Genomic DNA, 56,528 nt, shown 5'->3' on the forward strand with positions numbered 1-56,528 from the left:
AGCTCTCGTCCGGCAAGGCCATGCGCTGCGCGCAGCCCTGCAAAGGAGCCCGCGCGAATCGCGTCACCATGCGCCGCCCTGCGAGCGCGAAGCCCGCCCCGGACGTCGTTCGGATGTGTCCGCTTTCTATGACGCAACGTGTTACGTGTCAAGACGCGACGCGTTGAATTTCCAGCATCCCCTGGATCGGGGGTATTCAGGCGGCGCGGCGGACCGTGGCGGCGCGCGTCACGGCGGCGACGAGGGTGTCGACCGCGTGCGGGCAGCTCCGGAGGTCGATCGCCTCGCGGAGGAGTGGCTCTTGCTCGTGCGCCGCCGTCGTCGTGAGGACGAGCGTGGGGCGCGAGCCGACCTTGGTTCCGCGCAGGAACGTGAGGAATGGGACGCTCTCGTCATGCGGAGAGACGTCGTAAACGACGACGCGTGGGTCGTGTCGAGCGAAGAGCGCGAGCGCCGCCTCGGGCGCCGCGACGAGCGGGCCGAGCGCGGCCGTGACTGCGTGGAGGCCCGCGGCCTCGATCTCTTCGGCGAGCGACCTCGCCACGGCTTCGTCTTCGTGAATGATGACCACGACGGCTGGGTGCTGCATGCTCGCGATGCGAGGCAGGGCGCGTGCCTGGCCGCGCCGCGTCGTGCTCGCACGCTCGCAGCTTCCGCCCGGATCGATTATGCTGCGCGCTCTCCCCATGTTTTCCCGACGCGCCATCCTCTCTTCGGGCCTTGGTTTCGCGGGTTCTGTCCTGCTTTCGCGGAGCGCGCTCGCGAAGAAGGCCGAAAAAGACCCGATCCCCGCGCTCCCGCTCTCGTTCGCCGTCGCCGAGGAAGACGCCGTCGCGGTGCAAAACGAGACGTGGATCGGAGAGCAGATCGCCGAGGCCACGCGGCTCTTCACGCCGATCGGCGTCACGTTGCGCAAGGCCTCCGCGCGCGCGCTCCCGGCGGCGCTCGCCAGGCTCGAGACGCGCGCCGACAGGGACGCGCTCGCCGCGCACCTCGAGCCAAAGCGGATCAACGTGATGATCGTGGCATCCCTGCGAGACGTGGACGATCCGAAGCTCTTCCGGATGGGCGTGCACTGGCGGCACAGAAAGACGCCGGCCAAGCATTGGGTGATCGTCGCGGCGAGCGCACGACCGAGCACGCTCGCGCACGAGCTCGGCCATTTCTTCGGGCTCGGCCACAGCGACGTGACCGACAACGTGATGAGTTATTCGCGTACGGGTGTTCCACCGTTCTTCGACGCCAAGCAGGCGGAGCGGATCGAGAGCATGGCGCGGATGTACGTGGGGTCGAAGCTCCTCGAGCCCGCATGAGCCGCGCGCGCGGGCGCCCTTCGATTCGCTCGCCACGGGGCTCGAGATCGTTTACCCTACGGATCGTCCGGCCGATCGTGCCGGGGTCCTTTCATGCAAACGCCTCCACGTCGAACGACACCCCCGCCGCCGTCCGTCGCGCCCGCTGCGAGTGAGCGCGCGCCTGCTGCTTCACCGATCAGCAGCGGCTTCGGGCGACCGAGCAGGCCGCCGCCGTCGTCGAGCGACGGCGCGCCTCGCTTGACGGACACCTGGGGGCCGATCTCTTCGGAGCGTTCGCCGCGCTCCTTTTCGCGCCCGCTGACCGGGACCGGCGAGCAGCGCGCCTGGTACCTGGATCTGCCATCTCCGCCGGGGGAGGGACCCTTTCGGGTCAAAGGGATCGCGTATCGGGGTTTGACGCAGCTCGTGACGTCCCGCGTCGAGGGAGGCCCGGCGGCATTCGTCGCGGCATTGCCGTTGCCCGCGTTGCAAGGCTTCTTCGGCCAGCCGTTCCTCGCGGGCAGCTTCTACGACCTGTACCCGCTCGTGGCTGGCAGCGGCGTCCTCGCCTCGCTCTTGCGCTCCCAGCTCGACACGTTCGCGCACCAGCAGGGGCGCGCGCAGGCCTCGTACGACGTGGAGCACGCATACCGGGCTTTGTTTCAGGGCAAATCGGCGGACGACGTGCACGCGCGCCTCCGCCCGCTCGCCGGTCGGTATTACGATTTCGGCGAATGGAATGTCGACCGGGTGGGACCGGATCGGATCCGCGTCGTCGAGCGGGCGCTTCCCATCTGGATCATGCCGTGGTTCATCCCGATGCAGATCGGCTATTTCTCGGGCCTCATGGCGGCGCTGGGCAAGCCCGGCTCCACGGTGACGTTGCAATCGTTCCGCCGCGAGGGGCTCGCGGGGTCGGTGCCGCTCGTCGTCCTGGAGCTCGAGGTCGTCATGCGCGACTGATCGAAGCGTTTCGCCGGGCGATCGGGGCTTCTCGCGGGGGCCTCGCCGTGGTACGGCGGGCCATGCGGTCCTTCCTCGGTGCTACCTCGATATGCCTCCTCGGGGCCCTCGGCTGCAGCGGCGGCGGCGAGACCCCCAAGTCGCCTCTTTTCGACGTCACCGGCACGATCGTCGACCTCCACCTGACCGAGGGGGGGGACGTGACGAACGTCCGTGATTCCGGTCAATTCGAGATTGCCGCGATCGTCCCCGGGGACGACGGCGCGCCGCGGGAGCTCCTCGCCGAGGTGGCGGAGGACGGCACGTTCCGCATTCGTGACCTCCCCGAGGGGCCTTATGATCTCCGCTTCATCGAGCTCTTCGGCACGGGGACGAGGCCGCCGCGGTTCATCATGGACGCCCCGCGCACGCTCGATCTCGGCCGCGTTTACGTGGGCCGGCCCGACGCCGACCCCATCGCGACGGCGGACACGACGGAGCTCGCGCTTACGTTCGATGGATTGAATCCCTGGGAGGAAGGGTCGAGCATCGAGGTTTTCTCGCTCGGCGCGGGCACGATCGGCACGCTTCCCCCGGCGAATGGCATGCCGCCGGCCATGGACGCCACGCAGGTCACCGATTATCGCGTCGCCACATCGGAGCTCGTCGTGCCGAACGTCGTCGCGGGTGGCGCGGGGGACCAGGCCTATTTCACGCAAAGGGTCGGGACGGCCGGCGTCGGGGCGCCTTATCGTTCCGTGCGCAAGGCCTTCGGTCCGATGTCGTTCACGCTCGCCGACGGCGCGACCACGCCCGTCGAGGGCACGTTCGTGGATGCGCCTTCAAAAAAGCTCTCCGTCTCCTTCGACGACGCTGCATTCCAGGCCCTCGCCGAGAGCGTGCATCCCGAGGCGACGATCGCGGGCAAGGACGTTCGCATTGGCGTGGAGCCGGGGGGCGCGGATCGCGTCTCCGTCTCCCCCACGCCCGATTTGCTCTTGTTCTCCGGCCTCCCCGCGGCGCAGCCTCCGGCCGAGCTCGTGTATGGCAATCCGTTCCCCGACGGCTGGGCCGAGGTCGCCGCCGTCGAGGTCTCGTATGCGGTGACGCACGTCATGCCCACGGGGATCCCGAAGACCACGGCCGTCGCGATGGGTCGCAGCGGCCCGGTCGCCTCGTTCTCCGGCAAGGTGGCGCCGACGCTCGGCCCGCCGCTCGACATCCGCGTGAATGAGCAGCCCGCGTATGGAGAGCTCCTCGGCATTGGCAAGACGCCCACGGTGACCTGGAGCGCGCCTTCGCTCGGCAAAGCCGCGGCGTACATCATCACGCTCCGGCGCCTCGATCCCGGAGGACAGCTCACGCGGACCATGGCGTCTTTCTCGACGCGAGAGCCCGTCTTGCGTATTCCGGACGGCTTGCTCGACGTGGGGTATTATTATTACCTCCGCATCGGCGTGCGGGAGGAGTTCGACCACGCGGCGCCGCTCCGGGTCCAGGAGAGCCGCGTGTATGCCGAGGCGCTCACCGGCGTCCTCTCGCCCTGAGGCGCGCGCGGCCCTGCCATGGATGTCCCTACCTATCAAGTCTCGGCCATTCAGGTCCTCGGCCTCGCTTGCCTCGGGCTCGTCCTCGGCCGCGGGATCCGGCGCGTCCTGCCCGTCTTCGAGCGCCTCAGCATTCCCGCGTCGATCCTCGGCGGCCTCGTGTACGCGATCGTCGGCCTCGCCTTGCGGGATCGCGTCTGCAATTTCAAGTTCGACCTCGCCTTACGCGACATCCTCATGATCGCGTTTTTCACGACGGTGGGGATGACGGCGAGCCTCCGGCTGCTCGCGCTCGGCGGCAAGCGGGTCGCCATTTTCCTCGGCGCCGCGGTCCTCGGCCTGCTCGCGCAGATGGGCTGGGGCGCGGGGGCGGCGAAGGCGATGGGGCTGCCGCCGCTGCTCGGCGTCATTCCGGGCGCCGTATCGCTCACGGGCGGGCCCGCGACGGCGCTCGCGTTTGGCCCTGTCTTCGAGCAGGCGGGTGTCCCGGGCGCGACGGCGATTGGCCTCGCGTCGGCCGTCTTCGGGATCACCGTGAGTGGCCTGCTCGGCGGGTTCGTCGGCAGCTTCTTGATTCGCCGCCACGCCTTGCGCCCGGGCGAGAGCGACGCGATGCCGGCGCCCGAGATCGACATCGACGCGGGGCCCTCGGAGAAGCACGGAGATTATCTCGCGCACATCATCGTGCTCGGCGTGGCGATGGCGCTCGGCTCGCTTCTCTCGGCGCAGTTCGCGGCCTGGAAGCTCACGCTCCCGGCGTACATCGGGGCGATGATCGTGGCCGGCGTGGTTCGCAACCTCGACGATCGCCTGCAATTCGCGGGCATCGATCAGAAGAAGATGGAGGAGATCGGCTCCGTCGCGCTCGAGCTCTTCATCGTGATGGCGCTGCTCACGCTGGAGCTCTGGCAGCTCCGCACGCTCGCGTTTCCCGTGCTCTTCATCCTGATCGGCCAGGTGGTGCTCACGATCACGCTCTGCTGGACGGCCATTTACTGGATGATGGGCCGGAATTACACCTCGGCGGTCATGGCGGGTGGGTATTGCGGGTTCATGCTCGGCACGACGGCGAACTCGCTCGCCTGCATGAACGAGATCGTGCGCAAATCGGGCCCGGCGCCCCAGGCGTTTTTCGCCGTGAGCATCGTGGGGGCGTTCCTCATCGATTTCATCAACGCCCTGCTCGTCACGCAGGCCTTGAACGTGCTCCGCTGAGCGCGCGCCGAGCCCCATGACCTCCGAACGTAGGACCGTTCTCGTCACCGGCGGCGCCGGGTACATCGGCTCGCACGCGGCCCTCGCCCTCGCGGCGCGCGGCGACCGGCCCCTCGTGCTCGACAACCTGAGCAAAGGCCACCGCGAGCCGATCGAGCGAGTGCTGGGCGTGCCCGTGATCCAGGCCGATACGCGCGATCGCGCGGCCCTCGACGTGATCTTCGCGCGCGAGCGGATCGACGCGGTCATGCATTTCGCCGCGTTCATGGAGGTCGGCGAGTCCGTCCTGGATCCGCTCAAGTATTACGAGAACAACGTCCACGGCACGGTCACCTTGCTCCAGGCGATGCAGGCGGCAGGCATCTCGACGCTCGTCTTCTCCTCGACGTGCGCGACGTACGGCGTGCCCGAGGTCGTCCCGATCCCCGAGGAGCACCCGCAGAATCCGCTGAACCCGTATGGCCGGTCGAAGCTCGTCGTGGAGAAGATCCTCGCGGAGTGCGAGACGGCCTGGGGCCTCCGGTCCGTGAGCTTTCGTTATTTCAATGCGGCCGGCGCGCATCCGAACGGCCTGCTCGGCGAGGACCACGACCCCGAGACGCATTTGATCCCGCTCGCCCTCCACGCGGCGCTCGGAAAACGCCCGTCGATCCGGATCTTCGGCGAGGATTACGACACGCCGGACGGGACGTGCGTCCGCGACTACATTCACGTCTCGGACCTGGCGGATGCGCACGTGCTTGGCCTCGATTATTTGCTCGGCGGCGGGGCGAGCACGGCCGTGAATCTGGGCAATGGGCGTGGTTTTTCCGTGAAGGAGGTCATCGCGGCGGCGGCGCGCGTCACGGGCCGCGAGATCGCCGTGGAGAAGGCCGAGCGCAGGCCCGGAGATTCACCTGTGCTCGTGGGAGCGAGCGCGCGCGCGCGGGAGCTGCTCGGCTGGTCGCCGCGGTACCCCGAGCTCGACACCATCATCGCCCATGCATGGGCGTGGCATCAGAAGCAACACGGCTGACGGAATGGAAGCGAGGGGCTAACCGGCTTCGGGCCGGAGCCCGAGTCCGCGCGCGATCTCCTGGAACGTCTCGACCGCGGGCGTGGGCGTGCGCCGTTTGTCGGGGCTGTCGTAGTCGACACGGAAGAGGCCGAAGCGGGGCTCGTAGCCCTCGGCCCATTCGAAGTTGTCGAGGAGCGACCAGTGGAAATAGCCGCGTACGTCGACACCCTCGCGCGCGGCGCGCACGAGCGCCTCGAAATGGAAGCGCAGGAACGAGGGGCGGACCTCGCCGTCCTTGTCCGCGATGCCGTTCTCCGTGACGTACACGGGGAGCCCGAGCGCGCCATATCGCTTCAAGACCTGGTAGAGGCCTTCGGGGTAGATGTCCCAGCCGAGGTCGCTGACGGGCCGATCGGCGGGCACGTATTGCTTGGAGAGCGAAGGATCGCGGAGGTCGGCCCGGACGTGGTCGCGGCCGTAGTAATTGATGCCCATGTAATCGTAGGAGCCGACGAGGTCCGGGACGGCCACGTCGATCTCGATGACCCCGGGAATCGCGAGCTCGACGCGGCCCGTGAACGGCGCGGACGCGATGGCCTCATTGAAGAAACGGTCGGTGAAGCCGGCGACCAGCCGATCGAGCGGAGAGCGGGTCGCTGGCTGAAAGATGCGGACGTGGTGCGCGATTCCAATTCGCGTGGCGTGCCCGTCGCCGTCCGCGTCCGTCGTATCCGCCTCGCGGATCGCCTCGGCCATGCGCGCGTGGGCCACGAGCATGCGCGAGAGCACCCGCGCGGCAGCGCGTTGATCCGAGAGGCCCGGCGGAAAGATCCCCTTCACGTAGGAGAGCGTCGCGAGCACGTTGGGCTCGTTGATCGTGCACCAGAGATCGACCGCCGGGCCGAGCTTTTTCGCGACCCTGCGCGAGAAGGCCGCGAGGAGCTCGATCGTCCGATCATTCATCCATCCGCCTTGCGTCGCCACCCAGCGAGGCAAGGTGAAATGGTGGAGCGTGACCATGGGCTCGATGCCGGCCGCGCGGAGGGCGAGCGCCCAGGCGAGGTATCGATCCGCGGCCTCCTCGTTCCACGCGCCCTCCGTCGGCTCGAGGCGGCTCCATTCGACGCTGAATCGATATGCATTCGCGCCGAGCCGGCGCATGAGCGCGATGTCCTCGTCGATGCGGTTCCACGAATCACACGCGGCGCCCGAGACCGCGCGATCCTTGATATGGGGCTCGCCGCCGGGAAACGCCCCGCGCTCCCAGTCGGTCCAGTCGTTGTCGAGGCCGCCCTCGATCTGGTGCGAGGCCGTCGCGGTGCCGAGCAGAAAACCCGCTGGCAAGGCCGAGGGCAACGAGGAGAGCGCGTCCTTTGCGCCGAGGACGCACGGGGGCGGGTGCGGATCTCGGGTGAGCGCGGCGTAACCCATGCGGGCGAGGCGTCCGAGGTTCATGAGGCCGGCGGCTTTATAAGCTGGCCGTGCTCGGGCGGAAAGAGGCCTTGCAGCTCAGAGCTCGATTTCACGCGCGCCCGCGCCGCCGCGCGTGACGAGGAAGCCGGGTTCGACGCCGAAGCGGCTCCGGTAGCCGTCGCGGACCGCAGCCATGACCGCGTCGAGCGCGGATTCGTCGACGAGGGACACGGTCGAGCCGCCGAACCCGCCGCCGGTCATGCGCGCGCCGTGGACGCCCGGCTGGGCGACGGCGAGGTCGACGAGCGCGTCGAGCTCCGGACAGCTCACCTCGTAGTCGTGCTGCAAGGATCGGTGCGACGCGACGAACGAGGCGCCGACGGCCGCGATGTCGCCGCGCCGGAGGGCCTGGGCGGCCGATTGCGTGCGTGCATTCTCGGTGACGACGTGACGCACGCGGCGAAGAATGGGGTCGGGGAGGAGCGAGGTATTCTCGGCGAAGGCCTCCTCCGTGACGTCGCGGAGCGCGCGGATCCCGGGGAGGGCGCCGCCGAGGAGCGCGACCCCACGCTCGCATTCCGCGCGGCGGGTGTTGTATTCGGACGTGGCGAGGGCGTGCTTTTTGCGAGTGTCGGTCACGAGGATTGCGACGGGGCCGGCGGGCAGGGGGACGGCCTCGGTCGCGAGCGAGCGGCAATCGACGAGCAAGGCCGCGCCCGCGCGGGCGCACGCGGAGACGAGCTGGTCCATGATGCCGCATCGGGTGCCCACGAACGTATGCTCGGCGGCCTGGCCGGCGAGGGCGAGCGCCACGCGGTCCACCGTCGCGCCCGCGAGCGAGAGCAGCGCGAAGCCGGTCGCCATTTCGAGGGCGGCCGAGGACGAGAGGCCCGCGCCGTGCGGTACGTCGCCCGTGACGAGGAGGTCCGCGCCGCGGAGCGTGTGGATCCTCGAATCGACGATGTGTGCGATGCCCTCGATGTAATCGACCCACCGGCCGGTCCTGCCGGCCCCGGGGCGGTCGAGGTCGAGTTCTGCGGTCTGGTCGAGATCCAGGCTGTGCACGCGAATCGTGCGATCGTCGCGGGGCGCGGCGACGACGGTGACGCCGAGCTCGAGCGCGACGGGCAGGACGAACCCGTCGTTGTAATCGGTGTGCTCGCCGATGAGGTTGACGCGGCCGGGGGCGAAAAACGCCCGTGGCCCGTGGCTTCTCCGGCCGAAATGCGCCTCGAAGTGGGACCGCGCGTCGACGGTATCTCTCATGAGCGCTCGGTGACCCGATCCAGGCTCAGGTCTTCGATTTGTACAGGTTGAAATCGGCGCCTATGACGAGGATCCAGGAGAATGCGTATTGCCACATCGGATCGATGAGGTTCGTGCCGAGCTGCGCGATGGCGAAAGGCGACATGCGATTCGACAGGAACTTTTTCGGCCAGCGGCCGAAGGCGACCGCGTGCAGGGTGAGCTGTTCGAGGCCCGTGCCGAGGACGCGCTGATACCGGCTGCTCACGCCGAGCAAGAGCTCGCCGGGCTTCGGGACGGGGGCCGCATAGGCGACGAGGAGCTCGTGCGCGTGGCTGAAATCCTCGAGCTTGCGCAGGGTGAACGTGAAGTTGTCGTGATAGACGTCGTCGGGGCCCGCGCCCGGAGCGGTGTAGTAGTTCCAGTCGGCGGTGAAGTTGTATTGAAAGGCGATGGGCCCGACCTTGCCCTGGAGCGTGGGGAGGACCCGGAGACGGAAGCCCCCGTGATTGATGGGGGCGAGGAAATGGGCCGGGTTATCCATTCCCTCGCCGTCCTCCTGGTTGACCCAGTCGACGGCGGCCAGGCTGCCGCGCGTGAGCTGCCCCGCGGCGAGGCGCTCGCGGCCGAGCGGGGTCATGACGCGGAGGCCGCCGTTGAACGGCTCCTTGATGAAATAATCGTAGGCGCCCTGGACCTGCAGTCGGAAGAACGCGATCGGGGTGATGTCGACGAAGGGCCCGACGGTATTGTTGACGAAGCCATAGACGTCACGCACGCCGATCGTGACGTTCGTCGAATCCCACAAGACCCCCTTTTTTTGCACGAGCGGAATCTTGTAGCCGAGCGTCGTGCCGATGGCCGAGCGGGTGTAGTGCATACCCCAGGGGACATAGAAGACGCTGAGATCGAGTGAGCGCGGGCGGCGCTCGTCGGGCGCTGCGGGGTCCGCGGCGGGCTTCGCCTCGGCGGGTTTGTCCGGGGACGTCGGCTCGCCGTCCTTTTGATGCGGCTCGTCGGCGTCGCCGGCGCGCGCGGTCAGGGAGAGCGAAAGCAGGGTGAGCGCCGTGAGACCGCGGAGGAGGGTTCGCATGACGTTGCGCCGTGCGGCCCGCGCGAGGTGGTTTCGTGGTGCGCGTGGCTTGCTCCGGAGAGCATATCGGGAGTCGCGCGGGGTGTATACATGCATCCCGCCGCGCGTCACCCGGCGCGGTGATCAGGCGTCAGCGCGGCGACAGGCGATGTCGACGATTTCGCGCTGCCAGCCCACGGACGAGCTTGCCTGGATGCGGCGAAACTCGGCGATGGCGCGGACGCGCGCGTCTTCCTCGTCGGCGGCCTCGATACGGAACGTGCCGCGGAAGGTCCGAGCCTCCTGGCCCGCGTGCTCGGCGAACGTCGGCTCCTTGTACGATATGACGACCTCGTAGAGAGCGCCGCGTGGGGCGGGGGCGCTCTGGGAAGTGCGCTCGGCCCTCTCGCGCTCCAGCGTATCGGGGAGGACCCGCCGCGTGCTCGGGGCGTCGTCCATCACGTCGTTCGGCGTCGTCACGAGGGACATCCTAGCAGAGGGAACACGCTCGCCCCAAGAAGGTTTCGCGCGTGGTCCTTGACGCAGAAACGAGGCAGCGCGAAAAAATCTCGCGGATCACGCGGACACGAAAGGCCGCGATCAAGATGAACCGTCGCTCTCCCTGGAAACACGCGGCCCTCGCCGCGTCCCTCGTCTCGTGCGGCGTCGCCCAAAGCGGTTGCACCTCCAACCATCGTAGCGAGGAGAACGTCGGTGCTGCGCCGAGCGCATCGGCTCCTCCGGCCACGCCCGCGGCATCTGCGGCGTCGAGCGAACCAGCGCGTTGCGCGGCGCGATCGCCCCGTCGCTTCGAGCGCGCCGCGGCCGGCGGCGCGAGCTCGGCGGTGACGCTCGTGCGCGCGGGCGACAAAACGCTGGCGCTCGTCGCGGACTACGACGAGCGGGCGCTCCACGTGGTCGACACGGGTTCGATGCGACAGGTGTCGGTGACGCCGCTCGAAGGCCGGCCCGGGCACGTGCTCGCGCTCGAAGGAGGCCTCGTCGCCGTGGGGCTGCGCGATACGTCGCGCGTGCTCCTGCTCGAGCCCGCCGACGAGGCGCTCGCGAAACCCTTCGAGGCGCGATGCGCGGTGGACGTCGCGGCCGAGCCGTGGGCGCTCGCGGAGGAGGGCGGCTCGCTCCTCGTGACGAGCGGGTTCGGCGGGGCGCTCACGGTGCTCGCGACGGCCGATCTCTCGGTCGCGCGGGTGATCGCGCTGCCGCGCGAGCCACGCGCGGTGATCGTGGCGAACGCGGGCGCGGAGGCGTTCGTCACGCACGCCGTGGGGGGCGTCGTGTCGGTGGTGCATTGGAAAGACGCGGCGAAGGAGCCCGAGGCGATCTCGCTGCACGCGGGGCGGAGCATCGGCGCGGATGGATCGTTTGACGACAAAACACCACGCAAAGCCTCGCAAGGGTATGCGCTCGCGCGTGTGGTCGGGACGCGCAGCGACGGGACGCGCGACGCGCTCCGGATCTTCGCGCCGCATACGAGCGTGGATCCAGGCGCGCCGGCCGTGGGGGTGACGATCGGATATGGCGGATCCGGTCAGGGGCCGCGGACGATGGCGCAGCTCGTGAGCGTGGTCGATCCGGGCGCGAAGCGGTCGATCACGAATCACGTGGCAGGCGTGTTCAACGCGGCGTTCGGGCAGGATTGCATCCTTCCGCGGAGCGCGGCCGCCGACGACAATGGCCTCTTCGTCGCGTGCCTCGACATCGACGCGATGATCGAGATGGATCCGTGGGTCGGGGATCCGAGCATCGCCGAGCGACGGCGGATCGCGCTGCCCGCGGGGCCGAGCTCGCTCGTGCTCTCCGACGACGGGAAACGCGTGTTCGTCTGGTCGGAGATGGATCGAGCGCTCTCGCGTATCGAGCGTGAATCGTTCGGCGTGACGAGCGTCGCGCTCTGGCGGCGATCGGGCGTCACGCGGGACGCGAAGATCGAGCGAGGCCGGCGGTTGTTTCATACGACGCGGGACGCGCGCCTCGGCATGGGCCGCGGCTGCGCGAGCTGTCATCCGGAAGGGCGCGAGGACGGGCTCGTCTGGACGAGCCCCGATGGCGTGCGGCAGACGCCGATGCTCGCGGGGCGCGTCGCGAGCACGGGTCCTTATGGATGGTTCGGAGAGCACGCGACGGTGCGGGACCATTTGAATGAGACATTCACGCGGCTCGGCGGGACCGGCCTCGCGAAGCATTCAGAGGAGGATTACGAGGCGCTGCTCGCGTACGTGTCGTCGCTGCCCCCGCCGCCGCAGACGAAGCCGAAGGAGCCGGATCTTTCGGAGCGAGGCAAGCAGGTGTACGTGGCCTATGGCTGCAATGGCTGTCACAAGGACGGCGGCATGGACGGGAAGCCGCACGACGTGGGCAGCGGGCAAAAAGGCGAGCGCCGCTCCGATTTCGACACGCCGTCCCTGCTCGGCGTGCGCGGGACCGCGCCTTATTATCACGACGGGCGGTACTCGACGCTCGATGAAATGCTCTCGGCGAAGGATCAACGCATGTTCCCCGGCACGCTGAGCGGCGCGGACAAGAAGGCGCTGCTCGCCTATTTGGAGACGTTGTGATGGAGTGCTCGGCGCGAGGGACGAGAATGCGAAACGTGGCTTCGTTCGTGCTCGGCGCGGCGCTGCTCTCGACCCAGGGAGGGCCCGCGCGCGCGGCGGACGAGCCCGCGCCGCCGCCCGGCTGGGAGGCGCCTCCGCCGCTCCCCACGAAGCCGGCGAAGGCCCCGAAGGCCCCTTCGTGTTGCCAGCACGACGCGATCTGTTGCTCCCGACAAACCTCGATCGATCAGGCGCTGATCCGCCGCGTCGTGCGGATGATCGAGGTGCGTATCGCCGACCTGCCGAAGGAGGAGGTGCAGGAAGCGCCGAAGGACGGGCCGGGGCTCACGGGCGTGCGGCCGCTCCGCATCGTGGACGGGAATGGAAGGGCCTTTCCGTGGCTCGATGGGCCCGTGGGGGAGGTTCGCTTGATGCCGCCGGGGCATTGCGGCGAGTTCAGGATCCGCAAGGAGGAGTGGCCCTCGCCGTTCTACGCCGAGCCGGAGTTTCAGGGGATGGGCAGCGGGCGGGTGCTCGGGCGCTTCGAGGACAAACCGGCCGACAAGGGGCGCAGCCTGATCACCGGGGCTCTCTCGTATCTGTCGTTCGATCGCGCCGACGGCGACGGGATCGCCGTCGAGCGCGTGGAAGGAATGCTCGAAGGCACGCCCGACCTCCGCGTGACGCGCAGGGCGCGCGTCCTCGCCGCGCCGATCCTGCCGGGCCGCGTGAATGCATACCAGGACAAACGGGGGGACGAGACGCGGGTCGTGTTCGTCTTGCCGGAGGTGCTCCTCGGATTCGAGGCAAAGGAGACGAAGGTCGCAGGCGGGTTTTTGCCGGTGCGCGGCGAGACGACGGAGACATTCACGACGTACGCGATCCCCGTGGGGACAGGGCGGAGCGGCGTCGGGACGTTCGTGATCATGAGCCGCTGGCTGCGGCGGTGGTTTCCACCGAAAAACCAGGAAAAACTACCGCCGGCCCAGCCGGGGGGCGTCGCCGTGAGCCAGACGTCGGTCGAGGCGGAGCCCCGCGCGCGGGTCTTCTTGTACGAGCCGGAGCCCGATATCTTCCAGTAGGTCGAGGGGCGTGAGGTGCGGGCGGCGCGCGCGCGCGGTCACTGCAGGGCGGGGGTGTTCTCGGCGAAGTATTCGTGGTTGTCGGCGTTGTTCAGCGCCTTCGTCGGATCGGAGATCGCGAGCGACTTCGCACCGGACTGGCCATACACCCAGTCGTCCGTGCCGGCGATGACGTCGAAGTGTGAGAGCTCGTGGATGATCGTGCCGCCCTTGGAGTCCGTGCCGGAGAGCGGTGCGCTCCAGAAGACGCTGCAGAGATACACGTTGTACGGCTGGTTCGGATACACGTACGCGTAGTACTTCTTCTTGCAGCCGCAATCGAAGTTCAGCGACTTCGAATCGATCGCGTCCTTGATGGCCGCGTAATGGCTCTTCGCCGTGCCCCAGCCGTTCGTCGAGAATGCGCCGAACCACGTGGTATACCGCGGCGTCGCCGAGGGCGAGCCGCCGAGGTAGGCGACCGCGCCGTTCGCCATGGTGCTGGAGGCGCCGAGCGCCTGCGTGACCGTGGTCTGCTGGTCGGCGGTGCACTTGTTGAAGCCGAGGCTCCCGAAGCTCTGCGGGCCCGGGGCCTTGATGAACTGGGGCGACGGCGCGTTCGCGCGGCCCTCGATCCACAGGCTCACCTCATTCGAATCGATCGAGACCGCCTGCTTCGTCACGGACGAAAGCATGTCGGCCGCGTACTGGACGGTGTACGTGCCCGTCTGCGTCAGATCGTAGAAGCCCGAGAGCGTGGCCGTGCGCGTCACGGTCTTGCCCGGGCCGAGCACGACGTAATCCTCGTCCGACATCGCCGGCCTCTTGTAATGCGGGCCCGTGAACGCCACCGGCTGCCCGTCGTGCGTGACGAGGAAGAGATCCTCTTCGAGATCCTCGCCGGGCGCATACCACGCGGGCAGGCGGATGGAGCGCTTCGTCGTGTTGGTGAGCTTCACCGTGACCGTCACGCTCTCGGTCGGGCTCACGGATATCTTGTCGACGGAGAGCTCGACCGCGAGGTCCCCCGCGGCAGGATCCATTCCCTCGTCGACCACGACTTCGTTGCCCGCCCCGTCCTCGTCATCCTGAACGACGCACGCGCCGAGCAGCATCGCGCTCGCAGCACCCAGAGCCAGCCACTTGAAAGGAAGCTTCTTGCTCATCGTTGGACCCCTGGACAGGAGGAGCGACCGGCGGTGACAGCCCGACGAAGGAGACTCCTCACTGTCCTCCAAACGTACAATTTCTGTTTTCGAAATGAAATCGAAAAAAATCGACGGAGGGACGAAAAAACAGGCCGTGGTGATACCGACGGGTGGTCACTCGAGTGACCGAAATGGGCGCGCTCGCGATTGCGAGGTTCAGCCCCGGTGTTCGGTCGTGAGGAGCGCGCGTCGCTCGGCGAGCCACGCGCGGGCCTCGGCTTCCGTCGCGAAATAGCGTGTGGGCACCGTGTCGATTCGCCGGAGGAAGCTGCCGGCGCGCACGACGAGGTCCGCGAGGACGCGGATCGCGAAGTGCGCCCCGAAGATGGCCACGCCGAGCACGGGGACGTCGTGCACCTTCTCCGCCCCCGCCCTGCGCGCGCCCGCGCTGACGGACCCGATGCGCGAGAGATCCACGAGCTTCAGGAGATACGGACGGCCCGCGATGAGGGATCCTTCCTGCAACGTCAGCTCGCGCATCTCCGCCTCGCTGATGTCGCCGACGAATCTCCACACGGCCGTATCCGGCGGCTCGAAAAATACCGTATGATTCTCCCTCATCAGGTGTCTCGCGACACGAGCGAGCGTAGATCGTGCCGAAGCCGATACGTGAAACCAAGCAAAAACAGCGCGCCGAACGCGCCCCTTCGGGAGAGCCGTATTACCTTGGTGCGGCGCGTCAGCAGGATGACGGACGTGCCTTGCTTGCGCGCTGCGCCGCGGCAGACGCGCACGGCCCGAGGGAGGGGAATGCGCGGCGCAATGGCGGAAGTGTTATAGAAGGAAAAACGGCGAGAGGAGATCGCTCAGTATCGGCGTCCGGGCGCCGCTGTATCACGGAGCGGCGCCGGCATATCGTCGGAATCGCTCGCGGGCGTCATTTCGAGCGTCGACGGATGCACGAGGACGGGCGCGCGGGAGAGGAGCGCGTACGCGCCGAGCAAACACGTCGCGATCACCACGACGACGGCGAGCGGGTGCGGCTTCGCTTGCAGGTGCGCTTGCGGCAAGGGGACCTCCTCGAGGGAAAGAAAGGATGGCCGCCCGACGGCGCCATCGTCCACGGAAAAGAAAGCGGAAGCGGACAGGAAATGTCCCAGGCTTGACAGGGCCTCGGTCCTGTGCCTGTTGGTACTGGCTGGAGAGGATGAGCACGATGGTGGACAAGCTCGATGTCGCCCGAGCGCTTCGCGAGATCGGGGCACTGCTCCGATGCAAAGAGGAGAGCTCGTTCAAGGTGCAGGCCTACGAGAATGGCGCGTCTGCGGTCGAGGCGCTCTCCGAGGACCTCGGCCGGCTGGTCGCGGAGGAGCGCCTGACGCAGGTGCCCGGCATTGGCGCGTCGCTCGCTTCCATCATCACCGAGATCGTCCGAACGGGGCAATCCGAGCTGCTCACGAAGCTCCGCGCATCGCTGCCGCCCGGCGTGCTCGAGCTTTGCGAGATTCCCGGGCTCAGCCCGAAAAAAATCCAGGTGCTCCACGACGCGCTGGGAATCACGAGCGTGGAGGAACTGCGGCAGGCCTGCGCCGCGGGCCGCGTCCGCTCGGTGAAGGGATTCGGCCCGAAGACGCAGCAGAGCCTGCTCGAGGCGATCGCGCAGCGGGAGTCCCGCGAGGCGCGGGTGCTGCTCGTCGACGCGCTGGGCGTCGCGGAGCCGCTGCTCGACCACCTCCGCGCCTTCCCCGCGGTGAAGCAGGCGGATCTCGCCGGTGAGGTGCGCCGTTTTTGCGAGACGGTTTCGGAGGTGAACGTCGTCGTGTCGAGCGACGAGGCCCTTGCGGTTCTCGATCACGCCGAGCGATTTCCGCGTGTGACGCGGGTACGGAGTCGAGACGCGCAACAGGTCGATCTCTTTCTCGCGGGAGACGTGCGGGCGTCCGTGCACGTGTCGCCGCCCGATCGATACGCCGCGGCTCTTTTGACGCATACAGGCTCCCCGGCGCACCTCGCCGAGCTCGGCCGAGCGGCCGCGGAGCGCGGCCTCGATCTCGATGGAATGCGCGCGCTCGTCAGCATCGAGAGCGAGACGCAGGTGTACCGGGCGCTCGGCCTGCATCCCGTGCCGCCCGAGCTCCGCGAGGGAGACGGGGAGGTCCTTGCGGCGCGGCGTGACGATTTCGCCGATCTCGTCACGCAGAGCGACATCCTGGGCATGGTGCATTGCCACACCGTCTTTTCGGATGGCAACGACACGATCGAGGACATGGCGCGCGCGGCCGAGGCGATGGGGATGAAATATCTCACGATCACGGATCATTCGCCGACGGCGCATTACGCGAGGGGCGTGGAGCTCGATCGTTTGAAATCGCAGTGGGACGAGATCGCGCGCGTCCAGGAGCGGGTGAAGATCAAGCTCTTGCGCGGGACGGAATCGGACATCCTCGCGACCGGCGCGCTCGATTACCCCGACACCATCCTGGAGCAGCTCGACGTGGTGATCGCGAGCGTCCATTCACGCATGAAGATGGACGAAGCGGCGATGACGCAGAGGCTCGTGGACGCGATGCGGCAGCCGATCTTCAAGATATGGGGCCACCCGCTCGGCCGTCTGCTCTTGCGGCGCGAGCCCTTCGCTTGCCGGGTCGAGGAGGTGCTCGACGTGATTGCCTCGTCGCGGGCCGCGATCGAGGTCAACGGGGACCCGTACCGGCTCGACATGGAGCCGCGCTGGTTGAAGGAGGCGCGCAAGCGCGGGATTCGCTTCGTCATCTCGACGGACGCGCATTCGACGAAGGGCCTCTCGTCGCTGCGCTTCGGCGTGGGGGTGGCGCGGCGAGGTGGGCTCCGCCGGGGCGAGGTGCTCAATACGCTCGGCCCCGAAGGCTTCGCGGCGGCGGTCAGGCCCATCCATTGAGGTGGGCGCCGAAGTTGCAGGTGCTCCGGGTACGATCCTCGCACCGGCGTATCGGCATGACCCCCAGAACGAAGAACGACACCCGCCCCGGCAGCCCAGCCCGCCCGCGGACCCTGCCGGGACGTGGCCCCGTCTCCAATGCCTGCCCGCTGTTTTTCCGTGTCCTCGTGTACGAGGCGCGATCGGGCGAGAAGAGCTTCACCGATTGTGGCTACGAGCTCGGACGGCAGATCTTCTCCATCGTGGGAAATGAGCTCGGGGAAGAGGTGCTCGGCGAGCTCGTCGTGCTCGTCATGAAGCGCGACACCCTGGCGATCCTGCAATGGCTGAAGGGCCACGTGCCTCGCATGATGGACATGATCCCGACGCGCGACCTCCGCGCGTTCATGAAGGGATTCATGCAGGCGGTCGTCGAGTAGCGCGTCATTTGAGCTCGAGCACGAGCTCGAACTCTCCTGCCTCGTCCATCCACCCGTCGACGATGACGTGATAGGTCGCGTCCGCCAGGACGTCGATCTGATTGACGTCCTGGTCATCGATCGTCGATCCGATCGAGCAATCGAGCACGTCGCCTTCGCTGCCGGGGCACGAGGTCCATGTGTGCAGCCAGTGGTGCGCGTACTGGGGATGGAGCGTCGCGACGAGCGTGCCCGACGACGAGGGCCGGACGGGAAAGACGAGCTCCTTGCCGATTCTCTCGCCTGGCATGCACTCGCTGAAACTCGGGCTCTGCGTCGTCAAGTCCGCCCCCCGGCTCGTGTCGTCGAAGAGCGACAGGGACTCGCCTGCCGCGATCTCGGTGAGCGACGTGCAGGCTTCCTCGTTGCCCTGGCCCGGCGGCGCAGGGGGCGTGTATTCGTCGACCGCGCAAGCCGAGAGCAAGAGGCCGAGCATCAGGCAAATGCCAGGGCCTGCGAGGCGGGAAAAGGGCCGCATGGCGCGCGAGCATTCCACCGCGGGCTGCCCGATACAAGAGGGAAGTCGGTCCGTCAAAAGAAGCTCTTCAGCGTTCGCTCCACGCGCGCCGGCTCGAAGGCATACGTGAGCAGGGCGCCGTAGACCGCGCCGGAGAAATGCGCGTCGTGGTTGATGTCGTCGCCGGCGGTATAGGAGTGCCAGGCGCTGTAGGCGAGGTAGGCCACGGCGAACACGATGCCTGGCACCGGAATGGGAAGAAACATGAGCTGGAGCTTGAGCTTCGGGACCAGGAGGACGGCGCTGAACATCACGGCGGCCACGGCGCCGGAGGCCCCGAGCGAGCTGTAATTCGGTTTTCGCATGTACCGGAGGGTCGTGGGGATGAACCCGACGATCACCGCGGTGACGTACAGCGCGAGGTACCGCGTCACGCCGAGCACGCGAATGGTTTGCTCCGTGAAGAAGTACAGCGAGAACATGTTGAACGCGAGATGGGAGAAATCCGCGTGCACCCACCCCGCGGTGAGCAGGCGATGGATGTGCCCGTTCTTGCGCACCTGGTAGGGAATCAGGATCAGCGCGCGCCGCACAGGCTCGGAGGTCCACCCGAGCAGGCTCACGATCGCCACGGAAGCAATCAGCAAGACGGGGACGGGCGAGGCGAGGAGACGCGCCGGGAGATCGTTCATGGCGGTAGGATATCACGGTCCGCGTGCGCCGCGCCTCTTGCTCTCGTTGTTGAAAATCACTTGCATTTTCATGATTCCTCCAGTAGAAGCTGGCCATGATGTCAGAAGAAACACGTGATCCGGGCTGTTTCGCAGGAGGAGCACTCGTGATGTTCGGGGGGATGTATGCGTGACCGCGTTCTATTGCGTTGCCTGACATCCGTCGTCGCACCGGCTCTCTTCGTCGGCGTTCCTGCCTGCGCGGCGCTCGATAGCCACGATCAGACGCGCAAAACGGTGGAGGTCGTGGATGAGGCCGCGACCGACGACCCGAGCACGACCACCGGTTCCGGCACGGGCGGCGCCGGAGGGGCCGGCGGCAGTGACGCGACGGCCAGCAGCTCCACGGGATCGGGCTCATTTCCGCCGCCCGACGACGACGACGACGACGACGACGATGATGATGACGACGACGACGATGATGATGACGACGACGACGACGATGATGATGACGACGATGATGATGACGACGATGATGACGACGACGACGACGACGAAGAGGAAGAGGACGACGACGATTGATGTTTTTCAGGCACCGTGAGATCGCGCTCCTCTGCGCTCTCCTTTCGTCGGTCCTGCATCCTTCCCATTCGTTCGCGGGTGACCCCAAAGCACCGACGACGGCCAAGCGTCAGGCCACGTCGAGCCTCGACGCCACCGCCAGCGCCGAGACGTCGTTTTATCTCGACGATACCCACGTCGGCGTCGTCACCCCGACGATCGCAGGTACGATTTCGAGCCCGACGGCAGGATGGTCCTTGGGCGGTCGGTATCTCGTCGACGTCGTGACCGCCGCGTCGGCCGATATCGTGGCCACCGCGTCGCCTCCCTGGACGGAGGTTCGTCACGCCGCATCCCTCGAAGGGGGCTACGAGAAAGGAGACCTCGGGGCCTCTGCGCATGCATCGTTGTCGCGTGAGCCCGATTATTTGTCGATATCGGCAGGGCTCCAAGGGACGCTCGAGCTCGACGACAAGAACTACGGGTTGCTGCTCGGGTATTCGTACCGGCACGATACGGCAGGACGCGCGGGGACCCCGTTCGACGTGTTCGGATGGACGCTCGAGCGGCACGACGTGAACGCTGGGCTCACGGTCGTCATGAATCGCTCGACAATCGGAGCGATCCAGCTCGACGGCATGTTCGAGCGGGGAAATCAGGCCAAACCTTATCGTTACGTGCCCCTCTTCGAAGCGGCCGCCGCCGAGGAGGTCCCCGCCGGCGCGAGCGTCGCGCTCGTCAGCGCGCTTCGCCTGCATGCGCGCCCCCTGGAGGCGCTGCCTCTCGTGCGGAACCGATTCGCGCTGACCGGGCGCCTCGCGCATCGCCGTTCGGCCGCCACGCTGCGCGTGGAGGAGAGGCTTTACACGGACACGTGGGGAATGGCCGCGAGCACGACGGACGTACGGTATTCGATCGACATCGGGCGGTTCGTCACGGTATGGCCCCGCCTGCGCTTCCATGCGCAGACCGGCGCCGATTTCTGGCAGCGCGCGACCGTGGTGTCCGTCGCGGCGGATGGCGCGATCACGATTCCCGCGATCCGGACCGGGGATCGCGAGCTCGGGCCGCTCTGGACGCTGACGGCCGGGGGAGGGGTGTCCGTGAAGCTCGGCCCGATCTTCACGGTGAGCCTCCAGGTGGACGGCGTCTTCACGCATTACCTCGACGCGCTCTACCTCACGCGGCGCAATGCCTTGTTCTCGGCGCTCGCCCTGCAAGCGGCCTTCGACTGACGCCGATATCGCATCAGAAAGCGTAAAAGAAGGAGAGCTCGGGCGAGAGGAGCGTGCCCGTCGAGGGAAAGGGCTTCGTGAACCGCAAGGCGGCAGAGACGCCGAGCGACGGCGAGATCGCATAGGTCGCCGCGACCCCGAGGCCGACGAAGCCCGTGCCGGATTTTCGGTACGCGCTGAGCGTCTGCGAGGGGGGATTGTCGAGCTGGCTCGCGGGCGGCGGCTTCGTCGTGTCCTCTTCCACGACGACCCGGTATTCGGTGTCGAATTGCGCGATGCCGGCGGTGACGAAGACGGAGCCCCGGAGCCCTGGCCTCGCGAAGGGCCGGGCGCCGAACGTGTATCCCGCGCGGATCTCGCCGTGAAAAGGCAAAAACTCCGGCGCCTCGGCCCCGCTCGGCCGCGGCCCGCCCCCGCGGAGCACCCACCCGAGGCGCAATCCGAGCGAGAGGTTCTCGAAAACCACGCGGTCGAAGCCGAGTAGCATCCGCGTCGTCGCGATCTGGAGGCCAGGGCGCACCTCCCCGCCGCGCCCGACGAGCGGTGTGCCGTGGTATTGCGTCCCCGCGTCCCGGAAGCAGGCGTAATCGCCGTGGAGCTGGCTCTCCGGCGAGCAGACGTCGGTGCCCGCGTGGATCCCCAGATCCTGGACGAGCGACAAGGAGAGGCCATTGTTCAGGCTGGGGGCTTTTTTCGGCGGCGCGTCGGCGGCCAGTGTTTCTTTGGGAAAAACCACGAGCATTGTGACGAGGAGCCACGCCCCCCACCACAAGCGCGTGTCAGTTGCAGCCGCAGCCGCCCTCGGCGCTCGCCGACCCGCCGCTCGCGCCTTCGTGGACCGCTTGCATGTGGGATTCGCCGGGGCCGGACACGGGGCCGACCGACATCGTCGGATGCGCGAGGCGCCCGCGTTCGTAAGGCGCGACGTGCGTGCAGGCCGCGAGCCCGCAGAGGAGCACGAGCAGGCATGCGAGCTGCGTGGTTCGCAGGACCATGGAGACCTCGTATCGAAAAGGGAGGGGTTCGAGGGAATGGCCCTCGTCAGGGTGTCCACGAGAGATGCCTTCCGATGAATGCGGGCTCGTCCGGCAAGGTCGTATCCTGGGCGTCTTGGCCCTTCACGAAATCGACCGCCATCCACGGCCCGGGCGCCTCGCCGGAGTCCGACGAGTTCCATTCGGTGAATTCGACGTGCACGCGATACGTGCCGTCCGGGGCCTCGACGCCGGCCGTGTCCGTGCCATTCCAGGTGGACACGTGCTCGGCGTGGGATTTCCTCGTGGCACCGGTCACCGCATCCACGACATTCGTGCCCGATGCCGCGCCCCAGCGCACGAGGTGCTCCACGCGCTTCGCCGCCCACACTTCGAGCGTCTTGACGAACGTATCCTGCGCGTCCGTGATCCAGACGGCGCCGATGTTTTTCGGAGCATATTCGCCGTCGAGGGAGACGGTGGTGAAGCGAAATGCGAGCGCGCCGCCGGCGGGCGCCCCGCCGCCGGTCCCGCCCGCGCCGCCCGCGCCGCCCGCGCCCATTCCTCCGCTGCTCGCAGCGTCCGCCGCTGCTCCGCCGCCGTCTCCGCCATAAGGTACCCAGAACGCGGGATCGCTCCGCGTCGCGGGGCCACAAGCGAGCAGCACGGGCGCGAGGAGGCTTGCCGCCCACACGGGGGCGAGACGTTTCGCATTTCTCGTTGACCAGACCATCGGCGCCAGGTACCCTGTTGATGTTGACTTCTACTTTCATCTTCAGCTTAGAAGAGATCGCACCCTGGAGACAAGAGGAAAGTTGTTCGTGTTCACGCTGACCCACAACGACACCGCACGAAGGTCGGGCCCTCGCGGGCCCTCCGCGGCGCGATTCGCGCTCGCTTGCCTTTGCATTGCGGGGATGGGCTGCACGAACCCGCTCCAGGAGGGCGCGATTGCCGAGCTCGGCCCCGAGTCGCCGGCCATTCCTGTCGGCCCTTTGCATCGTCCCGGACAACCCTGCCTCGTATGTCACGACGGCGCCGAGGCCACCGAGCTCTCCGTCGCCGGGACGATCCACGAGCGCGCCGATTCGACGAAGCCGGTCCCCGACGTGCTCGTGCATCTCGTCGACGCGCGCGGGACGGCCTACGTGACGGCCACGAACTGCGCGGGCAATTTTTTCGTGAGGCCCGGCGATTTCAGCCCTCAATACCCGATGCGGGTGGCGATCGAGCGGGACGGGTTCCGTCAGGAAATGGAATCGCCGGTGAACGGCGAGGGCTCGTGCGCGGCGTGTCATACCAGCGAGCCCGGTCCACGCTCCGCCGGCCGCGTCTTTTTGCTCTCCGTCGCTGCGACCCTGGAGGACCGCTGTCCGTGAGACGAATGCTCCTGCGCTCGTTGTTCCCGTTCGTATGGCCTGCGCTCGCCGTCGCCTGCGCCTCCGAAGCCGAGCCGACGGACGTGCTGCTCGTCCCGAGTCGCGTCACCTACCCGAGCGTCGGCGACGCGCTGGAGTACCGTTGCGCGACGCTGGATTGTCATGGAAAACCCGAGCGGAACCTGCGGCTTTACGGGAGCTCCGGGATGCGGCTCGAGGCAGGGGACGTGCCGGGGCACGGCGAGACGACCGACGCGGAATACGAGGCGAGTTATCGATCCGTGATCGGGCTCGAACCCGAGGTGCTCGGTCTGGTCATCGCGGAGGGCGGCCGTGCGCCGGAGCGGCTCTCGTTGGTTCGAAAGGCGCGCGGCGAAGAGGCGCACAAGGGCGGGGCGCAAATCGTCCCCGGGGACGACGCGGATCGATGTTTGACGAGCTGGCTATCGGCCGCGACGGACGAGGCCGCGTGCGTGCGTGCGGCGGAGAATCAGGGATCGGAGTGAGCGCCGAGCATGCGCCGGAGCTCGGGGATCGCGGCGCGGGCCTCGGCGAGGTCACGCACGAAGCGGGTGGGGCTCGGATGCGTGGGGCGAAGCGCGATGACCGCGCGAAAAAGGAGGTCGGCGAGGGTACGTAACATCGCATTGGCCCCGATCACGACAATGGCCCGCGGAGGCCCGACGTCTCGCGTCTCGGCGAATGCTCGGCGAGCGCCCATCGACATCCACGAGAGCTCGGAGACGTCGCAAAGCACGATGGCATGCGGCCATTCCGCGCCGGCCGCGAGTTGTGCCGCGAGGAGGGGCTTCGCCTCCGCCACATCGAGGGTGCCCCGCATCGTGACGTGCAGGATATCGGGTCGCTCGATCCAGACGTCCGGGTGGCTCGTCGGCGTGCGCAGAGCGGGGGGATCCAGGTCGTCGGGGTTTTGAGGAGACGGCAATACGCAGCGCAGGATACCGCGAAAGAGGTCGTCTCCTCAACCGGAATTTTCCCAGCGGGAGATCGCTGCCTTCAGCCACGCCGGTGCATTGTCCATCGGCGGCTGCGGCTCCGTGCGTGTCAGTTCCTCCGCGCGGCGAAGCTGTTCGGCGAGCGGCGGAACATCCCACGCAGCGCGCTCCGCGTCCGTCGTCGTCGGGTCCACGTCCCAGAGTCGATGACGCGCGCCATCGGGGACGAATTGCGTCCCGTATTTCTGCGGCCGACCCTCGTACATGCACCATCGGTCGTACGAAGCCGCAGCGAGCCAGCGGGCCGGCAAAAATCCGCGCTCGGCCGCTTCTCGTGCGAGCTCGTGCGCGCGTCGCGCGTCGCCCGGGTGATCTCCATGGTTGAACAACCACGCCGCGTGAAAGAGGTCGTCGGCCGAAGCACCTCCGCGCTCGCGCAAGAGGTCGAGCGCCGATTCTGCCTGAGCACGGCGCGCGCGATCCCGCTCTCGCAGCGCGCGGTAGTCGGGCGTATCGACCGGAGGGACCGCGGCGTGCTCGCGCACGTCCTCCGCGTGGAGCGCGGCGAGCGTGCGCGACGGGGCGAGCTCCGGGGAGCCATTGGGGGCTTTGTTCACGGCGTCTTTCTAGCGCAGAGGGATCGGCACGCGCCATCTCCCTTTGCTGCTTTCGCTGTTCGCTTTTTTGCCCGCGTGCGACAAGGCAAAGCCCGGTGCGGACGACAAGCCCAAGACGGCCGAGGTGCCCGCGGCCAGCAGCGCCGTTGCCGCCGTCGCGCCGCCGGCGGCGCGCCTCGAGCTCCCGAAGGGTTACCGCGCGATCGCTGCGCCGCCCGTCCCGGTCGCGCCGAAGGGAGGTCGCGAGGCTATCGGTCCAGGAAGGGGGCCTCGCCCGCGATGTTGAGCCGGTGCATCAGCCTCTCGCGGGGGAAATAATCGGCCACGGCGAGGTGCTGCGTGCAGCGGTTGTCCCAGAGGACGAGGTCGCGCCGCTGCCATTTGTGCCGGTAGATGAATTCGTTCGTCTCGATGTGACGGTAGAGAAAGTCGAGGATCGCGCGGCTCTCGGCCGGCGACAGGCCGCTCACGTGGGTCACGTAGGGCCCCGAGATGTAAAGCGCCCTCCGCTTCGTCGTCGGGTGTGTCCTCACGAGGGGGTGCTCGACGGCGGGGTATCGCTCGAAATGCTCGTCGGGATCGATGCCCTTCTTCCGGAGATTGCGCTGGAGCGTCCCATAATCGGACCCGAACGCCTTTTTGACGTCGTGCACCGCTTTCAGCCCGAGGAGCAGCTCCTGCATCGGCCGGGAGAGGGCCTCGTAGGCCATGTACATGTTCGAGAACAACGTATCTCCGCCGATCTCGGGGGTGATCTTGGCATAGAGCACGGTGCCGAGCGGCGGACGCGGCCAGCCGCTGTTGTCGGTGTGCCAGGAATTGAGCCCGGGCGGCTTCTCCGCATTGTTGTGCAGGAGCATGCACTCGGGGTGGCCCTCCACCGTGAAGGGAAGGAGGTGCTCGTGGATGACGGGCTCTCCGAACGCGCGGGCGAATCGGGACAGATCCTCGACGGCCAGCTCCTGATTGCGAAAAATCAGCACGCTGTGCTGGTGGAAAGCGTTCCGGATCGTCTCCCAGGTCTCCTGCGAGAGTTCCTGCGAGAGATCCACCGCGCGGACCTCGGCGCCGAGGGCGAGGCTGATCGGCTCGACGACGGGCGTCGCGCTCATGACATTTCTCCAGTCGGCATGATCATTTCGGTGGGCAAGACGGTCTGCAGGATTCCGCGGAGCACGCTCGGGTCGATCGCCCCGCCGGTGATGACGGCGCAAGGCGTCTTCCAGCGGTACAGCGGCATGTATTTGAGCGCCGCCGCGAAGGCCGCGGCGCCGGCGCCTTCGAGGAGGAGATCGTCCGAGCGCGCCAGGGACGAGATGGCAATGGCGATTTCCCGAGGCGTCACGGAGAGGACGCCCGAGAGCACGTCCCTGAGCCGATAGAACTGCCAGGGAATGATGAAGCTCGCGCCGATGCCATCGACGAACGACGGCTTGTGCTCCACCGTCACGGGTTTGCCCGCGCGGATCGAAGCGGCGAGCGGCGCGCCCGTGGAGACCTCCACGGCGAAGACCTTCGTTTTGCGCCGCGCACAGCGAAGCAAAGAGGCGATGCTGTACGCGAGGTTTCCCCCGCCAAACGGGACGAGGATGGCGTCGACCTCGGGGAGATCTTCGAGGATCTCCAGCGCGATCGTCGAGTTGCCCAGGCACACGTAGGGGTCGCTCTCCGAGGATACGAAAAAACCAGGCAAGCCCGGGTATCTCGCATCGATCATCGCGGTGCGCCACCGTTCGAGGGGGGCGCGGATCACGTTCGCGGTGGGATTGTATAACTGGATCCGGTCGAGCTTGAAAGGGGCGATGTGGTGGGGGACGATCACCGTGTAGTCGAGCCCGAGCTGCAATGTCGCGTGCGCCATGCCTTGCGCGAAATTTCCCGAGCTGCACGTGACGACGCCGCGGCTCTGCATGTGCGTCCATACCTCGGGATGGGCGCACCGATATCCGAGCACGGCGCTGAGCGCGCCTCGGAGCTTGAAGGAGTCCGTCGGCTGCAGGTTTTCACATTTCAGGAAGACGTTCCCCGCTCCTGCGCGCTCGGCGGCCTTCGATGGGCGGAGAGATGTCCGCAGGACATGGGGGCCGATGAGCTCGGCGACACGCCTGGCGTTGTCGACGGAGATCTGCGGCGAGTCTTCACGAATCATGGCGCGCATTGTATCGGGGAGAATGGAGGCGATCAGGCAGCGAATCTGGCTCCTGGCTCGATCCGTCCTTCACGTTGGCAGCTTCAAGACCTTGTACCGGAAATCATCCTGCAAGCCGATTCGATACGAGAGTGCGATCGAAGCGGCCTTGTCCACGTCGCAGGTGGCCTCCGCTCGGAGGCCGAGCTTTTCGCTGTGCTTCTTGACCGCCGCGCAGACGACGTTCGAGAGACCCGTGCGCCGATACGCCTCGTGCGTGTAGGTGCCAATTTCGACGTGGCCTCCGCCGACGACGCCGTGCGCCTCCGTGATCAATTGTCCATCCAGGAGCAAACCGAATCCGTAATGATACGCGAGGAAGTTCTCGGTGGATCCAAAGATACGGTGAACGGCGCCCTTCCAGTTGGAGTTTCGAAAGAGGTCACCGTCGATCCGGACGAGCTCGAACGGCGACGGCACTTCGATGTCCGGGCACCCCGGCCCGCCCGCGGGGGCGCCGAGCTGGCGCCGTTCGCCCTCCATGAGGCCATACCTGGCCGCGGCGGCGCTCACGTCGAGGCCTTGCGGATGAATGAACGTGATCGGCGGCGTCTTCATGACGAGCGCCAGCATTGCGTCGAGCGTCTCCGGGTCGAGCGCACCCGCGGCGAAGCAGAAGCTCGCGTCGGTGACGATCAGGCAGGCCGCGAAATCTTGCTCCGCCGGAACGACCCATACGCGCCCGGGGAGCTTTCGCTCGAGGACGCCGAGAACGAACGCGAGGTTCGGGTACTCCGGGGCGAAGAATCGGCGGACGCTCGTGTATCTCTCCGATGCCAGATCGATCAGCATGATAAGGTAGGGGCGGCTCGCGCGCGCCAGTGCAGCAGCTGCATTGCAGCCCGTCAAGCGCTCATGCCCCGTGAGCCGGAGATAGCACGATTTCGTTGTAAACTTGTGCTTTGCATAGACCCACGGCCCAGGCGGGCCGCGGGGTTTCAGGCGCGACGCTTGCGGGGAGCGGCCTTGCGCGTCGAGCGCGGCGCGGCGAGGCGATGCGCCTCCTCGACGATCGCTGTGATGGCCCCCCAATCGGGGTCACGATCGAGCCGCGCGCCGATCCATCCCTGCCGGCCCACGTAGGGCGGGACGAAGAAGCGAAATGGATCGGATTCGACCACCATCTGCTGGGCGTCGGGCGTCGCTTTGCACCAGATCGCCAGGCGCCCGTCGCCGTGATGGTTGTCCATGAACATGACGAACGTCTTGTCGCGCACGACAAAGCAGGGGCGCATGTGCTTCGTCACCTCGGCCGTGCCGGGCAAGGCAAGACAGATCGTGCGAATGCGATCGAATGCGGCGTCGCTCGTCATCGCTGTCCTGGATCAGTTTGTTCCGCAATAACGTAGTTCGCAGGTCGTGGGGTTCGGGAGCTGGAAGACGTAGTAGGCTCCGCAGTTCGTCACCTGGATGGCCGACGACCAGTTGCAGGAGTTGCCACTCCAGTTGAAGCACACCGTCCGTGGCACCGTTTGTCCGGTCACGGTCGGATACGTCCCCTGCATCCATCCCGGCGCGTCCGTGCCGCAAGCATAGATCAGCGGTGCGCTCGTCGGCATCCTCGTGCCGGCGGCGCCCGAGAACCGGTACCAGAGGTTGTTCATGGTGCTGTCGCAAATCTCGACGTTGCCGTCGCCGTCGTTGAATGTGACGTTCCGGTCCGACTCGGTGAGCGAGGTGTAGCTATAACACTGCGACGGCAGCTCGCTCTGGCAGGCCGAGCTGCACCCGTCGCCGTTCACGATGTTGCCGTCGTCGCATTGCTCGATGCCGGCCTGGACGAAGCCGTCGCCGCAGACGGCGGTCTTGCACATGCCGACGCAGCCATCGGTGTTGGAGGCATTGCCATCGTCGCATTGCTCGACGCCGGTCTGGACGAAGCCATCGCCGCAGACGGCGGTCTTGCACATGCCGACGCAGCCATCGGTGTTGGAGGCATTGCCGTCGTCGCATTGCTCGACGCCGGCCTGAACGAAGCCATCGCCGCAGACGGCGGTCTTGCACATGCCGACGCAGCCATCGGCGTTCGAGGGGTTGCCATCGTCGCATTGCTCGACGCCGGTCTGGACGAAGCCATCGCCGCAGACGGCGGCCTTGCACATGGCGCAGGCATCCGTGGTCGAAGGATTGCCATCATCGCATTGCTCGACGCCCGCCTGGACGAACCCGTCGCCACAGCTCGCGGGAACACACGTGCTCAGGCAAGCGTCGGCGTTCGAAGCATTGCCGTCGTCGCATGTCTCGACGCCGGCCTGGACGAACCCGTCTCCGCATTTGGCCGGAAGGCACGTCACCAGGCAGGCGTCGGTGTTCGAGGGGTTGCCGTCGTCGCATTGCTCGACGCCGGCCTGGACGAACCCGTCTCCGCAGCTCGGCAGGACGCAGGCGTTGAGGCAGGCGTCGGTGTTCGAGGCATTGCCGTCGTCACACGGCTCGACGCCAGCCTGGACGAAGCCGTCCCCGCAGCTCGCCGGAAGGCAAGAGTTCAGGCAGGAATCGGAGTTCGAGGCGTTGCCGTCGTCGCATTGCTCGAAACCCGTGTGAACGAACCCGTCGCCGCATTTGGCCGGCAGGCACGTGACGAGGCACGCATCGGTATTCGAAGCATTCCCATCGTCGCATTGCTCGACGCCCACGTTCACGATCCCGTCGCCGCATTTCGCCGGGATGCACCCGTTCAGGCAGGAATCGGCGTTCGAGCTGTTCCCGTCGTCGCATTGCTCGACGCCCACCTGCACGAAGCCGTCGCCGCAGCCCGCGATGACGCACGTCGACAGGCACTCGTCGCCGTCGAAATCGTTGCCGTCGTCGCACGACTCGCCCACCTGGAGGATGCCGTCGCCGCACGTCGGCGGCTTGCACTGGTTCGTGCAGGCGTCGTCGTTCACGTCATTGCCATCATCGCAGGATTCGACGCCGGTCCTCACGACCCCGTCGCCGCACGTGGCATTCAAGCACGTGACGAGGCAATCGTCGGTATCGATCGCGTTGCCGTCGTCGCACTCCTCGCCGCTCTGCACGACCCCGTCGCCGCAGACGGCCTCACCGCCGCCTCCGCCCGCCTGCCCACCCGCGCCGCCGCTGCCCCCCGGGCCGCCTGCTCCGCCTGCGCCGCCCATTCCGCCGGTCCCGTCGCCCCCGCCGCCGGCTGTGCCGCCACCTCCGTTCGACGTGACCGAGCCTCCGTCGCTACACCCCACCCCCGCGAGCGCGAGGATCAAAACCAGAGCACACGAGCCACGATGTTGCTTCACCATCGACCGCGATTATCACGACGGCTCGAAGAAAACAATGGCCAGGCTCGGCCTAGAACGCATAACGCAGGTGGCGGACGAGCTTCCGGTAGAAAGGCAGCCGCCCCATGACCCCATGCACCATCCCGGAGACCCGGCCTTTGGAGAGCCTATCGACGAGCTCGGGCATTGTAAGGAAGTCGACGCTCTCGACGAGCCGAAGCTTCGGGACCTGCTTTTCGAGGTCGCGCGGGTCGTCGACCCCCCAGACGAGCTCGACCTTGGCGCCGCGCACGGTCGCCAGGCGGGAGACCATGCGCACCATCGCCGCGCTGTAGCCGTCGAATACGACCTGCCCGCTCGGAAACTGCTCGGTGATTCGCCGTAGCATCGCCGCCCCATCCTTTTCATGCAGGTACATGAGGAGGCCCTCGGCGACGACGAGGACCGGCGTGCCTCCCGGGATCGCGTCGAGCCAGGCGAGGTCGGTCACGGAGGTGCCGATCCGGCGATATCCCTCCCGCTCGGGATAAAGCTTTTCACGCAGCGCGATGACGTCGGGGAAGTCGACGTCGTACCAGCGGACCTCCGGCCCCGGATCGATTCGATACACGCGGGTATCGAGGCCGCAGCCGAGGTGCAGGACCGTCGACGCCGGGTGCTGGGCGAGGAACGCTCGCGTCCACTCGTCGAAGTGCCGGGCCCGCAGCGGCAAGGTGATGGCGCCGCCGCTCGGGAGCTTCAGCTCCTCGAAATCGTAATCGATGCGCGCGACCGCGTCCGCCGCGAATCGGTCGCCGAGGATCGTATTCGGGGCCGTGGCGTCCCTCGCCTTGCCGTACAGCGTGGCGAGGTACGTCTCCTTGTCCTTGGTCAGGCGAACCTTTTTCGCTTCCATTGTCGCCTCGGGCCGCGGCATGAGAGCGCGGCCCCGGGGAGTACATCAAGCCCGGTCGCCCCGGTCAAGCGGCCCGCCCGGCACACCGAGGGCCCGCATGGCCTGCCTGTCGAGCTCTGCTGCAAATTGTCTTGCATAGCGGACGCGTGTCCGTCATGTGAGATGTCACTCAGGATAGCGAGCATCGAAAGGAGTCCAGCATGTCTTTCGTGGTCGCAGGCGTGACGGGTAAGGTCGGCTCGGTCGTCGCGGCCGGGCTCCTTGCCAATGGGCAAAAGGTCAAGGTCCTCGTGCGCGACGCGGCCAAAGGCGCCGAATGGTCCAAGAAGGGCGCCGAGGTCGCGGTCGCATCGCTCGGGGACAAGGACGCGCTCGCCGGCGCGCTCGCGGGAGCGCGAGGCTTCTTCGTGCTCCTTCCCCTGAGCTTCACGGCGCCTGATCTTTATGCCTATCAGCGCGAGATGTCGGATGGCATTGCCGCCGCGGTGAAGGTGAGCGGCGTCCCGCACGTCGTCCTCCTCTCCTCTGTGGGCGCTGATTTGCCGGACGGGACGGGGCCGATCAAGGGCCTTCATTACCTGGAGAACGCGCTCCGCGCGACCGGCACCGCGCTCACGGCGATTCGCGCGGCGGCCTTCCAGGAGAACGTCGCGAGCTCACTCGCGCCGGCCAGGAATGCCGGGATCTTTCCGAACTTCATGCGGTCGGCCGACGAGCCCCGCCCGCAGATCGCCACCAAGGACATCGGCGCGCTCGCCGCATCGTCGCTCCTCGAAGGCGGCAAGACGAGCGAAAACATCGACCTGCACGGCCCCGCGTATTCGATGCGGCAGATCGCCGAGAAGCTCGGGGCCGCTCTCGGGAAGACGCTGAAGGTCGTCGACATTCCGCCGGAGGCCCATGTGAGCACGCTCGTGCAAGGAGGACTGCCGCCGCACACCGCCGAGGTCTTCGCCGAAATGTACCGTGGGATCGCGAGCGGCGCCATTGCCCCGCGGGGGGACCGCCGGGTTGAGGGAAAGACGCCCATCGACGAGGTGATCCAGGCGGTCGCCCGTTCATGAAGAGCGCGGCGTCGTCGATTCCGCGGGCGCGTGTGCGCGTAGAAACGAGCCCACACGCGCCCGGATGCTGTCGCGATCCGTGAAAATACTCACGTGCTCGCCATTTTCGATGGTGAGCAGCTCGGCCCCGGGAACACGGGCCGCGAGGATCTGGGCCTGGGCAAATGGCGCCGCCTTGTCGTTCGTACCGTGCACGACGAGGAGCGGAGCCTTGATCCGTTCCAGGGCAAACCCTTGGTCCCGGCGCGTCACGGCGACGTCGTTCTCCGTGCCCGGGAGCCGGAGCGGCATTCGATCGAACGTGCTGCGCTGGAGCTCCCGCAAGAGCGGGCCCGCCTCCGGATCGCGCAGCGTGCGTGCGCGCACGACCGGATCCGGAATCGAGCGGCGCGCGGATCGCTCCGGGTCCTGCTCGGCCTTTCTCCGCATGGCGGCGACGAGCGGGCCGCAGCGCGCGGTGATCCGCAGGATGTACCACGCGAGCGGCAATCGCGTCTCCACGCGGGTGCAGACGGACGAAACGATGACGAGACCCCAGCAGCGATCCGGATGGCTGAGGGCAAACTGGAGCGCAGACGGGCCGCCGCCGGAAATGGCCATCACGGCGGCTCGTTCGATTCCGAGCGCATCGAGGAGATCGCGGTAGAGATCGGCCTGCTCCGCGGGGGTTCGTCCCAGCGAGAGGCGCGTCCCGAGGTAGCCGGGGCGAGAGGGCGCGATATGACGAAAGCCCGGGACGCCCGCGGTGCGCGCGAGGAGCAGCGCCTGATCGTAGCCCCCCATGGCGCCGTGGAGCGCGAGCACCGCCGGACCGCTGCCAAGGAAGGCGCATTCGACATCACCGCGCCGCGTCTTCACCACCACCGGGCCTGAATCGCCCGACATCGTCGCCACTCCGTTCGACGGTTCCCGTTCCTCCGAAGCTTGCATGGGGTTCTCCTTTCCAGATCGTCACTCCGTCCTAGCGCGCGCTCGGCGGCCCGTATTGTGAAAATGCGACACGCCGTGGGGCCCCGCGAACGACTACGGGCGATACCGGTGGACGATCCGCGTATCGGCGGTCGCGAGCTGCCTGCTCCTGTGCGCGCCTTTCTCGCCGGGAAGGCGATCGGTCAGCGTCTTGAAGTCGCGGATCAGGTGCGGCTGGTCCGCGTAGCCGCACGCCTGGGCGAGCTCGGCGAGCGTCGCGAAGGCGCCGGTGTGCAGAGCGCCAAGGACATGCCGCAGGCGGACGAGCCGGGCCATCCGCTTCGGCGTCATTCCAAATTGATCGAGGAAGAGGCGCTCCAGGCTGCGTGTGTGGAGACCGAGCTTCTCCGCGAGCTCGTCGACGCGGAGCCGACCTCCGTGCGATTCGAGGAGGTGCGTGGCCCTGCGGCAGCGCGCATCCGTGACGAGTGGCGGCGCGGCATCCCTGACCAGATTCGCGAATGCGCGTTGCCGCGAGCCGAGGTCCGGCAGCGCGCGCAATCGCTCGGCCAGCGATTCAATAGGGATTCCTCGGATCTTCGTCACCTCGGCGCGTCCGTCGGTGAGCTCCGAGGAGCGGACGTCGGCCAAGCGTGGCGCCTGGCCGGCCCGGAAGCGGATGCCGAGGTACTCGGCGCCGGCGACGCGCTCGATGGTGGCGCGCTCGGTGGCGGGCCCGATCAGCACCATCCGACAGCCCGCGGGAGAATGGCGGAACACGAGGTGCGCGCCTGCGTCGGGGAAAAACTCGTGGAACGTCGTGCCCGCGCCGCCGCTGCTCTCGGTCGCCCAGCAAAGATCGATCTGGGTCGAGGGATCGGAGGGCGGAGGCACGAAGAGGCTCGTCGTTGCATGCGCGTTCTTCGACGTGGGCATGGGGCGCGGCTCCGAGATCGTGATACCGCAGCGTCGCACCGGGTGGAAGAGGGCATTTCAACGGCCGTCCCCGCATCGCGCCCGTCTCCGCCTCACGAGGACCACGGCGAGAAGCAATCCGAGCGCGCCTCCGACGTACGACCCGATGTGCACACGCCACACCCGCACGAACGCTGCGGCGCGCGTCGAGCCGGCGAGCATTTCCGCGACGGCGTGTTGATCCAGGGGATCGAACCTGACCGGCGACGTGCCGCGCATCACCGCGGCGAGCGCCGCCGTCACCAGCGGAATGGCGACGAAGCCGAGCAATCGTCGAAGGGGTAGGCGCCTCGGGAGCCGCCCCGACGGCTCGTTCGCAAACCGAAGCGCCATGCCGGCGAGCAAACCCAGCGGCCAGGACGCATGGGCTGCGAGCGTCGTCACGGCCCACCGAAACGGGCGCGGATCCCGCGCGAGGTCCTTGCCGAAAAGGAAGTACTCCGGCGAGAGTGTCGCGGTCACGTGGTCGTGGACGATGGCGTAGGCGAGCGCGGAGAGCGTCGTCACGCCGAAGAGGACGGCGTCCTCGCGACCGAACCGCGGCGGAACGAATTTCACGGCGTGATCAGTGCGCGCGCACGATCCCTATTCCCGACCTGTTTGCAGATACCACTCGAGCTTGCGACTTCGGCGACGAGGCCGAGGCGATGTCACCGACCCGCCCGACCTTGACAGAGCTCCGCCGCTCTGTTGACGTCCATCCATGAGGAATCGATCCGTCGTGGATTCAGCGTGGCTGCGTCTTTTCGCGCTCACCCTCTCGGGGGGTATCGCGGCGTGTGCCCCCTCGACGGCCGCTCCGGACGGGGCGGGGCTCGTACTTGCCTCGACAAACCATGCCGTCTCCGTCGAGGCGACGTTCACGGCGTCCGGCGCCGCGGTGGAGGCGCGCGGGCTCGCGCAGAAGGCCGTGTTCGAGGCGAGCGGGCTCGGATGTGGAGACGAGCGACGGCCGCTCTCGAAGTCTGCACCGGTCGCGGAGGCGGGCCGGGTCGAGTACAGGCGGACGGCGCGCGGCGGCGGCCCGGGGCTCGTCGAATGGTACGTGAGTGATGCGCGTGGCATCGAGCAGGGGTTCACGATCGACGCGGCGCCCGATTGCGCGGGGGAGGGGGCTCAGGACGTCGTGATCGACGTCGAGCTGCGCGGCGGGCTCGACGCGCGCGTCTGGCCCTCGGGCCGCGGCGCGACGTTGCACGACGCCGAGGGGACCGCGAGGCTCGCGTATCGTGATCTGTATGCATTCGATGCGCGCGGTCGGGACCTGCCGATCCGCCTTTCGAAGGTCGAGGGGGAAGAGCGGCTCTCCATTCACGTGGATACTTCGGGCGCGGTGTATCCCGTCGTCGTGGATCCGACGATCACGAACAACATCGCGAAGCTCGTCCCCGCCACGGGCGCGGAGTACGACTATTTCGGCGCGTCGGTGGACGTCTCGGGCAATACGATCGTCGTGGGGGCCTCCGGCGACGGGCCGGGAAACTCGCCGCTCGGCGCGACCTACGTGTTCACCGGCGGGGGCGGCGTGTGGGCGCAGCAGGCGAAGCTCGTCATGTCCGACGCGGTCGCAGGCGATTGGTTCGGCTCGTCCGTCGCCGTTTCGGGCGATATCCTCCTCGGAGGCGCGAACCTCGACGACGAGAAGGGGACGGATTCAGGAACGGCGCTCGTATTCGTCCGAAATGGTAGCACGTGGACCCAGGAGGCCAAGCTCTCCCCGGCCGACGGCGCCGCGGGTGACAACTTCGGTCGCTCGGTCGATCTGTCCGGGAACACAGCGATCATCGGGGCGTATTGGGACGACGACAAGGGCACGAGCTCGGGCTCGGCGTACGTGTTCGTCCGGAATGCGGGGACGTGGACGCAGGAGGCGAAGCTCCTCGCGGGCGACGGCGCCATGAGTGATCAATTCGGACTGGCGAGCGCGATCGACGGGGACGTCGCCGTGGTGGGCGCGCCTTATGACAATGCCATCGCCACGAATCCACCGTGCGGCTCGGCCTACATCTTCACGCGGAGCGGCGGCATCTGGACGCAGGAGGCAAAGGTCCTCGCGAGTGATGCGGGCGCGGGCGACGAATTCGGTTATGCCGTGGCCGTCTCCGGCGACACGGTCGTCGTCGGCGGGCTCCGGAACGACGACAAGGGGAGCGACTCCGGAGCTGCTTACGTCTTCCGCAAGGTGGGCGGCATGTGGCAAGAGGAGGCGAAGCTCCTCGCGAGCGACGGCAAGTCGAGTGATCATTTCGGCGCGGCCGTCGCCATGCAGGGCGATACCATCGTCATTGGCGCGCGTTACAGCGACGTCGGGGCGAGCTCGTCCGGATCGGCTTATGTCTTCCAACGGACCGGCTCTGTGTGGACCGAGCAGACGAAGCTCGTCGCCAAGGACGCCGGCACGAACGACGATCTCGGGGATGCGGTGGCCATCGATGGAAACACGATCGTGGCCGGCGCGGATGGCGATCAGATCTTCGGCACGTCGTCCGGCTCTGCGTACGTCTTCGCCGTCTCGCTCCTGCCGAACGGCACGCCTTGCTCCGCGGCCGCGCAATGCCAGAGCGGCTTCTGCGCGGATTCCGTCTGTTGCGACGCGGCGTGCGGAGGCGATCCCGCCGATTGTCGCGCCTGCAGCGTCGCCGCCGGTTCCACGGCTGACGGCGTATGCACGCCTCGCGCGGCAGGTACCGAATGTCGCGCGTCCGCGGGCGCGTGCGACGTCGCGGAGGCGTGTGACGGTGTGAGCACGGCGTGCCCGGCCGACGCGCTTGCCACGGCCGGAACGATGTGCCGCCCCGCGGCGGACGCTTGCGACGTGGACGAGACATGCAGCGGTCAATCGTCGAGCTGTCCCGCGGATACCCTCGTGCCCGCCGGCACGACGTGCCGCGCCGCCGTGGGCTCGTGCGACGTGGAAGAGGCGTGCGATGGAGCGACCATCGTTTGTCCCGATGATGCATTCGCAAGCACCGGCTCCGTCTGCCGCCCGTCCGCCGGCACATGCGATGCCGAGGAAGTTTGTCCTGGTGACGGGATCGATTGCCCGGCGGACGTGTTCACGCCCGATGGCGCGACCTGCCCCGGCGGCTCGTGCCAGGCCGGCGTTTGCGTCGATGGGAGCGGAGGCGCCGGCGGAAGCGGAGGCGCCGGCGGGAGCGGAAGCGGAGGCGCCGGCGGGAGCGGAAGCGGTGGCGCCGGCGGAAGCGGTGGCGCGGCCGGACCCGATGGGAACGTTCCCGGCGACGATGGTGGCTGTGGCTGTAGAATGATCGGCTCGGAAAAACCGTCTTCCTTCGGCCTCGCCGCGCTCGGCCTTGCCGCGCTCGTCGTCACGCGGCGGCGCCGCCGCCTCTAGGAGTACGACGCATGGATTCGAACCTGCACCACGCGGGAGCAAAGAAAAAATGCTCGACGTAGTTTGGGACATGGAGACCGGCGATCCGGATGATTTCATCACGCTGCTCCTCCTGCTCGGCCACCCCGAGGTCAACCTCAAAGCAGTGACCATTACCCCGGGCACGCCTGACCAAGTCGGCGTGGTGCGCCAGGCCCTCCGCTGGTTTGGCAGGGACATCCCGGTGGGGGCGTACAACCTCGACCACCAACCGAAATCGGTCCGCGAGGGCACGGGCCCGGGGGAGGGGCGGCACGGGCCGCGCGGCGTGTGTGTCTCCTCCTGGCATTACAAGGCCTACGGCGAGATACCGCCTTCGCGAGACGCCGCGCCCGGCCCGGAGGTCTTGCGCGCCGTCTGCGACGCGTCGACCACCTTGATCACCGGCGCCCCGCTGAAGAACCTGGGCGGCGCCATGAAGCTCCCCGGCTTCCACGTGGGCCGCCTCGTCGTCCAGGGAGGCTTCGCCGGCGAGGGCGTCGTCCCGCCCGAGCGCCAGCTCCCCAAGTTCCGCGGGATGGTCACTTGCCCGACGTTCAACCTCAATGGGGATCCCAAGTCGGCGCTCGCGGCGCTGCAATACCCCGGTATCGGGAGCCGGAGGTTCGTCTCGAAGAACGTTTGTCATGGCGTGATCTACGACCACGAGCTGCACGATCGGATCGGCGCCTTGAAGGAAACAAGCCTGTCGCTCCGTCTGATCTGGCAGGGGATGGATGTCTACCTGGAGAAGAAGCAGGGAAAGATGCCCCGTCCGTCGCCGCCCGAGGTCGAAGAGTCGGCGCCGGAGGCCATGGGCGGCAAGGCGTTCCATGATCCTCTGGCGGCCTGCTGCGCGATCGATCCCTCGATTGGAGAGTGGGCCGAGGTCGAGCTCTATCGCGAGAAAGGCGCCTGGGGCTCCCGGCTCGCTCCGGGATCGGGCGTGTGGATTATCACCGGGTACGATCGGGAGAAATTCCTCCAAACCCTGACCGCCCTGGCGCCCACGTAAAAGTCGTACTGCGGCCCACGTCCGGCGGCTAGCTTTTCCCCCATCCTCTCCATGGCTACGGCGAACGTCCGGAACACGTGCTAGTTCGGGCGCCGCGATGATCACGCTCGACAAGCTCTCCAAGCGCTTCGGCCCGAAAATTCTCTTCGAAAACGTCTCGATGCGGTTCGACCCGGGCAAGCGGTACGCCCTCGTCGGGGCGAACGGCGCGGGAAAATCGACGCTTCTCAAGGTCATCTCGGGGGAGCACGAGTCGGATCAAGGCTCGGTCGAGATCCCGGGCAAGCTCAAGGTCGGCGTGCTGTCGCAGGACCACTTCGCGTACGAGTCCGTCCGCATCCTCGACGCGGTCCTGATGGGCAACCGCGTCCTCTGGGACGCCACGCAAGAGAAGGAGCGGCTGCTCGAAGGCGAGATGGACGACGAGGTCGGCATGCGCCTCGCCGAGCTCGAAGGGACGATTGGCGAGGAAGACGGCTACACCGCCGAGGCGCGCGCCGCGGAGATCCTGGAGGGTCTCGGAATCTCGTCGTCCCGGCACCTCGACACCGTCAGCACGCTGGCGGGCGGGTACAAGCTGCGCGTGCTCATCGCGCAGACGCTCTTCGCCGGCGCCGACGTCCTTTTGCTCGACGAGCCGACGAACCACCTCGACCTCGACTCCATCCGGTGGCTCGAATCGTACCTGACGCACGACTTCCGCGGGACGCTGCTCGTCGTGAGCCACGATCGGCATTTCATGAACGCGATCGCCACGCACGTCGCCGACGTCGATTACCAGACGGTCACCGTGTACACGGGCGATTACGACGATTTCATCGAGCAAAAGACGACCGGGAAGCGCCAGTCGGAGGCGGACGCGGCCCAGAAGAAAAAGAAGATCGCCGAGCTCAAGGACTTCGTGGCCCGCTTCGGCGCGAGCGCCAGCCGGTCGAGCCAGGCCCAGTCGCGCGTGAAGGAGATGGAGAAGCTCGAGAACAGCATCCAGGTGCGTCGTTCGAGCGTGGTGCGACCGTACATCAAATTCGAGATCGAAAAACCTTCCGGCCGCGACGTGCTCCGCGTGGAGGGGCTTTCGAAGAGCTTCGGGGATCTGCGGGTGATCGAGGGGCTCGGTCTGAACCTGAACCGCGGTGACAAACTTGCGGTGATCGGGCCGAGCGGCATCGGCAAATCGACGCTGCTCAAGCTGCTCGTCGCGGAGCACGCGCCCGACGCAGGGACCATCGTCTGGGGCCACGACACGAACGTGGGTTATTTCGCGCAGGATCATCACGAGGCGCTGGAGCCCGGATTCTCCGCGTACGAGTGGCTGCACCGCTTCGATCCGGACGCGCAGCTCGAAGACGTGCGCTCGGTGCTGGGGAAGCTGCTTTTCAGCGGAGAAGCGGGGCTCAAGAAGACGGAGAGCCTGTCGGGAGGGGAGGCGGCGCGGCTGCTGCTGGCCAAGCTCATCCTGCTGAAGAACAACGTGGTGGTCCTGGATGAGCCGACGAACCACCTCGACGTGGAGAGCATCGACGCGCTCTTGGAGGCGCTCATCGCGTTCAAAGGGACGGTCGTCGTGACGAGCCACGATCGGCATTTCATCGGAAAGCTCGGGACGCGCGTGCTCGAGTTGTCCCGCAAGGGGCCGCGGCTCTTCAATGGGACGTACGAGGAGTTCCTGGAGCGGTTCGGCGACGAGCAAGCCGGGCGTTGAGGGGGCGCCTGATGACTATGGGGGCGCGCCGTGTTCGACGGCGGCGCGCCGGTTCGTGGTCGGGAGCAGCAGAGCGGCCTTGTCAACGCGCGTGATCCGGGTATCTCTCACGCATGTGCGTGCTGTTCCTGGGCTTCGAGGCGCATCCCGACCACGACGTCGTGCTGGCCGCCAATCGCGACGAGTTTCACGCCCGTCCGACCCGGGAAATGCACTTCTGGGAGGATCATCCCGAGATCCTGGCCGGGCGTGACCTCCAGAGCGGCGGAACGTGGCTCGGCGTGACGCGGTCCGGGCGCTTCGCCGCCATCACGAACTTCCGGGACCCCGCGGCGCAGCGCGGAGACGCGAAATCGCGGGGCGCGCTCGTGGTGGAGTATCTCCTCGGTAGCGGCTCCCCGCGCGAGTTCACGGAGAGCCTTCGCCCGCGCGCGGGGGCGTACAACGGATTCAACCTGATCGTGGGCACGCGCAGCGAGGCGGCCTATTTCGCGAGCCTGACGCGCGAGTCGCGCGTCCTCACCCCCGGCGTGTACGGGCTCAGCAATCATCTTCTCGATACGCCCTGGCCGAAGCTCGTGCAGGGAAAGGGCGCTTTCACGAAGCTCGTCGAATCGCGTCCGCTCCCGGAGCCCGGGGCATTTTTTCAGATGCTGCGCTCGGATCAGGGAGCGCCGGACGCGGAGCTTCCGGATACGGGCGTGGGGCTGGAGATGGAGCGCATGCTCGCGCCGCTCTTCATCGATGATACGAGGACGCCTCCGATTTACGGGACGCGCTCGAGCTCGGTGGTCACTTTTTCGAGAACGGGTGAGGTCAGGTTCTTCGAGAGGGGGTTTTCCCCGGGGATGGAGCCGCGCCTGGTGGAAAAGAGTTTCCGACTACCTCGGCAAGGATAGTGGAGACCAGCCTGGCGCGCGCCTGGCGAGGAGCAGCCCAAAAGGAAGGATGGGGAGCCGTGAAGACCCACGAGACCGCCGCCGTCCTCGTCCCACCCACGGAAAGCTGGGAGCCGATCCAGGCCATCCGAAGGGTTCACGACCGCAAAATCGGCCGGTGGATGCCGCACGTCACGCTGCTCTATCCCTTTCGTCCCCGCGTCGAGTTCGACGCCCTCGCGCCTGTGCTCGCCGCTGCCTGCGCCGAGGTTTCCCCGTTCACCCTGTCCCTCCGACATTTTCACCACTTCGGTCACGGTCACGGTCGCTTCACGGTATGGCTCGATCCCGAGCCACACGAGGCGCTCCTCGCGCTCCATGCCGCGCTGGTGCGAGTGGTGCCCGATTGTCACGATACCGCCCGTCCGGCAGACGGCTTCAGGCCGCACCTCAGCGTCGGTCAGGCGAACGGCCCCGCGGAGCTCGCGCGTTTTCTCGGGGACGTTGAGCCTACCTGGACGCCGATCACGTTCGAGGTCCATGCGGTCGCGCTGATCGCCCGCGCGGGGGCAACTCCGTTCGTCGTCGATCGATGGATTCCGCTCGGGGCTCGGGCGGAGAACGTGGCATCATCGTCGTGAGCGTCATGGGTATCTTCGATATCGTCGTGGGGGATGCAAGCTGCCCGCGCTGCGGCCATCCGCAACCGTGGCGAATCCAGTACGAATACGGGTATTGCCGGCAGCATGAGTACATGCCCGGCGATGCCATTTGCTGGTTCGACCCTCCCGGGCGCAGCGCGCCTCTGGCCGACGTGGGGGAGAACGTGGGCGGTCTGGTTGCGGTCGTGGGCGCGCCCGAGAGCGGGTGCCGCCGCTGTGGTGTCGCTCCAGAAGAAGCAACGGTATGGTTTCGGGACAACGTGGTGGAGAGCGTCGAGGTGGGCGTATCCGTGCAGAATGCCGACTTCGTCCCCGTGGCCCCTCCGCGGGAATGGCTGCATGTCTGGTCGCAGCGGCGTGCCGGCACTGCAAACGAGGATCGCCTGGAAGCGAGCTGCCGTGGCAGCCGGTGGACGCTGGTCGTCGCGGACGGTGCGGGTGGGCTTTCCGGTGGTGCGCTCGCGGCGCAACGGGCGGCAGAGGCGGCGTCGGCCCTGGGGGCAAGCCGGGAGCTCACGCCTGCGGCGTGGTGCGAACAGCTTTCGCGGCTCGACCGTGAAATGGGCTTGGATTCAAAGTGCGGGGAGACGACGCTCGTCGTGGTCCAGGTGAGTGGCAGCGAGCTTTGGGGCGCGAGCATTGGAGATTCGGGGGCGCTGCTCGTGGAGGCGGGGCGGGTCGTGGAGCTGACTTCGAGGCAGAGACGCAAACCGCTGCTCGGCAGCGGAGAATGCACGCCCACCGGTATCGAGCGGCAGCCTCTCTCGGGCCGCCTCCTCCTGGCGTCGGATGGCCTCTTGACGTATCTGCCTCGGCCGAGGTTGTCCGAGGTCGCTCTCGCGGGAGATGTCCGCTCGGCTATTCAAGCGCTCGTCGAAGCCGTGAAGCTCCCTTCGGGAACCTTCCACGACGATGTTGCGCTGATTCTCGCCGAAAAATTCTCGGCTTTGCCTGGTTGACCCGGCATCGAGGAGCGCACGATGCACACCGTGAAGCGCCTGGAAGGACCCGATGCCCCAATCCCGACACGCTGGCTGGGCGGGGGCGACGACGAGGGGCCGGTGTACGTGTTCGCGCGTGAAAACGAGATCCTGTGGAGCGTGGGTATCGATTTCGGCGAGGCCTCGCACGTGCCTTTCCGCGCGGAGCTGGTCTGGGAGAGCGTCGGCGTGGTCGTCCTCGGTGGTGGGGACATCGTTTACATCCTCGATATCCGCACGGGCGACGTGCGCGCCACGCTCGCGGTTCCTTCGCATTTCGGCCATCTGGCGCTCGCGCCCGTGCCTGCTCCGGGCGGAGGCGAGGAGGAGTTTCTGTTTCTTCTGGGCTGGACCGACGTGCACGCAGTGGATCGCCGGCTCGAACTCCGGTGGGCCGCGCGTGATGTCGCCGTGGACGGCATCGTTTTTCGCGAGATTCGCGGCGACGCGCTGATCGTATCGGCGGAGATGGATCCGCCGGGGGGCTGGGTCGAGGTGGCGCTCGACATCCGGACGGGGGCTGAGCTATCGCGCGGGTCGGAGAGCCCAGACAAGACGCCCGCGGCGAGGGCTTGACAATCGGGCCGGAGCCTGCGTTTCTATTCTCTGGCGAGGCGCGATTCCGCAGACTCGTTCGAGGTACCCATGCGCAGGCGACAAGCTCTCCAAATCGCAGCAGCCGCAGCGTCGCTCCCATGGACAGGGTGTGGTGCCAACGCTCCAAACCCTGCGACAGGGCAAACGCCCCCAGAGACGACGGCTTCCGGCAAGAGCGCCGCACCTACCGCAGAGCCGACCGCGCAGCCGAGCGCGACCGCGGCGCCCGTGGAAGCCCGTCCGGAAGCGAATCCGGAGCCCGTCACGAATACGACGCCGGAGCCCGCCGCAAAGCCGCCCGAGCCATCGTATGCAAGGGTGATCTGCAAGGTAGGCAAGAACCATGGGCACGTCTTCGTGGTGACGCTGGCCGACATCATGGCCGGAGCGGAAAAGACGTATCAGATCGCGGGGACGGCGAAGCATCCGCACGAGGTGACGCTCACGGTGGAGGATATGAAGACCCTCTTGAAGGGGGAGCTTCTGCGCGCCAAGAGCACCCAGGGGCTCACGCATACACATCGCGTGCATGTGCGGTGCGCGCCCGCGGAGGATCCGCCGGAGTGGGTGAGCGTCTGCTCGGCCGAGTTCACCGGGAAGGACGAGCACGAGGTGGTGATCACCGCCGCCGACATGGACGCTGGTACGGACAAGACCTATGATGTTCAAGGCCTCGCCGGCCACGCGCACAAGCTGACCCTGACCGCGACGGATTTTCAGAAGCTGAAAAAGGAAGGGGCCGTTTCGATCCAGACCTCCAGGCTGGAGGAGGATGCCCATTTGCACGTGGTGATCATTCGTTATCGTCCCTCGAAACGAGGGTAGAATCACGGGCAGAGGGACGGGTCTTCGAGCCGCGCGGCGGCTCGCGGGTCGAGCGGGGCTTCTTTCAGGCCCTCGGTGAACGCAGTCCAAGCCATTGCGTCGCCCGCCGTCAGCTTGAATGCCGCGCACACGGCGCGCGCATGCGCCGCCCGCGTCCACGGGGAATGGAGCAGCACGTCGAGTCCAGCGAGCGCGTCCGCGTTTTCGGCCGCCGTGGGGGCCATCGTCGTGACGACCGCTCGGATGGCTTGCTGGAGCACCTCGCTGTCCTCGGTCGTGCCGAGCAGCTCGATGAAGAATGTCCGCCACGTGGGGATGTCCGCGGGATCGAGCCCGCTGAGGTACGACCTGAGCTTCATGGTCGCGAGCCAGCGCGCCCGGGCATGGTTGGCTTGTTTTGCGACGCTGCCCCAGGTCGACATCGCGAGCGGCGCGGGGATGTCGAATGCGGTGAGGTAGCTCAGCCGGAGATAATCGATTTCACCGGAGGGGAGCCCCGTCGTGAGGCTCGCCCAGTCGTCCGCGAAGGCGGTCACCGGGTCGAACATGCTGCACGCGCCATAGCCGTAGACCTGGATGAGATCGAACGCGAACGGCGGCGGCGGGACCAGGAGCGCCTGGTTCAGCGTGGTCGTCCAGGCCGCTGCGGTCGCTGGGTCGAGGCTCGGGTCGATGGCCACGGAGCAAGCGGTGCCCAATGCATTGGCCTGGGTCCACTCCGAGTCGAGCCCTGCGACGAACGCCTCGAACTCTTCCGGCGTGGCGCCTGGCAATGACGACGACGTGAAGAGCACCTCGTCCTGGGCTGCTGCGCCGATTTCGAGGAAACGGGCCTGCCCCGCCGGGGTCTTGGGCACGAGGAGCGGCAAGACGTTCGTGAAATAGGCATTCATGGATTCCTCGTCCACCACGAACCAATCCCAGGTCAGGTGGTGGTCTTTCGGATCCATCACGAGGAACTCGCCGCTCTTCTGCGGCGCCACGTCGAAGGGGGTTTCGATCGGGAGCGTCTCCGTCCGCACCGAGCCGTCCTCCGCGACCCAGCCGATATCGAACGGAGCCAGCAGCGCCCCGTCGGGGTCGTGCACCGTGATCGTGGCGCCTCCGGTGGGCAGCGGCGCGATCGTCAACGTGGGAAGGCCCTTGGCGTCGACGGCGTGTCTCGCTCGCGCCGTGGCCTCCGGACCGAGCACCTCCGCGAATGCTCCGAGGAAATCGTCCGTCCCGATCGCGCCGAAGCGGTGCTCGGCGAGGACGTTTCGCAATGTCGTCCAGAAGGCCTCCTCGCCCACCAGGCTTCGTATTTGTGTCAGGAGCCAGGCCGCGCGGCTGTAGGGCCCCGAGTTGTATTTGTCCGCGAGCGCGAGCGATGTGTCGCGGATGGCTTCGCCCTCCATCGCCAAGAAATCGTTCGCATTCAGTGTGAATGGCCCCTGGGTGTCCGTGTGCGCGCGGAGCCCCTCCGGCTCGAGGAGCGTCGCCATTCCCTCCTTGATCCAGAGGTCGTCCCAGCTCTTCAGCGTCACGAGATCTCCGACCCACTGGTGCGCGAGCTCGTGCGCCGTCAGCGAGAGCTCGGCGGCGATCGGCTCCGTGCCCGCGCCTTCGTAGTGGAACGAGACGCTGGCATTCTCGATGCCGGTGGCCGGCAGGTTCGGCAGGTGCACCACCGCGTACTTCTCGAAGGGATAGGGGCCGAGCAACCCCTCGAAATGGTCGAGCATGCCCACCATCTCCCCGAGGACCGCGTCGTAGTGCCCCTGCAGCCCGCGCCGGTGCCAGATGGAGACGGGCAGGTCGCCCTTCATCGTATTCTCCACCTCGAAATCGCTGATCGCGAAGGCCATCAAATAGGTCGGCAGCGTGTACGTGGTCTCGTACTTCATCCTGTGGAGACCGTCTCCGTCCGGCGCGTCGGAGACGAGGTCTCCATTGGCGATCATCTTCTCGGCGCCGTCCATGCGCATGGAGACGGAGAAGATCGCGCGATCCGACGGCGTGTCGTGGCAAGGCATCCAGCGCCTCGCGCCGACCGGCTCCGACATCGTGAAGACCGCGCGCACGTTCAAGGGGTCGCCCTTGCGGGATTCGATGACGGGAATCAAGGAGTCGCTCGGCGCGGCCTCGTAATCGATCTCCAGGGTGAGGTTCGTCCCCGCGCCGACGGCGGACGCCGCGGAGACGTCCACCTGGAGCCGCTCTTCGCTTTCATTCGTCGAGAAAGGCAGGGCTCCGCCGCCCGCGAGCCGCACGGCTTTCACCTCGGCGACGGAGCTGTCGAGCGTGATCGTCTTCGTCCCCTGGGCCAACGGCGCGAGGGTGATGCCGACCGTCGCGGCGAGGCGGCCTCGAGCCCAGTCGTACTCGCCCTTCAATTCGTATCGCTGGACGTCGACCTCGGCGCTCTCGGGGCCGGTCGGCTCGGGCTCCGTCGAGCATCCGGCCGCCGCGAGCGACGTCGAAAGGAGGAACCAGGACGTCCAGCGCAGGCCCGGACGCGAGGGCGGTCTCGTGAAGCTCATTGATTCTCCTCGAATGGACAAGGAGCGACGCCACACCGGGCGACGATGTGCGACCGGTCGGGGCGATGCTCGTCACGCGCGCGTGCGCGAGGGGCGCGATTGCAGAGGGCGTGCCAGGATGCCCTCCGACGCTACGACGCAGAGAGCTGCGGGGCGACGCGCGGCCGGTTCGTGCAACGTTGCCCGAACTGTGAATGCCTGGTTGCGCAATCTGCGCAACGGCTCAATCCGGCGAGAGGTACGTGAACGTGACCGATTGATGAAAGTCGTTTCGGGCGTGACCGAAACGTAGCCCCTGATTGAACGAGATCTCGTATTGACGTCGGTCGCCTGCGCACATGGAGAGCAGCGACCACTCCGGGCCGATGGAGGCGCCGAAGAGCACCGGGCTCTGCTGCAGATCCGCCACGAACCCAGCCGAGAGGCCCGCAGCCGACGAGAACCACGGGCTCCAATTGACGCGGAGCGTGGCAGGCACGACGACGGAGACCTGCGTCACCTGATACATCGGATCTTCGAGGAATCGGTGCACGACGGTCAGCGTGCCGCCCGTCCGGAAATCGAATGTCGGCGTGATGCCGATGTTCATCACGAAGCCAGCCGCCGCGCCGAACATGAGCGCGCCGCCGTCGGTATGCACCGCCATCGCGGGGCTGAACGACCCACCGAAGTGGAGGCCTTTGCGATGCCGTGCCACTTCATCCATGGGGGACGGCCGAAACTCCACGCGTTCCGTCTTGCCGGCAGCGACGGTCGTCTGCCTCTTTTCGTGTGTACCGCCGGGGTATTCGATCTCGACGTCGTGCACGCCTGCCGTGACGGGCACCTCCAGCGGCGTCGCGCCCACGGCTCTCCCGTCGATGAAGACGTTCCCCTCGTGCGCCGTGCTCTCGATCCGGATCTTCCCGCCGCCCTGGATCGCCTGCGCTGGCAGGGCCGGCGGCGGCTTGCTGGGGTCGGCCGGGACGAGCTTGAGCGTCACCTTCTCGTTTGCGCCTTCCTTCACGTTGACGGTCGTGCTCGCGGGGTTGAATCCGCTCGCGGAGGCGGTGATCGTATGCGACCCCGGATTGACCTTGCGCGGAGCGGAGAGCGCCGCGCCCGGGATCGATGCGCCGTCCACCGCGACGACAGCGGCATCGCTCGGAGCGCCGTCCACGACGATGACCAGCGAAGGGATACGCGGCGTGAGCTTTTGCGCGAGCTCCGCGGCCTCTTCACGGGCTTTTGCGAATGCCGCGGGCTCGCCCGCATCCTTCGGGTGACGTGACACCTGCAATAACGTGTCGCGTGCCTCGACCAGCAATCCGCGCTCGATCTGAGCCTTGGCCAGCGGGAGGCCCGTGGACGGGACCTGCATGATCGCATGGGCCGCCTGATAAGCCTTGAGGGCTCCTGCATAGTCCCTCGCGGCAAACTTGGCGTCGCCCTCCTTCATGAGCGTTCGGGCCGTCTCCTTGTCGGCCGAGGATGGCTCCGCGAGCGCGAGGGACGGGGCAAGAAGGGTCGTCGTCAGCAAGAACGCCGCGGCGCTGGATACCTTCGTCAAACCCCTGAAGAAACGACCCAGCGTGACGCGATACGAAATCACCGACCGTTCAGAATCCATAATCCTTCTCGGGTAGCGGATTGCTTCGCCCTGGGCCCCCTGGCTTCGCGGACGGCTTCGGGCTCGCCCCCGACGCAGATGCTCCCGGAGCCGAGGCACTGGGCACGGACGCACTTGGCGCGGAGGCATTGGACGCGGACGCGCTTGGCGCGGGCGTATTCGGAGCGAGCTCCACGCGGCTCGAGACAGGCGCGACGACGGGCGGCTCCGGGGCGTCCTTCGCCGTCGGAGGCGCGGACGCCACGGTCACGCCAGGATCGTTTTCGACGGCCGGCGCCGACGTCTCGACGAGCGGTTTCACGGATCGTTTCAGGAAGACAAACGCCGACACGCCCGCGACGAGGCTCACCAGCACAGCGGCGATCACGGCCCAGCGTCGACCCGAGCCCGTCGTCCCCGACGCGCGGGTCCCGGCCTCGCCGACGTACGTCATCGCCGATGCGCCCCCCGCGAGCGAGCCCGGATCCTTCGCCGCGTCCCCGGAGCTCGTGTCCTTGTCGATGGAAGCGGAAGAGCCGACGGAGGGGAGAGATGCCTCTTGGGATGCTTCGTCGTCCGACGAAAACGGTCGATATTCATTCTCGACGACCGTGCGCATCTCCTGCCGACCGATTCCTTCGATCGTCGAGCCGACCCCGGTAGATTCTCCACGGGAAGCGTGGCGCGAAAGACCACCGCCCCTGGGAGCACGCGTGAGGGAAGGAGACGACGTCCTGCCGAGGGCGATGTAGAGCGCGTCTGCCATTTCTCGCGCCGAACCGAATCGCGCCGCGGGGTCGTGCGCGAGCGCCTGCTTGCACCATGCGTCGACCTCGGGCGGGATGGCGCTCACGATCTGGCTCGGCGGAACGAAGCGCCCCGCCTGCATCGCCAGGAACAATGCGCCGATGCCATTTTCGTCCGAAAATGGGAGCTTCCCCGTCATCGCGCGATAGGCGACGATCCCCAAGGACCAGAGATCGGCGCGGAAATCCACGTTCTTCGCGTTGAGAAGTTGCTCGGGACTTGCGTAGAGGATGGTGCCTACGATCATCCCGGTGCTCGTCACGTCGCTCGATTCGCCGCCACCCGGCTTCGCAATGCCGAAGTCGAGCACTTTGACGAAGATGTCGCCCTCCGTGTCCAGGAGGAAGATGTTGCTCGGCTTGACGTCGCGGTGCACGATTCCGAGCCGATGGGCCTTGCCGAGCGCCTTGCTGGTCTGTGAGACGATCTTGGCGACTTCGTCGAGGGGCAGGGGGCCTTCACGCTTGATCCGCGTCGACAGATCCTCCCCGTCGAGGAGCTCCATGACCATGTATGGGGTCCCGTCGCTCGTGATCCCGTGGTCGTGGATATTTACGATGTGAGGACTCCCGATCTGGGCCGCGCTCGTGGCCTCGCGCTGGAAGCGCATCCGCGTCGCCGGGTCGCTGGCGTGCACATCCGCCACGAACTTGACCGCGACCTGCGTTTTCAGCCCGAGGTGGTCCGCGATCCACACGCTTCCCATGCCGCCCCTGCCGAGCAGGCGCACGAGCTTCACGTGCTTCGAGACCGCGTATCCGGGACCGAGGCCCATGCACAGACGACTACCACAGCTCCCGGTCGATCGGCTATTTTCGTTGCGCAACTTCCCTTCGTTTGGCGGTGCCGCCCCCGGGGACCCCGGGCTCCGACGTCGCAGCCATGGCCGACGCTACGCGCAACCGGGATGCGCAGCTCGAGAAATGTACAGTTTGGCTGATGGCGCCGGAGGCAGCCTCAGCTCGCCGGCCGCGAATACGCCCGCGAGAGCGCGTTCAAATCGCGGTTTTCCAGCACGCGCCTGTCCGCGCCGTGTCTGGCCACCTGAAGCATCGCCCGCCCCACGTCTTCGGTCGTGATCACGTACTTCGGGATCAAGTGGCGCCACAGGGGGAAAAGCGGCCCCATGAGGGCGTAGCCGACGCGATAGAGCCTCGTCTTGGAGACGATGCCGTGGCGCGGCTGGATGTACCCCGGCCGGGCCATGTAGCTCGCCTTGAAGGGCATCCGCAGCAGCGCGTTCTCCGTCTTGCCCTTCACCCGGGCCCACATCCAGCGACCGCGCTCGGTGCTGTCGGTGCCCTGGCCGGAGACATAAATGAACGTCATCCCGGGGCTGACCCGAACGAGCGTCTCCGCCGCCGCCATCGTGGAATCGTAGGTGATGCGGTGATAGTCGGCCTCCTTCATGCCGGACGCGGAGACGCCGAGGCAAAAGAAGCAAGCATCGTATCCGGCGAGCTGCCCTTCGATTGCGGAGAAATCGGTGAAGTCCTCGTGGAGGACCTCGCGCAGCTTTTCGTGCTGCCGACCCGTCGCGCTGCGCACCACCGCAAGCACGCTCTCCACGTCGGGGTCGAGCAGACACTCGCGCAGCACACCCTGCCCGACCATCCCCGTCGCACCAAAGAGAAGGACTTTCATGACTCCTGCCCTCGACCTATCGCTTCTTGTCGCGCGGCCTGCGTGACCCGACGCGGCCGCCCTCCGCGCGCGGGCTCGCGTGCGCCTTCGCGCCCGCCTCTCGCAGCGGCAGGCACATCACGCGCGCCGCGACGCTCATGCTCTCGAGGAACGCCTCGCGCGTCGCGGCGCTGTGCTTCAACCCGCGCGCCGTCGCATACAGCGTCTCCGCGAGCTTTTGACCGCTGACCCCCGCGGGCTTGTAGACGGCCCCGAGCCCGGAGGCTCGCAGGGCCTTGGCCACGGCCTCGACAAACCGCCCTTCCTGCTCGCCGACGCGGGGGCCGACGAGCTCCTTCGCGGCGGCTTCGAGGTCCGCGGCGTCGGGCCCGAGCGCGCCGACGAACCGGCCGACCCACGCGTCGAACGCCACCACGAGCCTCTTCTCCAGCGGCAACCCCGCGTCCGCGAGGGCCGCCGTCGCGCTGGCGAGCGCCGTGACGAGGAGGTGCTCCACCGAAGCACGAAACAGCTCGTCCTTGGTGGCGAAATGCAGGTAGAGACCCTGCCGCGAAATGCCCGCGGCGCGCGCCACCTCGTCCATCGACGCTTTGCGGAAGCCGAACCGCGTGAACACCGTGAGCGCCGCGTCCATCAGCTTGCGACGACGCGCGTCCTCCACGTACCTTTCGCCGGAGCTCGTCTCGCTCACGTGGTCAAGCTTTACAACCAATGTTGAAGTTGTCAACACGCTTGACAAGGATGACGTGCGTTGTCAACGTCGTCCCGTGCGACCGTCTGCTCCCTCGCCCCGTCCCGTGGCGAGCCGCTCGCTGCGCCATCTGCGGCTCGCCGCCGTGGCCGCTGTGGCTGTCGGGCTCGTCGTGGCGCAGCGCCTGGGCCTGTTCGAGGTCTTCCGCGAGCCCGCGCGCATCAAGCAGGCGCTCGTGGAGCTCGGGCCGGGAGGGTATGCCGCGTTCGTCGCGGCGTACGCCGCGCTCCAGCCGTTCGGTGTGCCGGGCACGATTTTCATCCTGGCGGCGCCGCTCCTATGGCCGTGGCCGGTGGCGTTCGTGGTCTCCATGGTCGGCACCATGGCGGCGAGCGTGGTGGGCTTCTCGTTCGCGCGCTTCGTCGCGCGAGATTGGGTCTCGAAGCGCGTACCGGCGCGCTTCCGCGCCTACGAAGAGGCCCTCGAGAAGCGGGCGTTCTTCACCGTGTTCATGCTCCGCCTCGTCTTCTGGATGCCGCCCATGCTCCACGTGTTCTTCGGCATCTCCCGGGTGCGCTTCCAGACGCATTTCTGGGCCTCGCTGGCCGGGTACGTCCTGCCCCTCCTCGTGACCTCCTATTTCGGCGAAAAATTCTTCGCCGCCATGCGCGACGCACCTCCCTCGGCGTGGATCGGCCTGGGCGCCGTGGTGGTCACGCTCGTCGTCCTGTTCTGGCGCATCAGCCGCCGCTCCATGCAAAAGGTCATTCCCTCCTGAGCTTGCGGCTGCCCGGGCTGAGCATCGTCACCGCGGCGCCGCGAGGTGCCTCCGGAGGGTCTGGTGCGACTTGTGCTTCCAATTCCATGCAACCCTCCGCCGCGCTCAGCGCCACCGCCGTCCGCCCGCTTTCCATGGACATGCAGAGCCCCTCCCCGTACACGATCATCGAGACCCTTTTCGAGGGTCGGGGGACCGTCGTGCTCCGCGCCATCCGAGAGCGCGATGGGCGCCCGGTGATCTTGAAGGCGCTCGATCCGAAGCGCAGCCGGCCGCAGGACATCGAACGATTGAAACACGAGCAAGCGCTGGGCGAGGCGTTGAACCTCCCCACCGTCATCAGGCCGCTCGCCCTCGACACGTATCACGGGCAGCCGGCGCTCGTTCTGGAGGATACCGCGGGCACGCCCCTCGACCGCTTGCTCGGGTCGCCCATGGAGACGGAGCGCTTTCTCCGGCTCGCGATTCGCATCACGACCGCGGTCGCGGACATTCACCGGCACGGCGTCGTCCACAAGGACATCAAGCCCCAGAACATCATCGTCAATCCCGCGACGGGCGAGGCGAAGCTCACGGATTTCGGGATCGCGTCCCGCCTCCCCCGCGAGCACACGTCGCCGCAGAGCCCGGAGCAAATCGAGGGCTCGCTGCCGTACATGTCGCCGGAGCAGACAGGGCGAATGAACCGGGCGGTCGACTCTCGCACCGATCTCTACTCGCTCGGCGTCACGTTCTACGAAATGCTCACGGGCAGGGTCCCCTTCGAGGCGCAAGATCCACTCGAGTGGATTCATTTTCACCTGGCGCGCGTCGCCCCGAAACCCTCCGAGGTCGTCCCCGCGGTGCCCGAGGCCGTCGCGCGCATCGTGATGCATTTGCTGGCCAAGATGGCCTGCGACCGATATCAGAGCGCGCGCGGCGTGCTTCACGACCTGGAGATGTGCCTCGCGCAATGGCTCGCGGTCGGGCATATCGAGCCGTTCGCCCCGGGCGCGCTGGACGTTCCGGACCGCCTCCAGATCTCGCAGAAGCTTCATGGGAGGGAGGCGGAGGTCGCCGTCTTGTGCGACGCCTTCGAGCGCGTCGTGGCCACGGGGACGCCGGAGCTCGCGCTCGTCGCCGGGGAGCCGGGGACCGGGAAATCCGCGCTCGTCCACAAGCTCCACGAGCCTGTCGTCCGGGAGCGGGCCTTCTTCGTTTCGGGCAAGTTCGACCTGATCAAGAGCGATATCCCCTATTCGACGATCGTCCAGGCCTTTCAGGAGCTCGTGCGCGAGATCCTGGCCGAGAGCGAGGAGCGGATCGGGGCGTGGAAGCAGCGGCTCGCGGCAGCCCTCGGGGTCAATGGGAAGCTCATCGTGGACGTGATCCCGCAGGTCGAGCTCGTCCTCGGGGAGCAATCCCAGGTCCCCGCGCTGCCGCCGGGCGAGGCGCGGAACCGGTTTCACATCGTATTCCGGCAGTTCATCGGCGTCTTCGCGCAGAGAGAGCACCCGCTCGTGCTCTTCGTCGACGACATGCAATGGGCCGACTCGGCGAGCCTCGCGCTCCTCCAGGACCTCCTGACGGATCCCGAGATGCACAGCCTCCTCGTCGTCGGCGCCTATCGCAATAGCGAGGTGCCCCCCACCCATCCGCTGATCCTCGTGACGAACGAGGTGCGGAAGTCGGGCGTGCGTGTCTCCGACATCGTGCTCGGCCCGCTCTCGAAGGGGCAGCTTGCGGCGTTCATCAGCGACACCCTCCGCTGCTCGGTGGAGGAGGCGAAGCCGCTCGCGGAGCTGGTGCACGAGAAGACGGCCGGCAATCCGTTCTTCGTGATCCAGTTCCTCGCCGCGCTGTACGAGGAGCGCCTGATCGAATTCGACGAGGACGCCGTCGCCTTTCGGTGGGACGTGGCCAGGATCCGCGAGAAGAGCTTCACCGACAACGTGATCGACCTCATGGTCGACAAGCTGAAGCGGCTCCCCGCGAATACCCAGGACGCCTTGACCAGCGTCTCGTGCCTCGGCAACCGCGCGGACGCCGCCACGCTCGCGATGATTCGCGGCGACGCGGAGGACGAGGTGCACGCGGCGCTCTGGGAGGCCGTCCGCGTCGGGCTCGTCCTCCGCCTGGGCGATTCCTACCGTTTCGTTCACGACCGCATCCAGGAAGCGGCCTATTCGCTCGTCTCGCTGGAGCACCGTGCGGAGGTGCATTTGCGGATCGGCCGGCTCTTCCTGGCCAACATGCCCGAGGGGGCCATCGGGGAGCAGATCTTCGATATCGTGAGCCAGCTGAACCGCGGGGTGGAGCTCATCACCGACCCGCGCGAGAAGGCTTCGCTCCGGCGGCTCAACTTCCAGGCGGCCATGAGGGCGAAGGCGACGGTCGCCCATGCGTCGGCACGAAATTACCTGGCCCAGGCGACGGCGCTCCTGCCGAAGGACGCCTGGAGCGCGTCCTACGACGAGACGCTCGAGCTCTATCTGGAGCGATCCGAGTGCGAGTATCTCGTCGGCAACTTCGAATCGGCGGACGAGCTGTTCAACCTGATCCTCGCGCACGCTCGCTCCAATCTCGACCGCGCCGCGGCGATCGGGCTGCGCATGCGGCTCTACCAGGTTTCCGGGAGGTACGACGACGGGGTGACGGTCGCGCTGGAGGCGCTGCTCCTCTTCGACGTGACGTTCCCCGATTCGGATGAGTCGCTGAAAGCGGCGACGGAGGCCGAGGTCGAGGTGATCCGGTGCCACCTGCGTGGCCGCCGCGTCGCCGACATCTTCGACGCGGCCGTGGCCACCGATCCCGACGGGCGCACGATCATTCGCTTGCTCGTCGAAGCGGCGCCTTGCGCATACATCGGGCGGCCGAAGCTCTTCCCCCTGCTCGCCCTCAAGGCGGTGAGCTCGTCCCTGCGGTACGGCAATACCCAGGAGTCGTGCTTCGCTTACACCGTTTATGGCATGATGCTGGTGTCCGAATTCGGCGACATCCCGCTGGGCTATGCGTTCTCCGAGATGTCGCTGCGGCTGAACGAGAAGTTTCACGACCCCCGGCTGAAGGGGACGCTCCTTCACCTCCACGGCGACCACATCAACTTCTGGCGGAGGCCCTTCGTCACCGGCATCCCCATCCTGGAGCGGGCCTTCCAGGCGTGCCTGGAGGTCGGAGATCTCGTTTATGCCGGCTTCCTCGCCTTCGAGACCGTCTGGCAGGCCGTGGAGAAGGGCGATCCGCTCGACGAGGTGCTCGAGATATCGAGAAAATATGCCGCGTTCGCCAGGCAGAGCCATAACGTGCCGGTCTACGAGACCATCCGGCTCGAGCGGCAGTTCGTGGCTTGCTTGAAGGGCGCGACGCAGGGGCCGACGAGCTTCGACGACGCCACGTTCCACGAAGCCGCGTGCCTCGCGGCCATCACCCGCGCGACGTTCGGCTGCGGCATCGTCTTTCACGACATCATGAAGCAGATCACGGCATTCATCCATGGACGTCACGCCGAGGCGCTGTCGTTCGCGGCACGAGCGGCGGCGAACCTCGGCGCCGCGATGGCCATGCCGATCGAGGCCACGCACCATTTCTTTCACGCGCTCACGATGGTGCAGCTCCTCCCGGACGCTCCCGCCGGCGAGCGGGGGGCGCTCGCGCAGCGCATCCGGGGCGTCATGCAGAAGCTCGCGCTCTGGGCGGAGAACTGCCCCGAGAATTATCTCAATCGATACGCCCTGGTCTCGGCCGAGGTCGCGCGCGTGGAGGGGCGTGACCTCGACGCCATGCGCCTCTACGAGCAGGCCATCCGCTCCGCGCGGGAAAACGGCTTCGTTCATAACGAAGGGATCGCCAACGAGCTCGCGTCGCGGTTTTACCGGGCGCGAGGGTTCGAGCAGGTGGCCGACACGTACCTCCGCGACGCCCGCGCCTGCTACGCGCGCTGGGGCGCCGATGGCAAGGTGAGGCAGATCGACGAGCAGCACCCGCACGTCCAGGAGCATAGGCCTCTCACGCCCACGGCCACGTTCGCGCTGCGCACCGAGCAGCTCGATCTGCTCTCCGTCGTCAAAGCCTCGCAGACCATTTCGGGCGAGATCCTCCTCGACGAGCTCGCCCGCACCCTCCTCCGTGTCGTCCTCGAAGAGGGCGGCGCCCAGAAGACGTATCTGCTCCTCCTGCGAAATGGCGACCTCTCGATCGAAGCAGAAGCGCGCCTCGAGGAGAGTGGGACGGTGACGAGGCTTTTGCCGTCGCTGCCGATGACGTCGTCCCCCCTCGTCCCGGCCATGATCGTGAGATACGCGCAGCGGACGAAGGAGCGAGTGCTGCTCGACGACGCGACGGCGAGCAAGTTCGCCGCGGACCCGTACATCGGCCGCGAGCGGCCCAAGTCGGTCCTGTGCATGCCCATTCTGAGGCAGGCCAACGTGGTCGGGCTGCTCTATCTCGAGAACAACCTGCTCATCGGAGCGTTCACGCCCGATCGGCTCGTCGCGCTCTCGCTCCTC

General features: G+C 67.3%; 54 protein-coding genes (2 of these 54 cut by a window edge). 24 read left to right on the forward strand and 30 right to left on the reverse strand.

From position 1 onward, the window contains the following. Both QHF85_RS05475 and QHF85_RS05480 read right to left on the reverse strand, forming a co-directional pair. Positions 1-70, reverse strand: the beginning of a protein-coding gene (locus tag QHF85_RS05475; RefSeq protein WP_281325987.1) for a hypothetical protein. 341 nt of this gene lie to the left of the window's left edge; only the first 70 of its 411 coding nucleotides appear in the window; it begins with the start codon at positions 68-70; its stop codon lies off the left edge, out of view. Between the two features lie 126 nt (positions 71-196). Beyond that, positions 197-589, reverse strand: a complete 393-nt coding sequence (locus tag QHF85_RS05480; RefSeq protein ID WP_281325988.1) for a hypothetical protein — start codon at positions 587-589, stop codon at positions 197-199. A gap of 97 nt (positions 590-686) precedes the next feature. Between QHF85_RS05480 and QHF85_RS05485 the strand changes: the two genes are divergently transcribed. The 5 genes from QHF85_RS05485 to galE all read left to right on the forward strand — a co-directional run bounded on the left by QHF85_RS05485 (position 687) and on the right by galE (position 6,014). Further along, entirely contained in the window at positions 687-1,313 is a 627-nt protein-coding gene (locus QHF85_RS05485; protein WP_281325989.1) for a hypothetical protein, read from the forward strand. Between the two features lie 408 nt (positions 1,314-1,721). Next, the gene (locus QHF85_RS05490) at positions 1,722-2,258 is read left to right on the forward strand and encodes a hypothetical protein (RefSeq protein WP_281325990.1); all 537 of its coding nucleotides are present in this window, start codon (positions 1,722-1,724) and stop codon (positions 2,256-2,258) included. Between the two features lie 62 nt (positions 2,259-2,320). Beyond that, a complete protein-coding gene (locus QHF85_RS05495) occupies positions 2,321-3,784 on the forward strand; it encodes a hypothetical protein (RefSeq protein WP_281325991.1) in 1,464 nt (487 codons plus the stop codon). A gap of 18 nt (positions 3,785-3,802) precedes the next feature. Next, positions 3,803-4,999, forward strand: a complete 1,197-nt coding sequence (locus QHF85_RS05500) for a sodium/glutamate symporter (protein ID WP_281325992.1) — start codon at positions 3,803-3,805, stop codon at positions 4,997-4,999. A 16-nt stretch (positions 5,000-5,015) separates the two neighbouring features. Next, entirely contained in the window at positions 5,016-6,014 is a 999-nt protein-coding gene (galE, locus tag QHF85_RS05505; protein ID WP_281325993.1) for a UDP-glucose 4-epimerase GalE, read from the forward strand. A gap of 18 nt (positions 6,015-6,032) precedes the next feature. Here the strand turns inward: galE and QHF85_RS05510 are convergent, their stop codons facing one another. The 4 genes from QHF85_RS05510 to QHF85_RS05525 form a co-directional block, all read right to left on the reverse strand. Continuing rightward, positions 6,033-7,451 carry a family 1 glycosylhydrolase gene (locus QHF85_RS05510; protein WP_281325994.1) on the reverse strand — a complete coding sequence of 473 codons (1,419 nt, stop codon included), beginning with the start codon at positions 7,449-7,451 and terminating at the stop codon, positions 6,033-6,035. A gap of 54 nt (positions 7,452-7,505) precedes the next feature. Beyond that, complete coding sequence (galK, locus tag QHF85_RS05515) at positions 7,506-8,675, reverse strand: galactokinase (RefSeq protein ID WP_281325995.1); 1,170 nt, start codon at positions 8,673-8,675, stop codon at positions 7,506-7,508. A gap of 25 nt (positions 8,676-8,700) precedes the next feature. Beyond that, positions 8,701-9,747, reverse strand: coding sequence for a hypothetical protein (locus QHF85_RS05520; protein ID WP_281325996.1), 1,047 nt, complete (start codon positions 9,745-9,747; stop codon positions 8,701-8,703). A 123-nt stretch (positions 9,748-9,870) separates the two neighbouring features. Then, on the reverse strand, positions 9,871-10,206 hold the full coding sequence (locus QHF85_RS05525; RefSeq protein WP_281325997.1) for a hypothetical protein: 336 nt from the start codon (positions 10,204-10,206) through the stop codon (positions 9,871-9,873). A 125-nt stretch (positions 10,207-10,331) separates the two neighbouring features. Here QHF85_RS05525 and QHF85_RS05530 point away from each other — a divergent pair, with 125 nt between their 5' ends. Next, positions 10,332-12,302 (forward strand): c-type cytochrome, encoded by a 1,971-nt coding sequence (locus QHF85_RS05530; RefSeq protein WP_281325998.1) that lies wholly within the window; start codon positions 10,332-10,334, stop codon positions 12,300-12,302. A 35-nt stretch (positions 12,303-12,337) separates the two neighbouring features. Beyond that, positions 12,338-13,363 carry a hypothetical protein gene (locus tag QHF85_RS05535; protein ID WP_281325999.1) on the forward strand — a complete coding sequence of 342 codons (1,026 nt, stop codon included), beginning with the start codon at positions 12,338-12,340 and terminating at the stop codon, positions 13,361-13,363. A gap of 38 nt (positions 13,364-13,401) precedes the next feature. On the opposite strand, the gene QHF85_RS05540 is transcribed toward QHF85_RS05535, so the two are convergent. From QHF85_RS05540 to QHF85_RS05550, 3 genes are all read right to left on the reverse strand, one after another. Beyond that, positions 13,402-14,508 (reverse strand): M35 family metallo-endopeptidase, encoded by a 1,107-nt coding sequence (locus QHF85_RS05540; RefSeq protein WP_281326000.1) that lies wholly within the window; start codon positions 14,506-14,508, stop codon positions 13,402-13,404. Positions 14,509-14,706: 198 nt separating this feature from the next. After that, complete coding sequence (locus QHF85_RS05545) at positions 14,707-15,111, reverse strand: STAS/SEC14 domain-containing protein (protein ID WP_281326001.1); 405 nt, start codon at positions 15,109-15,111, stop codon at positions 14,707-14,709. 245 nt (positions 15,112-15,356) lie between these two features. Then, positions 15,357-15,560: a hypothetical protein gene (locus tag QHF85_RS05550; RefSeq protein ID WP_281326002.1), complete on the reverse strand. Its 204-nt coding sequence runs from the start codon at positions 15,558-15,560 to the stop codon at positions 15,357-15,359. Positions 15,561-15,706: 146 nt separating this feature from the next. On the opposite strand from QHF85_RS05550, the gene QHF85_RS05555 reads away from it, so the two are divergent. Together QHF85_RS05555 and QHF85_RS05560 are read left to right on the forward strand one after the other, a co-directional pair. Next, positions 15,707-17,407, forward strand: a complete 1,701-nt coding sequence (locus QHF85_RS05555; RefSeq protein ID WP_281326003.1) for a PHP domain-containing protein — start codon at positions 15,707-15,709, stop codon at positions 17,405-17,407. 56 nt (positions 17,408-17,463) lie between these two features. Continuing rightward, complete coding sequence (locus QHF85_RS05560) at positions 17,464-17,826, forward strand: hypothetical protein (RefSeq protein ID WP_281326004.1); 363 nt, start codon at positions 17,464-17,466, stop codon at positions 17,824-17,826. Positions 17,827-17,830: 4 nt separating this feature from the next. Here QHF85_RS05560 and QHF85_RS05565 read toward each other — a convergent pair whose 3' ends face one another. Next, a complete protein-coding gene (locus tag QHF85_RS05565; protein ID WP_281326005.1) occupies positions 17,831-18,343 on the reverse strand; it encodes a hypothetical protein in 513 nt (170 codons plus the stop codon). 53 nt (positions 18,344-18,396) lie between these two features. Then, positions 18,397-19,014, reverse strand: a complete 618-nt coding sequence (locus tag QHF85_RS05570) for a rhomboid family intramembrane serine protease (protein ID WP_281326006.1) — start codon at positions 19,012-19,014, stop codon at positions 18,397-18,399. 165 nt (positions 19,015-19,179) lie between these two features. Here QHF85_RS05570 and QHF85_RS05575 point away from each other — a divergent pair, with 165 nt between their 5' ends. Beyond that, on the forward strand, positions 19,180-19,575 hold the full coding sequence (locus QHF85_RS05575; RefSeq protein ID WP_281326007.1) for a hypothetical protein: 396 nt from the start codon (positions 19,180-19,182) through the stop codon (positions 19,573-19,575). Further along, positions 19,575-20,789 carry a DUF3570 domain-containing protein gene (locus tag QHF85_RS05580; protein WP_281326008.1) on the forward strand — a complete coding sequence of 405 codons (1,215 nt, stop codon included), beginning with the start codon at positions 19,575-19,577 and terminating at the stop codon, positions 20,787-20,789. The genes QHF85_RS05575 and QHF85_RS05580 overlap by 1 nt, the downstream gene beginning before the upstream one ends. Positions 20,790-20,802: 13 nt before the next feature. Here the strand turns inward: QHF85_RS05580 and QHF85_RS05585 are convergent, their stop codons facing one another. The 3 genes from QHF85_RS05585 to QHF85_RS05595 are packed head-to-tail and all read right to left on the reverse strand — an operon-like array spanning position 20,803 to position 22,457. Continuing rightward, a complete protein-coding gene (locus QHF85_RS05585; RefSeq protein WP_281326009.1) occupies positions 20,803-21,531 on the reverse strand; it encodes a hypothetical protein in 729 nt (242 codons plus the stop codon). A 37-nt stretch (positions 21,532-21,568) separates the two neighbouring features. Next, on the reverse strand, positions 21,569-21,784 hold the full coding sequence (locus QHF85_RS05590; RefSeq protein WP_281326010.1) for a DUF4266 domain-containing protein: 216 nt from the start codon (positions 21,782-21,784) through the stop codon (positions 21,569-21,571). Positions 21,785-21,830: 46 nt separating this feature from the next. Next, positions 21,831-22,457 (reverse strand): DUF2271 domain-containing protein, encoded by a 627-nt coding sequence (locus QHF85_RS05595; protein WP_281326011.1) that lies wholly within the window; start codon positions 22,455-22,457, stop codon positions 21,831-21,833. A 127-nt stretch (positions 22,458-22,584) separates the two neighbouring features. Here QHF85_RS05595 and QHF85_RS05600 point away from each other — a divergent pair, with 127 nt between their 5' ends. Together QHF85_RS05600 and QHF85_RS05605 are read left to right on the forward strand one after the other, a co-directional pair. Then, positions 22,585-23,142: a hypothetical protein gene (locus QHF85_RS05600; protein ID WP_281326012.1), complete on the forward strand. Its 558-nt coding sequence runs from the start codon at positions 22,585-22,587 to the stop codon at positions 23,140-23,142. Beyond that, positions 23,139-23,648, forward strand: a complete 510-nt coding sequence (locus tag QHF85_RS05605) for a hypothetical protein (RefSeq protein WP_281326013.1) — start codon at positions 23,139-23,141, stop codon at positions 23,646-23,648. Before QHF85_RS05600 ends, QHF85_RS05605 begins: the two co-directional genes overlap by 4 nt. Here the strand turns inward: QHF85_RS05605 and QHF85_RS05610 are convergent. The 8 genes from QHF85_RS05610 to QHF85_RS05645 all read right to left on the reverse strand — a co-directional run bounded on the left by QHF85_RS05610 (position 23,633) and on the right by QHF85_RS05645 (position 31,034). Beyond that, positions 23,633-24,088: a hypothetical protein gene (locus QHF85_RS05610; RefSeq protein WP_281326014.1), complete on the reverse strand. Its 456-nt coding sequence runs from the start codon at positions 24,086-24,088 to the stop codon at positions 23,633-23,635. The genes QHF85_RS05605 and QHF85_RS05610 overlap by 16 nt on opposite strands. Before the next feature lie 36 nt (positions 24,089-24,124). Next, positions 24,125-24,715 carry a hypothetical protein gene (locus QHF85_RS05615; RefSeq protein WP_281326015.1) on the reverse strand — a complete coding sequence of 197 codons (591 nt, stop codon included), beginning with the start codon at positions 24,713-24,715 and terminating at the stop codon, positions 24,125-24,127. A gap of 248 nt (positions 24,716-24,963) precedes the next feature. After that, positions 24,964-25,827 (reverse strand): TauD/TfdA family dioxygenase, encoded by an 864-nt coding sequence (locus tag QHF85_RS05620; protein WP_281326016.1) that lies wholly within the window; start codon positions 25,825-25,827, stop codon positions 24,964-24,966. Further along, positions 25,824-26,864, reverse strand: coding sequence for a pyridoxal-phosphate dependent enzyme (locus tag QHF85_RS05625; protein WP_281326017.1), 1,041 nt, complete (start codon positions 26,862-26,864; stop codon positions 25,824-25,826). The genes QHF85_RS05620 and QHF85_RS05625 overlap by 4 nt, the downstream gene beginning before the upstream one ends. A gap of 69 nt (positions 26,865-26,933) precedes the next feature. Continuing rightward, positions 26,934-27,695, reverse strand: coding sequence for a GNAT family N-acetyltransferase (locus QHF85_RS05630; RefSeq protein WP_281326018.1), 762 nt, complete (start codon positions 27,693-27,695; stop codon positions 26,934-26,936). Between the two features lie 146 nt (positions 27,696-27,841). Beyond that, positions 27,842-28,216, reverse strand: coding sequence for an MmcQ/YjbR family DNA-binding protein (locus QHF85_RS05635; RefSeq protein ID WP_281326019.1), 375 nt, complete (start codon positions 28,214-28,216; stop codon positions 27,842-27,844). A 12-nt stretch (positions 28,217-28,228) separates the two neighbouring features. Continuing rightward, a complete protein-coding gene (locus tag QHF85_RS05640) occupies positions 28,229-30,160 on the reverse strand; it encodes a DUF4215 domain-containing protein (RefSeq protein ID WP_281326020.1) in 1,932 nt (643 codons plus the stop codon). Positions 30,161-30,209: 49 nt separating this feature from the next. Continuing rightward, positions 30,210-31,034 carry a class I SAM-dependent methyltransferase gene (locus QHF85_RS05645; protein ID WP_281326021.1) on the reverse strand — a complete coding sequence of 275 codons (825 nt, stop codon included), beginning with the start codon at positions 31,032-31,034 and terminating at the stop codon, positions 30,210-30,212. A gap of 200 nt (positions 31,035-31,234) precedes the next feature. On the opposite strand from QHF85_RS05645, the gene QHF85_RS05650 reads away from it, so the two are divergent. Beyond that, entirely contained in the window at positions 31,235-32,098 is an 864-nt protein-coding gene (locus tag QHF85_RS05650) for an NmrA family NAD(P)-binding protein (RefSeq protein ID WP_281326022.1), read from the forward strand. On the opposite strand, the gene QHF85_RS05655 is transcribed toward QHF85_RS05650, so the two are convergent. The 3 genes from QHF85_RS05655 to QHF85_RS05665 form a co-directional block, all read right to left on the reverse strand. Further along, positions 32,093-32,983: an alpha/beta hydrolase gene (locus QHF85_RS05655; RefSeq protein ID WP_281326023.1), complete on the reverse strand. Its 891-nt coding sequence runs from the start codon at positions 32,981-32,983 to the stop codon at positions 32,093-32,095. The genes QHF85_RS05650 and QHF85_RS05655 overlap by 6 nt on opposite strands. A 138-nt stretch (positions 32,984-33,121) precedes the next feature. Continuing rightward, positions 33,122-33,943 carry a helix-turn-helix transcriptional regulator gene (locus tag QHF85_RS05660; protein WP_281326024.1) on the reverse strand — a complete coding sequence of 274 codons (822 nt, stop codon included), beginning with the start codon at positions 33,941-33,943 and terminating at the stop codon, positions 33,122-33,124. 57 nt (positions 33,944-34,000) lie between these two features. Continuing rightward, a complete protein-coding gene (locus QHF85_RS05665) occupies positions 34,001-34,540 on the reverse strand; it encodes a hypothetical protein (protein WP_281326025.1) in 540 nt (179 codons plus the stop codon). Positions 34,541-34,703: 163 nt separating this feature from the next. On the opposite strand from QHF85_RS05665, the gene QHF85_RS05670 reads away from it, so the two are divergent. The 8 genes from QHF85_RS05670 (at position 34,704) to QHF85_RS05705 (ending at position 44,014) form a co-directional block, all read left to right on the forward strand. Further along, positions 34,704-37,337: a hypothetical protein gene (locus QHF85_RS05670; protein ID WP_281326026.1), complete on the forward strand. Its 2,634-nt coding sequence runs from the start codon at positions 34,704-34,706 to the stop codon at positions 37,335-37,337. 49 nt (positions 37,338-37,386) lie between these two features. Then, positions 37,387-38,370 (forward strand): nucleoside hydrolase, encoded by a 984-nt coding sequence (locus QHF85_RS05675; protein ID WP_281326027.1) that lies wholly within the window; start codon positions 37,387-37,389, stop codon positions 38,368-38,370. A gap of 97 nt (positions 38,371-38,467) precedes the next feature. Further along, positions 38,468-40,072 (forward strand): ATP-binding cassette domain-containing protein, encoded by a 1,605-nt coding sequence (locus QHF85_RS05680; RefSeq protein ID WP_281326028.1) that lies wholly within the window; start codon positions 38,468-38,470, stop codon positions 40,070-40,072. 113 nt (positions 40,073-40,185) lie between these two features. After that, a complete protein-coding gene (locus QHF85_RS05685; protein ID WP_281326029.1) occupies positions 40,186-40,971 on the forward strand; it encodes an NRDE family protein in 786 nt (261 codons plus the stop codon). Positions 40,972-41,030: 59 nt separating this feature from the next. After that, positions 41,031-41,591, forward strand: a complete 561-nt coding sequence (locus QHF85_RS05690) for a 2'-5' RNA ligase family protein (RefSeq protein WP_281326030.1) — start codon at positions 41,031-41,033, stop codon at positions 41,589-41,591. Then, positions 41,543-42,571 carry a protein phosphatase 2C domain-containing protein gene (locus tag QHF85_RS05695; protein WP_281326031.1) on the forward strand — a complete coding sequence of 343 codons (1,029 nt, stop codon included), beginning with the start codon at positions 41,543-41,545 and terminating at the stop codon, positions 42,569-42,571. Before QHF85_RS05690 ends, QHF85_RS05695 begins: the two co-directional genes overlap by 49 nt. A gap of 21 nt (positions 42,572-42,592) precedes the next feature. Beyond that, positions 42,593-43,168, forward strand: coding sequence for a hypothetical protein (locus QHF85_RS05700; RefSeq protein ID WP_281326032.1), 576 nt, complete (start codon positions 42,593-42,595; stop codon positions 43,166-43,168). A 249-nt stretch (positions 43,169-43,417) separates the two neighbouring features. Continuing rightward, complete coding sequence (locus tag QHF85_RS05705; protein ID WP_281326033.1) at positions 43,418-44,014, forward strand: hypothetical protein; 597 nt, start codon at positions 43,418-43,420, stop codon at positions 44,012-44,014. Positions 44,015-44,016: 2 nt separating this feature from the next. On the opposite strand, the gene QHF85_RS05710 is transcribed toward QHF85_RS05705, so the two are convergent. The 5 genes from QHF85_RS05710 to QHF85_RS05730 form a co-directional block, all read right to left on the reverse strand. Then, positions 44,017-46,536: a M1 family aminopeptidase gene (locus QHF85_RS05710; RefSeq protein ID WP_281326034.1), complete on the reverse strand. Its 2,520-nt coding sequence runs from the start codon at positions 46,534-46,536 to the stop codon at positions 44,017-44,019. A 223-nt stretch (positions 46,537-46,759) separates the two neighbouring features. Next, a complete protein-coding gene (locus tag QHF85_RS05715) occupies positions 46,760-48,145 on the reverse strand; it encodes a PEGA domain-containing protein (RefSeq protein ID WP_281326035.1) in 1,386 nt (461 codons plus the stop codon). Continuing rightward, the gene (locus QHF85_RS05720) at positions 48,135-49,706 is read right to left on the reverse strand and encodes a serine/threonine-protein kinase (protein WP_281326036.1); all 1,572 of its coding nucleotides are present in this window, start codon (positions 49,704-49,706) and stop codon (positions 48,135-48,137) included. Before QHF85_RS05720 ends, QHF85_RS05715 begins: the two co-directional genes overlap by 11 nt. A gap of 182 nt (positions 49,707-49,888) precedes the next feature. After that, positions 49,889-50,575: an NAD(P)H-binding protein gene (locus QHF85_RS05725; RefSeq protein WP_281326037.1), complete on the reverse strand. Its 687-nt coding sequence runs from the start codon at positions 50,573-50,575 to the stop codon at positions 49,889-49,891. Positions 50,576-50,591: 16 nt separating this feature from the next. Further along, positions 50,592-51,266, reverse strand: a complete 675-nt coding sequence (locus QHF85_RS05730; protein ID WP_281326038.1) for a TetR/AcrR family transcriptional regulator — start codon at positions 51,264-51,266, stop codon at positions 50,592-50,594. A 106-nt stretch (positions 51,267-51,372) separates the two neighbouring features. Here QHF85_RS05730 and QHF85_RS05735 point away from each other — a divergent pair, with 106 nt between their 5' ends. Then, complete coding sequence (locus QHF85_RS05735) at positions 51,373-52,044, forward strand: VTT domain-containing protein (protein ID WP_281326039.1); 672 nt, start codon at positions 51,373-51,375, stop codon at positions 52,042-52,044. 86 nt (positions 52,045-52,130) lie between these two features. Beyond that, a protein-coding gene (locus QHF85_RS05740; RefSeq protein WP_281326040.1) for an ATP-binding sensor histidine kinase crosses the window boundary here: on the forward strand, positions 52,131-56,528 show its 5' portion. 1,338 nt of this gene lie beyond the right edge of the window; 4,398 of the gene's 5,736 nt are visible here — the first part of the coding sequence; its start codon is at positions 52,131-52,133; its stop codon lies off the right edge, out of view.

This window comes from Polyangium sp. 6x1 (assembly GCF_029946515.1).
Lineage (GTDB): Bacteria > Myxococcota_A > Polyangia > Polyangiales > Polyangiaceae > Polyangium.

What these genes read in the sequence shown, in the direction of transcription:
- QHF85_RS05655 (WP_281326023.1), bottom strand. Translation starts at nt 32,983, where the DNA reads ATGTCGGGCGATTCAGGCCCGGTGGTGGTGAAGACGCGGCGCGGTGAT.
- QHF85_RS05660 (WP_281326024.1), bottom strand. Translation starts at nt 33,943, where the DNA reads ATGCCCACGTCGAAGAACGCGCATGCAACGACGAGCCTCTTCGTGCCT.
- QHF85_RS05530 (WP_281325998.1), top strand. Translation starts at nt 10,332, where the DNA reads ATGAACCGTCGCTCTCCCTGGAAACACGCGGCCCTCGCCGCGTCCCTC.
- QHF85_RS05650 (WP_281326022.1), top strand. Translation starts at nt 31,235, where the DNA reads ATGTCTTTCGTGGTCGCAGGCGTGACGGGTAAGGTCGGCTCGGTCGTC.
- QHF85_RS05640 (WP_281326020.1), bottom strand. Translation starts at nt 30,160, where the DNA reads ATGGTGAAGCAACATCGTGGCTCGTGTGCTCTGGTTTTGATCCTCGCG.
- QHF85_RS05485 (WP_281325989.1), top strand. Translation starts at nt 687, where the DNA reads ATGTTTTCCCGACGCGCCATCCTCTCTTCGGGCCTTGGTTTCGCGGGT.
- QHF85_RS05540 (WP_281326000.1), bottom strand. Translation starts at nt 14,508, where the DNA reads ATGAGCAAGAAGCTTCCTTTCAAGTGGCTGGCTCTGGGTGCTGCGAGC.
- QHF85_RS05580 (WP_281326008.1), top strand. Translation starts at nt 19,575, where the DNA reads ATGTTTTTCAGGCACCGTGAGATCGCGCTCCTCTGCGCTCTCCTTTCG.
- QHF85_RS05520 (WP_281325996.1), bottom strand. Translation starts at nt 9,747, where the DNA reads ATGCGAACCCTCCTCCGCGGTCTCACGGCGCTCACCCTGCTTTCGCTC.
- QHF85_RS05545 (WP_281326001.1), bottom strand. Translation starts at nt 15,111, where the DNA reads ATGAGGGAGAATCATACGGTATTTTTCGAGCCGCCGGATACGGCCGTG.
- QHF85_RS05570 (WP_281326006.1), bottom strand. Translation starts at nt 19,014, where the DNA reads ATGAACGATCTCCCGGCGCGTCTCCTCGCCTCGCCCGTCCCCGTCTTG.
- QHF85_RS05635 (WP_281326019.1), bottom strand. Translation starts at nt 28,216, where the DNA reads ATGACGAGCGACGCCGCATTCGATCGCATTCGCACGATCTGTCTTGCC.
- QHF85_RS05560 (WP_281326004.1), top strand. Translation starts at nt 17,464, where the DNA reads ATGACCCCCAGAACGAAGAACGACACCCGCCCCGGCAGCCCAGCCCGC.
- QHF85_RS05645 (WP_281326021.1), bottom strand. Translation starts at nt 31,034, where the DNA reads ATGGAAGCGAAAAAGGTTCGCCTGACCAAGGACAAGGAGACGTACCTC.
- QHF85_RS05725 (WP_281326037.1), bottom strand. Translation starts at nt 50,575, where the DNA reads ATGAAAGTCCTTCTCTTTGGTGCGACGGGGATGGTCGGGCAGGGTGTG.
- QHF85_RS05500 (WP_281325992.1), top strand. Translation starts at nt 3,803, where the DNA reads ATGGATGTCCCTACCTATCAAGTCTCGGCCATTCAGGTCCTCGGCCTC.
- QHF85_RS05695 (WP_281326031.1), top strand. Translation starts at nt 41,543, where the DNA reads ATGGATTCCGCTCGGGGCTCGGGCGGAGAACGTGGCATCATCGTCGTG.
- QHF85_RS05590 (WP_281326010.1), bottom strand. Translation starts at nt 21,784, where the DNA reads ATGGTCCTGCGAACCACGCAGCTCGCATGCCTGCTCGTGCTCCTCTGC.
- QHF85_RS05685 (WP_281326029.1), top strand. Translation starts at nt 40,186, where the DNA reads ATGTGCGTGCTGTTCCTGGGCTTCGAGGCGCATCCCGACCACGACGTC.
- QHF85_RS05565 (WP_281326005.1), bottom strand. Translation starts at nt 18,343, where the DNA reads ATGCGGCCCTTTTCCCGCCTCGCAGGCCCTGGCATTTGCCTGATGCTC.
- QHF85_RS05625 (WP_281326017.1), bottom strand. Translation starts at nt 26,864, where the DNA reads ATGATTCGTGAAGACTCGCCGCAGATCTCCGTCGACAACGCCAGGCGT.
- QHF85_RS05715 (WP_281326035.1), bottom strand. Translation starts at nt 48,145, where the DNA reads ATGGATTCTGAACGGTCGGTGATTTCGTATCGCGTCACGCTGGGTCGT.
- QHF85_RS05585 (WP_281326009.1), bottom strand. Translation starts at nt 21,531, where the DNA reads ATGCTCGTGGTTTTTCCCAAAGAAACACTGGCCGCCGACGCGCCGCCG.
- QHF85_RS05510 (WP_281325994.1), bottom strand. Translation starts at nt 7,451, where the DNA reads ATGAACCTCGGACGCCTCGCCCGCATGGGTTACGCCGCGCTCACCCGA.
- QHF85_RS05630 (WP_281326018.1), bottom strand. Translation starts at nt 27,695, where the DNA reads ATGCTGATCGATCTGGCATCGGAGAGATACACGAGCGTCCGCCGATTC.
- QHF85_RS05575 (WP_281326007.1), top strand. Translation starts at nt 19,180, where the DNA reads ATGCGTGACCGCGTTCTATTGCGTTGCCTGACATCCGTCGTCGCACCG.
- QHF85_RS05555 (WP_281326003.1), top strand. Translation starts at nt 15,707, where the DNA reads ATGGTGGACAAGCTCGATGTCGCCCGAGCGCTTCGCGAGATCGGGGCA.
- QHF85_RS05620 (WP_281326016.1), bottom strand. Translation starts at nt 25,827, where the DNA reads ATGAGCGCGACGCCCGTCGTCGAGCCGATCAGCCTCGCCCTCGGCGCC.
- QHF85_RS05675 (WP_281326027.1), top strand. Translation starts at nt 37,387, where the DNA reads ATGCTCGACGTAGTTTGGGACATGGAGACCGGCGATCCGGATGATTTC.
- QHF85_RS05680 (WP_281326028.1), top strand. Translation starts at nt 38,468, where the DNA reads ATGATCACGCTCGACAAGCTCTCCAAGCGCTTCGGCCCGAAAATTCTC.
- QHF85_RS05710 (WP_281326034.1), bottom strand. Translation starts at nt 46,536, where the DNA reads ATGAGCTTCACGAGACCGCCCTCGCGTCCGGGCCTGCGCTGGACGTCC.
- galE (WP_281325993.1), top strand. Translation starts at nt 5,016, where the DNA reads ATGACCTCCGAACGTAGGACCGTTCTCGTCACCGGCGGCGCCGGGTAC.
- QHF85_RS05720 (WP_281326036.1), bottom strand. Translation starts at nt 49,706, where the DNA reads ATGGGCCTCGGTCCCGGATACGCGGTCTCGAAGCACGTGAAGCTCGTG.
- QHF85_RS05700 (WP_281326032.1), top strand. Translation starts at nt 42,593, where the DNA reads ATGCACACCGTGAAGCGCCTGGAAGGACCCGATGCCCCAATCCCGACA.
- galK (WP_281325995.1), bottom strand. Translation starts at nt 8,675, where the DNA reads ATGAGAGATACCGTCGACGCGCGGTCCCACTTCGAGGCGCATTTCGGC.
- QHF85_RS05480 (WP_281325988.1), bottom strand. Translation starts at nt 589, where the DNA reads ATGCAGCACCCAGCCGTCGTGGTCATCATTCACGAAGACGAAGCCGTG.
- QHF85_RS05495 (WP_281325991.1), top strand. Translation starts at nt 2,321, where the DNA reads ATGCGGTCCTTCCTCGGTGCTACCTCGATATGCCTCCTCGGGGCCCTC.